Origin of the sequence: Vreelandella halophila (assembly GCF_009856365.1) — a bacterium.
Classification (GTDB): Bacteria; Pseudomonadota; Gammaproteobacteria; order Pseudomonadales; family Oleiphilaceae; genus Halospina; species Halospina utahensis_B.
This window is the reverse complement of sequence record NZ_WMEX01000008.1, coordinates 1-57165: the sequence shown is the minus strand read 5'-3', so window position 1 is coordinate 57165 and position 57165 is coordinate 1. Positions and strand designations below refer to the sequence as shown.

Here is a 57165-nt window from a genome sequence, read left to right as displayed (position 1 = left end):
TCCTCGATGTCATGCGTGATCATGAAGACCGTAAGCTTCTGCTCACGCCACAGGCGACTGACCAGTTCGTGCATGTCCCGCCGGATACCCGGGTCCAGCGCCCCGAAGGGTTCGTCCAGCAGCAGGATCCGGGGCTTCTTGATCAGGGCCTGGGCGAGCGCCAGGCGCTGCTGCATGCCGCCGGAGAGTTCGTGGGGGTACTTGTCGAGGGCGTGTTCCAGGCCCACCTCTTTCAGCATGGCCACGGCGTCATCGCGGAGCCGGCGCCGGTTGGCACCGAAGACACGGCCGAGCCAGCGGCTGGCCTCCAGCTCGCCGGCGAGCATGACGTTGCCGGTGGCGTCCAGATGGGGCATGACGGAGTAGCGCTGGAAGACGATGCCGCGTGTGGCGTCGGGTTCCTCCGGTATCGGCTTACCATCCAGCAACAGCTCACCACGCGTGGGTGTTTCAGTGCCCAGCAGCATTTTCAGGAAGGTGGTCTTGCCGCAGCCGGAGGCGCCCACCACGGTGACGAACTCGCGCGCCTCGATGCTGGCGTTGAGCCGTTCCAGCACCACGTCGTCGCCGAATTCCTTCCACAGGTTGCGGATCTCGATCATGGCCATGGTTGCGCCCCTTATTGACCGGTTGCGTGGAACCAGGGATAGCGCCACCTGGACCAGCGGTTGAGCAGGAAGTCGATCACCAGAGCCAGCAGCGTGATCCAGAGGACATAGGGCAGGATCACGTCCATGGAGAGGTAGCGCCGCACCAGGAAGATGCGATAGCCCAGCCCCTCGGTAGCGGCGATGGCCTCGGCGGCGATCAGGAACAGCCAGGCGGTGCCAAGCGCGAGGCGCGTGGTGGCCAGCAGCCGGGGCATGATCTGGGGCAGCATCAGCCGCGTGATGGTCTGCCAGGTGTTGGCCCCCAGGGTCTGCATCTTGATGATCTGCTCCTCGGGGATCTCCAGGGTCCGCTGCTGCATGTCGCGGATCATGAAGGGCGTCACGCCGATGATGATCAGCATGACCTTGGCCAGTTCCTGCAGCCCGAACACGATGAACAGGATCGGCAGGATGGCCATTGGCGGCACCAGGGAGATGCCCACGACCAAAGGCGAGAGCGTGGCTCGCACATAGGGAATGGCGCCGTTGGCGATACCGAATATCAGGGCCAGAGCGGCGGAAACACCGATGCCGATACCAAGCCTCTGAAGGCTTGCCAGGGTGTCCTGGAGCAGCAGGTAGTCGCCGGAGCGCTTGCTGGGTTCAAACGCCATGCGTTCGACCGCCTCAGCCATCTGGGTCAGTGAGGGCAGCAGGGGGTCATCCGGGTTTTCCGCCAGGCGCGCCGAGGAGGCTCCGATGTAGATGGCCAGAAGTAGCGCAAACGGCAGGAACCCCAGGAACCATCGGGCGTAGCGATTGGGTTTCCGGTTGATCAGTTTCTTCATGGGATCAGCCCGTCAGCGTGAATACGGGCCGGCTCCGTGGAGCCGGCTTGCGTGTGGGCGGAATGGGCTCAGAGTTCCCCGTCCGCGGCCTGCTGCATGTACTTGTCCGTAAAGCGCAGGTTCACGTTGCCCTCGTTGCCGTAGGTCCCGGACGGTGTCTCGATGCCCACGGCTTCCGCGCTGGGCGCACCCTGGCCGAGCAGGCCGTGGCGGAAGGAGAACTCGGCCACGTTCTGCATGGTTTCCAGCAGCTGGTCACTGCGTGTGAAATCCACCGCTTCGGCGGGGTCATGGAACATGTTGGTCGCCTCCAGCTGGGCCTCGTAGCCCTCAAGATCGGTGCCCGCGGCATTCGCCATATGGGTACGGGCCTCAATGGCCGTTTCGTCATCGCCCTGCATGCGAGCCATGATCTCGTACCAGGCGCCGGTCAGGGCCTTGCCGAATTTGGGGTTCGCTTCCAGGGTTTCCGTGTTGACCACCATCAGGTCCATGATCTCGCCCGGGATCTGGGAAGAGTCGAAGACGAGGTTGGCATTGGGCTGTTCCAGCACTGAGCTGAGCTGCGGGTTCCAGGTAACCACGGAACTGACGTCGGGCGTGGCGAAGGCGGAGACAATGTCCGCGTCGGCGGTGTTGACGACCTCGATATCACGCTCGGACAGTCCTACGGACTCCAGGCCCCGTGCCAGCAGATAGTGGGAGACAGAGAGTTCCACCAGGTTGACGCGCTTGCCCTCGATCTCGGCCAGGTCATCCTCGTTTTTCATGACGATGCCGTCATTGCCGTCGGAGAAGTCACCCACTACAAGCGCAGTGGAATCAACGCCGCCGGAGGCGGGGATGGTGAGCGCGTCCATGTTGGTCATGGTGCAGCCGTCAAAGCGGCCGGAGGTGTACTGGTTGATGGACTCGATGTAGTCGTTGATCTGGACCACGTCGATTTCAATGTCGTACTTGTCCGCCCACTTGTCGACAATGCCTTCGGCATCGCCGTAGTCCCAGGGCATCCAGCCCACATAGATGGACCAGCAGACACTGAATTCGTCTTTCGCGAGGGCAGTGCCGGGCAGCATGCCGGCGGCGGCAATAAAGGGGAGTGCGGTAAGCAGCTTGGATCGCATGTCGAGCCTCCTGACGGTTAACTGGGAGGAATCAGATGGCTGTTCAGCCTGTATCCTCCCGGGCTTTTGTCCCGCCGTGTAACCTTCAGAAGGTCGACCGCTCTCGGACCAGACGCCACGTCGGTGTGGCCGGAACCCTAGCTGTCCATTTCAGATTGTCTTGGAACGGACCGGGCAGCACAGCGCCACTCAGTCATCTGATTCCTGTCTGTTAGAGTGCAACCACAGTGCCACCTATGGAAAAGCCTTTCATGACAGTAGCCTGGGGGATCTGATGCTGCCGTGGTCTGGACTCGGGTGCGCCAGGTTGGTGCAGGTGAGAGTGCTGTGCCCCGGTTGGGGGCAGGTAGGGAGCGGTGCGCCTAACGGTGGGCTGGGTCCTGTCGCCGAGGCTGTCGCGAGACCTCCCGGATGCGTTCCAGTGAGATGCCCTTGACGGCCTCCTGGCTGGTACGGATATGGGCGGTCATTTTCTCCGCGGCCTCACCGGGATTGTTGGCGATCAGTGCCTGCAGGATCTCGGCGTGTTCCCGGTAAGTGGCATCGATCCGGTCGGGCCGGGTGAAATCAAGCCGGCGCACGATGCGCAGCCGGTCCGTTATCCGTTGGTGCACCTGGGTCATTTCGTCGTTGCCGGGCGCCGCCACCAGCTCACAGTGGAAGCTCTCATCGAGGGCACGCACGGTGCTGCCGAAAGCTCTCTCGGAGGGGGCATCCGGGTTCCAGATGTCATTGAGCAGCCGCAGGGCGGGTGGCGGCTTATCCAGGCGGCAGATCTTGTGCATCGCGGCCCGCTCAAGGGTGATGCGCAGGTCGTAGAGCTCCTCGATCTGCTTGAAATCCAGCTGCCGTATCTGCCAGCCACTGCGGAAGAGAACGTCCACATAGCCTTCGCGTTCCAGCCGGTACAGCGCCTCGCGCACCGGCGTGCGGCTGGCCGAAAGCCGCTGCGCGATGTCGGATTCACTGAACTTGTCGCCCGGGATCAGGCGGAACTCAAAGATATCCTCCTTGAGCGCCTGATAGATCCGGTCGGCCATGCTTTTGCGCTGTGTGGGGGCGCTGGGTTCCGCCATTGGGGTTAACACCAGCGGTACGGGTGGGAGCCTATGATCCGCACCGAAGTCTCGCCCCGGTTGGCTACAAGAACCTTCGAAAACATGGCGTTACCCCTTTCTCTATCCCTGTTGTTTCCGGAGAGACTGGATATAGGCGCGCCAGCCCCCAAGATGCGTGATGTCCGTGGCCCCTTCGAGCCCTGCTTCCTCACAGATGAAGCCCTTGGTCCAGGTGCCGTCCGCCAGTTCAACGGTGCCGATGCCCAGGGGGTGGGGAATCAGTTCCACAAAGGAACCGAAGTGCTCTGTGGGCATCGTCCATACCTCGACTTCCAGGGCCTTACCGGTGGTATCCCGTCGCAGTCCGGGTTTGGGCGGGGTGGTGCCGGCCAGGGCATACAGCCGGTAACAGGGGGCGGTTGTTGTGCTTTGCAGCAGCCGTGCACCGCGCCCGGTCAGTTGGTCATTGAGTGGCATACCGCTGAGATGGGCGCCCACCACGGTTACCTGGACCGTGCCAACATCGGGTTCTGCTGGCGTCTCCGGTGGCCGTTCCCGTCCGGTGGCGCCGAGTGGTGTCGGGGCGTGGTTGAGCCATTGCGCGCCCAGTTCCTGAAGATCCCGGTCACGCCAGGCGCCACTGATCAGGGTGATGCCGAAAGGCAGGCCGTCTCCGCGGAACCCGGCCGGTAACGCCAGCGCGCAAAGGTCAGCCAGGTTGACGAAGTTGGTGTAGCGGCCAAGGCGGGCGTTCAGGTGCACAGGGTCGGCCTCCACCGCACTGATGGAAGGGGTGATGGGCGCGGTCGGCACCAGCAGGGCGTCGATTTCCGCCAGCTCTTGGTCCAGGGCATGGCGCAGCTCGTGCTGCCGGTAGAGGCCGTTGAACGCATCGGTAGCCGTGAACCCCTCCGCCCGGCGGATGATGTCCCGGACCACCGGGTTCATGGCCGCGGCGTTCGCCTCCATGAAGGTGCTGATTGCGGCGTGACGCTCCGCGATCCAGGGGCCTTCATAAAGGAGTTCGGCCATGGCGTAGAGCGTTGTGAAGTCCCGCTCCACCACCTCAACGCCCAGGGAGCGCCACTGGCTCAGCGCCTGTTCCCATGCTTCGCGCTGCTGGTCGTCGCCATACCATTCCGGATCCCGGGGAATGGCCAGGCGTCGGACCGGCCCCGGCGCCCTCAGCGCACGGTCGGGGTTGGATCCGTATTCCAGGCGGGAGCAGCCAAAGGAGTCAGTGTTCTCGCCCGCTTCCATGCAGCTCTGGATTACGCCGGCATCAGCCGTGGTCAGGGCGAAAACCGAGACACAGTCCAGACTCCGGCACGCCGGTACCACGCCGCGGGTGCTGATGGCCCCCCGGGTTGGCTTGAGGCCCACGATGTTATTCAGTCCTGCCGGTACACGTCCGGAGCCGGCAGTGTCCGTACCCAGGGAGAAGGGGACGGTGCCGCGGGCCACGATTGCGGCGGACCCGGAACTCGACCCTCCCGCCATGACGGCATCATCGAAGGTATTGGGGACGGCGCCCCAGGGAGAGCGTGTGCCGACAAGCCCAGTGGCGAACTGGTCGAGGTTGGTCTTGCCGATGAGTACGGCGCCCGCTTCTTTCAATGCCTTGACCGCTTCCGCATCGCACTCGGGCCGATAGCCGTATTCCGTGCAGGCTGCGGTGGTCTCGAAACCGAACGCGTCAATGTTGTCCTTGATCGCAAACGGCACCCCGTAGAGTGGTTGCTCCGGGGAAAGGGTCGCGATTTGGGCGGCCAGCTGTTCCCGGCTCGCCAGGCTGATCCAGGCGGGGTCGCGTGGGTCCTCGGCCTCCAGAAGCGCTTCCAGAAGCGCCTGGGGCGACTGGCCGTTACGGTATGCCTCCTGCCAGTCCCTGATGGTCCATCCGGTTGTTGAAGCCATGACGAGTCTCTTGGTTGCCAACTTGTATACAAGTTGGCTTGAGCAAACGCTATGCCACTCCTGTTGAGTTTACGAAAAATCTGTATAACAAGGGGGTAGATTCAACGAGCAGGTCGAAACGCATTGTTTAAGAATCAGGTGGTGCCCCGATGTGGTGAGGTGTGAGACAAGACGGTGCAGTCACCAGATGGCGGAATAGGCATCCCATTGGTGAGCTCGGGTTGAACTTGTGTCAGAACACCTGATCGTATAGACGTGATCGCTGAGCCCCTATGGGGTCAGCACCGCCGCACCGGCGAACCGTCCTTCCCTCAGATCCTCAAGGGCTTGGTTGGCCTCGCCGAGCGGGTAGGCGTGCACTTCGGTGCGCACGGGGACTCTGGGTGCGACCTCGAGGAAGGCGCGACCATCCTCACGGGTGAGGTTGGCGGTTGATTTCAGGCTGCGTTCTTCCCACAGCAGGCCATAGGGAAATGAGGGAATATCACTCATGTGAATGCCGCCGCTGACCACGCTGGCCCCACGATCCACGTGCTTCAGGGCACTGACCATCAGTTCACCCACCGGGGCAAAGACGAGCGCGGCATCCAGAACGTCCGGTGGATCCTCGGTGCTTGAGCCCGCCCAGACGGCACCCAGATCCCGGGCCAGCTTCTGCGCCTGTTCATCGCCGGGGCGGGTGAACGCGTACACGGACTGGCCGTACCAGCAGGCGATCTGGCACAGAATATGGGCGGCGGCGCCGAAGCCATAGATACCGAGCCGCTGGATGCTCTCGCCGCCGGCCAGGCGCCATGTACGGAAGCCGATCAACCCGGCACAGAGCAGGGGAGCGATATCCAGGGCTTCGGCTTCCGGCGGCAGGGGATAGCAGTAGGGCGCGTAGGCAAGAGCGTATTCCGCGTAGCCGCCATCCAGGGTATAGCCTGTGAATCGGGCCTGCTCGCAGAGGTTTTCCTGGCCCCGGCAGCAGTAACGGCAGGTGCCGTCGGTGTGGCCGAGCCAGGGAACACCCACGCGGTCTCCGACCTGGAGATCGGTAACGTCATTACCGGCAGCAACCACCTTCCCCACAATCTGGTGCCCGGGGATCAGTGGCAGTGAAGGCTCCGTGAGTTCGCCATCAAGGATGTGCAGATCCGTCCGGCAGACACCACAGGCCTCAACTCTGAGAAGGACCTGATCCGGTTGGCTGATCTCTGGAACGGGCAGTTGACGGTGCTGCAGTGCCTGGCCCTGATGCTCCAGCACCATGGCGTTCATTGTCTGCGGGAGCTGATTGTGCTGACCCATGATGTTGCCTCATTCAGGATGGGTTGTACCCAGATCTAAAGAATACGCGGTGCCCGGTCAATCACCGCTCAGTCGTCCAGCAGCTGCATCAGAGAGGGTTTCACCGGGCGCCGGGAGTCCGGAGGGGGTGTGGTCGGCGTCAGGCGGCCATCCACCTCCAGGATCATGCAGGCCTGTTGCTCACCGTAACGCGCAGTCAGCCGCATCCGGCCAGCGTCCTCTCCTTCACCTTTCTCCACAAGCGTTCGCACAGCGCCGGACTCAATAGCGCGAGTCAGTGTCTCCAGGTCAATGTTCAACCACTCCGCAAGCGTGGCTGCATCAATGACCGCATCGCCGTTATCGATGCTGATGGAAGCGGTTTCGTGCATATCGGGGTCCTGTTCACTTGTCATAACGGTGCCGTCACGTCATTGGAACACAGCTCTGTCCGCCCATGAAGATGCGGGCCCGTGTTTGAGTAGAGATCCTGATTGTCGCGTGAAATGTAAAAACATGTTCGCCCCCGTCAATCTGCAACAGAACCGTCACACAGCATCCCTAATCTCTTCGCCCGATCAGCAGTCGTTAAGGAGTCCCCATGCTGGGAACCGTGCGAGGTCGGATCCTCCTGTTTGCGTTTCTGTCACTCTTTGCCCTTTCGGCCCTGGCGACGCTTTCCTGGGTCATCATAAACCGGGCGGAGACCGCCTCTGAGCAGCTGGTACGGAACAATCTGAAGGAAGCCTGGCTCCTGGAGGATTTCCAGAGAGACATGCGGGATCTGCAGGATCTCTCCTTCCGGATTAAGGGGCAGATGCTGCTCTGGGATGAGATCGGGCAGACGTTCCAGCGCCTTAAGGAGAGGATCCCGGAGCACTGGCAGGCCATTAAGCAGCACCCTGAACTGTCCGGCTGGGCAGGGGATAACGCCGAGCATTACGCGCGTGTCCTCGAACTGATCGAGGCCATGCGTCCGGCCATTGAAGACAGGAGCTACTACGAGACCGGCAAGGTCATCGACTTCAGGCTGTTTTCGGCCATGGATCCAATCCTGAAGGCGATTTCAGCACGCCAGGAAGCAAGCCGGAATTCCATTGATGAGGGGAGCATCGAGCTTCTCGGCTTCCTCGAAGTCCAGAAGAGGCGGGTCATCATTGGGTCAGTGGCATTTCTCGCCGTGATCGTTGGCATGACGTTCTGGCTCAGGCACAGCGTGATCCGTCGACTCCGGCAGCTGGCGGCGGATCTGGAGATGATGGAGCAGGAATCGGATCTGACACGACGCCCCGCGGTCCGGGGAAGGGATGAGGTCGCTGGCGTCACCCGGGCGTTGACGTCACTGATCACCAGGTTCGAGGACTTCATTGGCGGGATCCGGGATGTGTCCGCGCGTGTGGATCAGCGCTCAGCCACGCTGGAAGCCCAGGCCGGTGATGTCCAGGCGGCTGCAGGCCAGACCAGCGAGCAGATCCGGGACGTGAATCACTCCATGGAGGCGATGACCACACAGGCCTCCGAGATTGAGGATGCCACATCCAGGTCCGAGGCTACGGTGCGTGAAGCAGTGGTCGCCAACAGCGAGGTTCAGAGCGCTCTGAAGAGCAGTGAAAAGGGGGCTGAGCACACCGTGGAGGTGATCACACGGGTGGCGGATTCGGTCCAGGTTTTCCGGGACTCCATTGCCCGCATTGAGAAGGTCAGTGGTGTCATAGCGGACATCGCGGAGCAGACCAATCTCCTGGCCCTGAATGCGGCCATTGAGGCGGCCAGGGCCGGAGAGCACGGGCGCGGGTTCGCCGTTGTTGCCGATGAAGTCCGGACCCTGTCCCAGCGCACTTCGGAATCAACCACCGAGATCCAGCAGTGGATTGGGGAGCTGGTGGGCGCGTTCTCGGATGTTGATGGGCTTCTCGAGGAAATGCGCAGTGCCGGCACCCACAATCAAGACAATCTGCAGTCGCTGAAGGCCCACCTGGAGCAGCTGGGGGACCGCTTCACGGAGCTTGAGCGCTGGAGTGCCGGTATCAGTGAGTCCGTGGCGCTCCAGCGCCATGAGATTGAACAGGTTGAGAACCGCATTGGCATGCTTGATGACAGTTCGGATGCCCTCGGGCGGAGTGTTTCCAGAGCGCTTGAGATCAGCGAGGCGCTGAGACAGGAATCCGGGCGTATGCGCAGCCTGATTGCAACCTTCCGTGTTTCCGGGAACCCGCATGAATCCACCCAGGCCGTTATGGAGTAGGTTATGGGCTTTGAGCAGCTTGAACAGGAACTGGAGAATCTGCTGGGACAGGGTGGCATCCAGACACTGTTCCAGCCGATCGTGGATGCCAGGGAGGCTCTGGTGGAAGGCTATGAGGCCCTGAGTCGAGGGCCCTCGGACAGCCCCCTGCATCCCGCGTCGGTTCTGTTTGAAACGGCGGAGCGCTGTGGCCGGACACTGGAGCTGGAAAACCTCTGCCTGCGCACCACCCGCGCCAGCTGGACCTCCACACGCAGAACCCAGAAGCTGTTCGTCAATGTCAGCCCCGACAACCTTCTGCCCGGTGCCTACGAGCATCGCTTACTGGAGGCGTTGCTGGAAGACGGTGCCATTGCGCCTGGACAGGTGGTGGTTGAGCTGTCGGAGCGTTATCCCGCGCTCGACATGGAAGAACTCAAACGCTCCCTGACCTGGCTGAAGCAGTCCGGTTTCCAGGTGGCGATTGATGATCTGGGCGCCGGCTATTCCGGGCTCAAACTCTGGTCCGAGGTTGAGCCTGATTACGTGAAGATCGATAGGCATTTCGTGCGTGATATCCATGAGGATCTGGTCAAGCGAGAATTCGTTCGCTCGGTGATGCAGCTCTCCTCAAGGCTCAATTGCCGTGTTGTCGCAGAGGGCGTTGAGCGCAATGGCGAACTGGAACTGCTGCGAGACCTGGGAGTGCGCTATATCCAGGGGTTTCTTTTCGGTCGCCCGCGCAGCGTTGCCAATGCGAATCTGGAGCCACTCAAGGCAGTCAGCAGGATGCCGGAAAACGGCACTGTGAGCGCAGCGAGTCTGGTCCACCATCCGCCCACGCTGCATGGTGACAATACGCTGGAGGAGGCCTGGACGATGCTGCAGGCCCAGGCGGGTGTCTTCGCCCTGCCGGTGTTGGACGATGATGGCCGGGCGCTTGGATTGATCCACAAATGGCAGATTCTTGAGGCGTTCGGGTCAACGTTTGGTCGGTCGCTGAACGAGAAGAAACCCGTTAAGCAGATGATGAAATCCGATGCGCTGCTCTTTGAGCACGACCAGCCACTGGAGGAGCTGAGCCGGCGTCTGACCGAGGATGAGGATGACTACCTGCGCCAGCATTTCCTGGTAACGCGTGACGGGTTCTACGAGGGCATGGGAGCAACCCGGGCATTGCTCAGGCGCATGACGGAACAGCGTATCGAGAAAGCCCGTTACGCCAATCCGCTGACCCTGCTGCCTGGCAATGTCCCGATCCACGAGGAGATCGAGTCCCGCCTCGCAGAGGGTGCCCCGTTTCTGATGATCTACTTTGATATCAACGCCTTCAAACCCCTCAATGACCATCTGGGCTTCAGAACAGGCGACCGCCTGATCGTCCTGCTCGGGAGGCTTCTACAGCAGTATTTCGGGAAGGAAGGCGATATGGTTGGCCATCTCGGCGGGGACGATTTCATCGTCTTCTGTGACGATATCGATCATACGGTCTGCAGCAGTACGGCCGTGATGGACACCTTCAATGCTGAGAGCCGTTCTGTGTACCGGGATGAAGACAGGTTCAGAGGCTTCGTCAGGGCAGAGGACAGAGGAGGACGTGTCTGTAATTGGCCCCTGGCGACGCTGGCGGCGGGTGTTATCCGTGTGTCTCCAGAGTCAGTGATGGATACAGAAGAGGTTGTCCATAGGGCCGCGGAAGCCAAAAAGGCCTCGAAGCCCGCTGAATGGTGCGACACCACTCCTGAACTCTGCCAGGTGAGCTGACAGATCGGAGCCTGGGGAGTCGCTACTGCTTGTCGGAACCCACGTGTTCGCGTATCAGCTCCGCCAGCTGCCTTGCGGGCTCCGATGGCCGGCCCGGGGCGCGATGCAGGGTGATCTCCACGGAGGGAAGCGCGGGGAGGCCGCTTTTCTCGTCCAGGGCCCTGAGTTGTGGATTGAGCATGTCACGGGTAATGAGTACCACGGCAAGCCCTGCCACGACGACGGGCATCAACCCCGTCATGGATTGGCTTGAGTAGGCAAGGCGCCAGTGCCGACCTGCAGAGCCCAGAGCGTATTCGGCCACCTCCCGGAAAACGTCTGCGCCGGGGCTGTACAGGGCCAGGGGCAGGGGGTCCACCAGCGACGGTTGCTGGTTGGCACCCACAGCCCAGACCAGGGGATCCCGGCGGATTACTTCGCCGCCCGGTGAGTGGGTTTGGCGGGTGACCACCGCGAGGTCCAGCTCCGAGGCCTGTACCTGTCTGGCCAGATCGGTACTGGCGCCACAGATCACCTTCAGCTGCATGGCGGGGTACATCTGATGGAAATAGGCCAGTGCGGGCGTGAGCAGAAATGCGTAGTCCTCGGGAATACCCAGGGTGAGACTCCCGGTGACCGTGCGCGCCTTCATATCGTTCAGCGCCTCGTTGTTGAGGGTCAGAAGCCGCCTTGCATGGCCAAGAAGCCTTTCTCCCTCGGGCGTGAAACGGATCCCCCGCCCCTCTTTCTCATGCAGTGTTACGTCGAGCATGGACTCAAGCCGGTGGAGCTGCATACTCACCGTTGACTGGGTATAGCTGAGCCGTTCGGCAGCGGCCGTCACCGTTCCGGTGTCGGCCACGGCCAGGAATGTCTGCAGGAGGTTGAGGTCCAGTACGGGTGCTCTCATATATCACAAACCTTGATGGATCAATTCAAATAAAATTGTTTTTGTGATCATTATGCTGGCCATAGACTGCTCCTGTCACTGAAAGGTTGTGAGAGGTCAAGGAGGTAGTTCATGCAGGTATTGAGCACTCAGAGAATGCCGTTGCCCGTCGGCCCGCTTGCGGGTCTGTTCGCTGTTGTGCTCTGGGCGTCAGCGCCGCTGTTGATTGATCTGGCGACGACCATTCCACCCCTGCGGCTGACCACGATTGCGCTGCTCGCGGGGTCGCTGGCTGCACTTCCTCTCAGCCTGGGGAAAAATTCCAAAGCGGAAATCCCGCCCGGCTTTGAAGCGATCATCTATGGGGTCATCCCGCTTCTGGTGCTGGGTGCTGTTGGTTCCTATCTGGTCGGGCTGGGAATGGCGCCGACGGCGGAAGGGGCATTGATCACCTACACCTGGCCGGTGATGTTCGTTCTGATCAGCCAGTGGTTCACCCATGGCCGGCTGTCAGGGCCGGTGCTGGGAGGAGCAGCCATTGCCTTTGGCGGCGCCGCACTGCTTCTGGCGCCGGATGCCCTGAGTGGCGGGCTTTCCGGCAATATGGCCGGGTATGCGTTCGCATTGATCGCCGGTTGCTGTTGGGCGCTTTACTCCTGGCTGTGCCAGAAAACACCCGTGACGCTAACTCCGTTCATGCCTACGATCTTTCTGATCGCGGCCATCGTGGCTGCCGCGATGGGGGTTGTGCTTGAGCCTGAAGTTGTTTCCCTTCCCTACAGCGGCATTGCCGCGGGCGCGGCCCTGGGGTTGGGACCCTACGGCGTTGCCATGGTTGCCTGGGATGTCGCCATCCGCAACGGACCCACAGGACTGGTGGGCAGTCTGGCCTACGGCGTCCCGGTTCTGGCGGCATTCTTTTTGGTGGTGGCGGGGGTTGCAGCCCCCAGCTGGGAACTGCCGGCGGCCGCTTTGCTGGTAATAATCGGCTCCATTGTCGCCCGAAAGGACACCTGAGCGGACTGGCGGCCAAGGGAGTCAACGGGCTCTGTAGTGCAGGGTGTAGGCGGTTACGAGCGCCGGTACACCCAATCCGACCCAGGAGAGAAGGTTCCAGATGCCTTCACCCATCAGCGCTGATGCCAGCCCGATGAGGCTCGCCAGCGCGATCCAGATGGGAGCTGCAAAGATCCTCCAGAGTGATCGGTGATTGCGGGTCGTGTTCTTATGGCTCATGAGGTTGCCGTAAGAGAGGGAGAATTCGCTTCCCGGGAGTCGCGGATCTCGCTGGTAACGGGGCGCCGGCGGGAGGCCCAGAGATAGAGCCCGCTGCCGAGCACCACGATGGTGAGTACATCGAGTACCGCCCACAGGATCTTCAGCGGCAGCCCACCGTAATCACCGAAATGCAGGGGGCCGGACAGGGCCAGGGTCTTCACGTACCAGGGCATTTCCCGCATGGCGGTGAACTCACCTGTGCGGGCATTGATCAGCGCCGGCGTGATCAGGTGCTGGGTCAGGGAGGTGTTGCCGTGCAGAAAGACCGCGTAATGGAAGTCCGTGGACCACATGCCGCCCGGGAAGGCCACGAACTGCAGCGTTTTATCCGGCGCGGCCTTAACGGCCTCGTTTACTGCTGAGTCCAGAGAGGCCATCTCCCCCGGGTCCGGCACGCTCTGGTCGTCGTAGCCCTGCGCCAGGTCCGCAAGCGACTGCTCCCGCCAGGTATCCAGTATCGGCGTTGACAGGGTATTGACCACCCCGGTCAGGGTCACGACGGCCAGCCAGGCGATAGTGATCACCCCCAGCAGATTATGGTAGTCCAGCCATTTGATGCGGCGCGTTTTGCTCTTTCGGACGGTGCCGAAATCCAGTTTCCGCATGAACGGCGCATAGAGCACTACCCCTGAAACGATGGCCAGGAACAGCAGGACGCCCATCGCACCCAGGAAGAGCATGCCGGGCAGTCCCAGGAACATGTCGGTATGCAGTTGCAGGATGAAATCCATGACGCCGTTTTCGTGAGCCGGGACGGTCTCGCCGCTGGTCCGGTCATAGGAGGCGAAGTGCATATCCCCGGCGGCTGCATCGGGGCTGGGGCCAGTAGTGACGTTGACCACTGGCCGCTCCTTGTCGAAGCTCATGAACAGCGGGGTGCCGCCCGGTTGGCTCTCCAGCGCGATCGACAGGATCCGGTCAAGTGGCAGCAACTCGCCATTGGGGTTCGCCGGTTGCCACTGCTGGGTATCCAGCGCCTCGTCGATCTCGTCGTGAAAGATCAACGGCAGCCCGGTGATGCAGAGCATCAGGATGAAGGCGGTGCAGATCAGGCTGGTCCATTTATGGATGCCTGACCAGACACGGATGGTTCGTTGCTGCATTGGGAACCGGGTCTCCTAGAAGTCGACGGTGGCTGACAGCATGAAGGTACGCGGAGCACCTACAGTCAGGTAACCCTGGCCCGGATACCCGCCTGCGGAGGCCCAGTAATCATGATCCGCCACGTTCTCGACCCGGGCCCGCACTGTCAGCAAACGGTCATCCCCCATGGGGACAAGGTAGCGGGCACCAATATCGAGCCGGGTCCAGGAGGGCACCTTCTGCTGGTTGTTGGAATCCGCATACTGTGAGCTGGTGTAGATAAGGCGGCTATCGAGCGCCAGGTCGGGCAGGGCGGGGACGTCGTACTTCAGGTTGAGGTTGGCCTGGGTGTCCGGTGCGCCAATCGCATCGTTGCCATCCACGTCGGTATCCAGATAGCTGACGCCGCCGAGCACGGTCAGATGGTTGGTGGCCTTGCCGTAGGCGTTCAGCTCAACGCCCCGATTACGCCGGTAGTCCGAGACACGGAAAACGTTGTTACTGTCCACCTTGGCGCTGGGCTTGCGGCTGTAGTAGAACGAGGCGTTGCCGCCCAGGGTCCCCTGTTCGAACTTGAGCCCGACTTCGCTCTGTTCCGTTGTGAACGGTTCAAGGGTTTCGCCCGCATTGACGACCGGCTGGTTGTTCGCGGTTGCCGGCGCTGTATCGCCCTCCTGAAGGCCTTCGATGTAGTTGGCGTAGGTGGCGATTGACGGCGTCAGCTGATAGACGACCCCGAGGGAAGGCGTTATCGCGCTTTCTTCGTAATTGGTTGTCCGGTCTCCGGTGTTGTAGTCGTAGGTTTTGGACTCAATCCGCTGGTGGCGTGCGCCCAGAGTGATGTTCAGCCGGTCGTCCATCAATGACAGCTGATCCGCCAGCGCCACGCTGGAAAGCCGGGTTTTCTGGGTCAGTCCTGGGTTATCAAGGTCACCCCCGCTGAAGCCGGCTGAGGGTGGCTCCGGTGCGTCCATCGGGTTGTAGATGTTGCCGAGGATCGTGGGTCCGAACACAAAGGCGTTCTTTGATTCAAGCTCATAGGTCGAACCTGAAAGCGTCATTTCATGGGCAATCGAGCCGGTGGTGAACTCGGTGCGCACACCGACCTCCCCGGTTTCGACGGTGTCCTCACGGCTGTTGTCGAAGCGGTTGGCCGTGTAGTCACCATTGCTGTCGACCACCGTCGGGTTGGCGAAGGTGGATTCCTCTTCCCCCTGCCGCATACCGAAAGCGAGCCAGCCAGTGATTGCCTCACTGAAGTCGTACTCGCCACGAACCGTCCCGAACACATCCTCGGATTCCGAGTAGGTCCAGGGCTGGCCAACGCTCTCGGAAGCGTCCGGCGCATCCGGGATAGCCAGTCCACTTTTGATCGTGATGTTCGGCTGGCTCGCGTCCATCAGGTGATCCTGGTACCCCAGGTCTGCAGACAGCCGGAGGTCTTCGCCCTGGTAATCGAGCCCAATGTGGGTCATGGAGAGTTCGCGGGATTCGCCGTCCACGGCCGTATCCCCATCACGGCGGGCCGCATTGACCCGTACCCCGTAGCGCCCGTCCTCGGAGCGTCGCGCCACATCCGCCGCCGCGTAGGCCTGCCCGCCGCTCTGGACACCCGTTGTCACCTGGGTGAGGGGATGATTCGGGGCACGTTTGGGCACCACATTCACGGCGCCACCGAGGCCACTGCCGCCCGGCGCTGCCCCCTTGAGGAAGGTGTTGGCACCACGGAAAACCTGCACCCGCTGGATGAACTCGGACGCCAGGTACTGCCGGGGCAGGAGGCCGTAAAGGCCGTTGTAGGTCATGTCGTCCGAGAAAACGGGCAGACCGCGCACCAGGTAGACCTGCTGGAAGTTCCCGAAACCCCGGGCGACACGTACGGCCGGATCATTAAGCAGCACGTCTCCGACACTGGCCGCCTGTTGGTCCTCGATCAGGAGTTCGGTGTAGTTGGTGAAGTTGTAGGGCGTTTCCATTACGTCCTGATTGCCGAGCAGCCCAACGCGGCCTCCCTCGGCCACCTGTCCTCCCGCAAAGGCGGGGCTCAGCCCCTCTTCCGAGGCATCGGCGCTGGCCTGGACTTCCAGTGTTGGCGCGGAAAAGGTTCTCTGGCTGGCCGTTCCCTCCTGGGCAATAACGGTGCCCGGAACGGTGCTTAGTAGGGCAATGCTGATCGAAAGCAGGCTTGGTCCCTGGCGGACATTCATGTGGTCACCCCATAACGAATTGGTAATGGGGCGGAACGGTAAACGAAATAATAGATATTCGCAACGGATAAATGTGTGCGGCAGAGTGGCAGTAGCACTATGTCGGGAGGGTCAGCGCCGCCGGGTCAGCTGGTCGATGATCCGCCTTGGCAGTGTCTCAAAGGCCGGCGTGATCGGCTCTTCGTAATTGCTGTGAATGACGCGACCCTGTTTGGGGCGTCGCTCGTGGGCGGCGTACTGTTCCAGGCGCTGGATCAGCTGTTCCTGGTGATGGAGTTCGCGCACGGCCAGACCTGACAGGGTCAGCGCGGTGGCGCCAAGCAGCAGGTTGAGAAGCATCATCATGGCGATCACCTGTATTCAACGCTGATTTCGGACTCGATGCCACGTTCCGAGAGGGCTTCATCAAGCTCCGAAGTGAGCTGGCGGAACACGATGCGGCGGACGGTCTCGGGCATGTAGTCACCCACCAGGCGAGCGCCGGCCGACTCCCTGCGGGCCACCTCAATCGGGTTGAGCACGCGTACGGTCATCAGCATCTCCGGCGGTGGCAGCTCCGGGTCCGCCACCCGTGCCAGTGCATGTTCCACGCGGCGGCGCTGCTGTCGGAGACAGTACAGCGTCCAGCCACTCAGGCCCACCATGATCAGTAGCACCAGGGTCGTCAGAAGGGTCATCATCCGTTCTCCGTTGCTGCTCCCTGATCCGGCCCGAAGGGTTTCACCATCAGCAGCAGCCTTGGCAGCAGCGTCAGTGCGCCGAGCAGGGCGATCGCCATGGCAAGGCCTGTGAAGACCCCGAAGTAGATGGTCGGGATGAAGTTCGACAGGGCCAGGATCGAGAAGCCGACAATGATGGTCAGCGAGGTGTAGAGCATGGCGCGGCCGATGGTCTGGTGACTGCGGTGCATGGCGGCCTGGTAGTCGCCATCACGACGGATCTCCTCGCGGAAGCGGTAGATGTAGTGAATGGTGTCGTCCACGGCAATGCCCACCGTTATTGCGGCGACCGTAATGGTCATCATGTCCAGCGGAATGCCCATCAGCCCCATGATGCCCAGGACCGTGCCCGCGGCCAGAAGGTTGGGCACAATCGCCACCACCGCCACGCGCAGTGACCGGAACAGGACCAGGAACATGGCCATGATGGCCAGGAACACGGCGCCCAGTGTCTTGATCTGGGAGCTGAACAGGCTCTGCAGCATATTATTGTAAAGGACCGCCATGCCGGTGAGATTGACCTGTTCGTCCTCGAGGCCGATCTCGCCGGTCAGGTGTGAACGGATGCGCTCGAACAGGGCATCCCGGTTCAGCTCCGGCGAGGATTCGATCAGGCGGATGCTGAAGCGGGCCTCGCCGGTTTCCTCGTTGACGTAGGGATCCAGCAGCAGTCCCTGCAGGTCCTCGGGGAAGGCGCGGCCCATCAGCCCCAGCTGCAGCGGGTTCAGCTTGCCCTGATTGACGCGCTCCGCCAGCCGGATGGTGGTGGCCAGGGAGATCACCTTGCCCGTCTGGGGCTGCTCGTCCAGGAAATCATGAATGGTCTTGACCAGCTCAGCGCCATCGGTGCTGAAGAAACTGTCAATCTGCTCCCGGGGCTCACACTCAGGGTCCACGAAGGGATCGCAGTCCTCGGTGGGCGTGCCGTCATTCTGCTCAAGACTGATGATCACATCCAGTGGCGTGGTGCCGCCGAGTTTCTGGTCGATCACGACCATTCCCTGGTGGATCTCGGTATCCGACTTGAAGTAGTCGATGAAACGGTTCTCCACCGACAGCCAGGACACACCCACGGCACAGACCACTGCCAATGCGGCACTGAAGGCCAGAATTGTGCCTCGGTAGTTATCGGTAACCCGGGCCAGGTACTCCGTGACCGGTGTGCGGTGCAGCGCACCTCCGGGCTGGGCAGCGCGCGGCAGCAGCATGAGCACCGCCGGCAGGACCAGAAAGACCACGGCATAGCCGATCAGGATGCCCACGGTCATCATAAGCCCGAAGTCGATCACCGGCCGGATTGAACTGAAAATCAGGGAACCGAACGCAACGACGGTGGTGATCACCATGTAGAAGCAGGGCCGGCCCATGGCGCTGACGGTTTCGGCTACCAGCTGGTAGCGGTTGGCGTCAGGCTGCACCTGCTGGTACTCACGATGGCGCACGATCAGGTGGATCGTCAGCGACATGGTGATGATCAGCAGCAGCGACACAAAATTCGAAGAGATAACGGTCACCGGCCAGTGCGTCCAGCCCAGGTAGCCCAGGGTGAGCCATACGGTAAGAGCGCAGCACAGCAGCGGCAGCAGCACCCAGCGCGGCTGGCGGAAGATGATGCCCAGCATCAGGATGATGAAAGCCAGGACGCCGAGACCGAAGGTCACCAGATCGCTCTCAACGAAAGCCATCATGTCGGCCACGATCATGGGCACGCCGCCCAAGTGGATGCGGGCCTGATCCCCGTAATTGGCAAGGACGTCGCGCACGTCCCGGATGATCCGGTCCTGCTGGGCGTTCAGGGCTTCCTTGCGCTGGCGATAGTCGGCCAGCACCTGTGAAAGCTCGCTTTCCTCGGCTTCAGAGAGCCCCTGGTCGCCTTCCTTCTGCTGGAGGGCGTCGCGCCGGTCGCGCAGCTCGTAATAGCGTTCGTCCGTGGGCAGCAGCAACTGGATGGCGGTGGTGGTACCGTCCTCGCTGACCAGCATGTTCTGGTAGAGCGGGTTCTCCATCAATGCCTTGCGGGCGGTATCCAGCGGCACATCATCCCCGTCCAGGGTCTTCATGTGCTTGTTCACGGTCATGAGCGTCATGTCCGGGCTGTGCAGCAGCGGCACGTTGAGGATGCTGTTGCTCTCATCAATGCCCTCAACGGCCATAAGATCGTCGCGCAGTTGCTCCAGCCGGTTGAGCGCGTCGTCGCTGAACAGCTCGCCTTCCGGCTGGTAGCTGACTACCAGGAAGTCATCCGTGGTCTCAAACCGCTGATAGGTCTGCTGGTAATACTCGAAGGACTCATCGCCCTCCATGACCAGGGTGTCCGGTGACGCATCGAGCCGGAACTGGTCCAGGCGCAATCCGGCTATCACGGCGGCGATGAGCACCAGGAGCAGGGTAAGCACTGGATGGGACAGAACGGTTCGATCGTAAAGATGGAAAAGTCGGTTACCCAAGGTACTACCTCTTTGATGGGTTGAACGTGAGGGCCTTAAAGCGTTGCTGCTCATCCAGGGCCAGATGGATATCGGACGCGGGTGGCGATTCAAGCAGCCGTCGGGTGGTACGCTCGTAATGCGCCATGAAGGTAGCGAAGGCATCGCCTTCGTCCAGGTGGGCGCGGTAGCTGTCGCTGCGATTGCGGATCAGCTTTGCCTCCTGGAGCAGCCGCCAGCGCTGCACGGCGTCCCAGGATGGGGCCTGCAGGAAGAGTGAGCGGTCGAAGCGCTGGAACAGATCCTGATAGCGACCGGCCAGCTGTTCATTCACATAATGCCGCCAGAGCCCGCTCGGATCCTGTTCAGCCTCCAGGCTGTTGACCGGTGTGTCGAGCTCACGCTCGTCGACGGCCTGGGCGCCCAGGCACCAGCCCTCCAGCAGGATAATGCCGGGGCGCCCCTGGAAGCTGTGCCACTGGGACTCGGGCAGCCGGTCATCCGCGCTTTTGTCGAAGAGTGGCAGGGGCGTGCGGGTATCATGGCTGGCACCGTGCAGCCTCTCCACACATTCCAGCAGCCCCTCGATGTCGTGGGTGCCGGGAACCCCACGGGTCGCCAGCAGTGGGTGCACGGTGTCCGCAAGTTCGCGGCGGGAATGCCGGCTCAGGTAGAAGTCGTCCAGGCTGAGCACGCAGGAGGAGACGGCAAAGCAGTGGTGTAGAACCAGCCTCAGTGCCCGTGCCAGGGTGGTCTTGCCGCTGCCCTGGCTGCCACCAATGGCCATGACCAGTGGGCGGCCAAGCCGGCGCCGGTCGGTGAGCAGCCACGCGGCCATGGGGATGACCAGGCGCGGGAAAACACTCATCCACCCCTGGGGGAGCTGTTCAGCGGCGAGGAACCGCTGCAGCGCCAGCACCGCATGCTGGCGAGCCTCGGTGATGCTCCGGGTCGGGAGAGGGGTATCGTCGGGCCAGCTGGCCTCCGGAAAGATGACCGTCCCTGGTCTGTGTTCTCTGCCTGCCGTGTGTTCCGCCATGCGCCAGCCTGTGTTTCCGCTCAGAGGTTGCGTTCGCCGCGGCGATAGACGTTTTCGTACACGTGGTTGGTCGCCTCGACAAAACCGTCAATGCTGCCACAGTCAAAACGCCGGCCCCGGAATTGGTAGGCAAGAACACAGCCGTTCTTTGCCTGTTCCAGCAGGGCGTCTGTGATCTGGATTTCGCCGCCCTTGCCAGGCTTGGTCCGCTCCAGGATGTCGAAAATATCCGGCGTCAGGATGTAGCGCCCGATGATGGCCAGGTTTGAGGGGGCCTGATCTTTTGGTGGCTTTTCCACCATGTCGGTGATCCGGTACAGACCGTCCTTCATGGTTTCGCCCTCGATGACCCCGTACTTGTGGGTTTCGTCCTCGGGCACTTCCTCGATGGCCACGATGCTGCACCGGAACTGGTTGTAGAGCTTGACCATCTGGGCCATGACACCGTCGTCATTGTCCCCGGCAACACAGAAGTCATCCGCCAGGATGACCCCGAATGGATTGTCACCGATCAGGTTGCGGCCGGTGAGGATGGCGTGGCCCAGGCCCTTCATCTCGTTCTGCCGAGTAAAGGCGAAGCGGTGGTTCTCGATCAGGTTGCGGATGCCCTTGAGGTTATCTTCCTTGCCGGTACCCGCGATCTGATGTTCCAGCTCATAGCTGATGTCGAAATGGTCTTCGATGGCACGCTTGCCACGGCCTGTGACGAAGCCGATATCCTGAATGCCCGCCTCCGAGGCCTCTTCCACCGCGTACTGCACCAGCGGTTTGTTGACGATGGGCAGGATCTCCTTGGGCATGGCCTTGGTGGCCGGGAGAAAGCGGGTGCCGTAACCGGCGACCGGGAAAAGGCATTTGCTGATCATGGCTTGCGTTCCCTGTTGTGTTTTCGCTGATGCACGGATGATTCCAGAAGCCACCAGTGTAAACAATCCGTTGCACAAAAAAGAGGGTGCTCATTGCGGTTCTTTGATTTGCGCTGCCCGCAGGGATTGCTCATGCTGTAATCATGAACCCAAACGATGCCACGCCCTTCACCCTGGTCCTTTTCGGCGCCGCAGGCGACCTGGCCCGGCGGCGGCTGGTGCCGTCCCTGTATGCGCTCTGGTGTGACGGGGCCCTGCCGGAGCACTGGCAGCTTGTGGGCGTGAGCCGCAGTGCCCGTACCCGCGATGAATGGCGCGCGGAACTCGTCGATGCGCTGGAAGGCCATGTCGCCGATGAGTTCCTGGCCCATGTGGACTATGTGTCCGCGGATGCCACGGATCCGGGCGCGCTGGGGCGTCTGCGTGGGAGTCTGGACGGGCAGCACTGCATCTTCTACCTCGCCACCCGCGCTGACCTGTACGCTGGTATCACCCAGGCGCTGGATGAGGCGGGCCTGGTCTCCGGGCGGTCCAGGATTGTGCTGGAGAAGCCCATAGGGCTGGATTACGCCTCGGCGGAAGCAATCGAGAGCAGTGTGCGGGAATGCTTCAGCGAGCGCCAGATCTTCCGCATCGACCATTACCTGGGCAAGGAAACCGTCCAGAACCTGCTGGTTCTGCGTTTTGCCAATTCCATCTTCGAGAGTCAGTGGAATCACCGTTACATCGATCACATCCAGATTACCATTGCCGAATCCGGCAGCGTGGCCGGCCGCGGTGCCTTCTATGATGAGGTTGGGGCCCTGCGGGACATGGTCCAGAACCATCTGCTGCAGCTGCTGTGCATGACGGCCATGGAACCCCCGAACACCCTTGATGCGGATGCGGTGCGCGATGAGAAAGTGAAGGTGCTGCGAGCCCTCAGGCCCATGGAAGCCGCCTCCATCGCCGAAGAGGTGGTGCGAGGGCAGTATGTCTCCGGAGCTGGCGGTGAGGCCGGCTACACGGAGGATGCCGATGTCCGTGAGAGCGCCACGGAGACCTTTGTGGCCATGCGTGTTGCCATTGATAACTGGCGCTGGGCCGGGGTGCCGTTCTACCTGCGCACAGGCAAGCGCCTGCCGGAACGCACCTGCGAGATTGTGGTCCACTTCCGGCCCGTGCCGCATTCGATTTTTCCGCAGCAGCGCGCGAGCATGGCCAACCGCCTGGTCTTCCGCCTGCAGCCGGACGAGGGCATCCAGCTTTCATTCAGCGAGAAACGCCCCGGGGCGGCCATGGACATCCGCATGTCCGAGCTCAGCCTCAACCCGCAGACCCTGAGACGGGAGCGGGCACCGGACGCCTACGAGCGGCTGCTCAGTGACGTGATCCAGGATAACCAGACGCTGTTCGTTCGCCATGATGAACTCATGGCGGCCTGGGAATGGGTGGACCCGATCCTTCAGAACTGGCGTGATTCAGGCGCCCGTCCGGAGCCTTACAGGGCGGGAACCTGGGGGCCCTCAGCAGCGACCATGCTGCTGGCCAGTGACGGACGACTCTGGGATGAAAGGGAGACAGACGATGCACCCGACGGTTGAGGCAGTTACACGGCGCATACGCGAACGCAGCGCCACCGACCGGGACCGCTACCTGGCGCTGATGGCCGGTGCCCGCCGGGACGGGCCGCAGCGCGAGACCATGAGCTGTACCAACCTGGCGCATGTGATGGCGTCCAAGCCCGATTCCGACAAGTTGATCCTGCGCCAGACGCAACGCAGTGCCAACGTCGGCATCATCTCCGCCTACAACGAGATGCTCTCCGCGCATCAGCCCTATGGAGACTTTCCGGACCAGATCCGGCGTACGGTGGCGCGGGCCGGGCATGTGGCCCAGTTCGCCGCTGGCGTGCCCGCCATGTGCGACGGTATTACCCAGGGGCAGCCGGGGATGGAGCTGTCGCTGTTCTCCCGGGACCTGATCGCCCAGGCCACCGCCATCGGGCTCAGCCATAACGTGTTCGACGGCGTGCTCTGCCTCGGCATCTGCGACAAGATCGTGCCCGGGCTGCTGACCGGCGCCCTGCGGTTTGGCCACCTGCCCACGCTCTTTGTACCGGCGGGGCCGATGCCCTCGGGCATGTCCAACGCTGAGAAATCCCGCATCCGGGAACAGCACGCGCGCGGTGAAATCAGCCGCGATGAACTGCTGGAAGCGGAGTCGCGCTCCTATCATTCGCCGGGCACCTGCACCTTTTACGGTACCGCCAACTCCAACCAGGTGCTGATGGAGGTCATGGGCCTGCAGTTGCCAGGGTCCTCTTTTATAAACCCGGGTACGGACCTGCGCGAGGCCTTCACCCAGGCCGCGAGCCGTCGGATCACCGAGGTCACCGACCTGGGGAACGACTATCGTCCCCTGTCGCAGGTGGTCTCGGAGAAGACGCTGGTCAACGCCATGGTGGCGCTGCTGGCCACCGGCGGTTCCACCAACCACAGCATCCACCTGGTGGCCATCGGGCGCGCGGCCGGCATCCGTATCGACTGGGAGGACTTCCACGAGCTCTCGCGGGTGGTGCCTCTGCTGTGCCGCCTTTATCCCAACGGTGAGTCGGACATCAACGACTTTGACCGTGCCGGTGGTGTGCCCTTCCTGGTGCGGGAGCTGCTGGGCGCAGGGCTGATGCACGAGGATGTGAGCGTGATGTTTGGCGACTCCATCCACGACTACACCCGCCCGCTCGGCCTCGATGGGGCGGGGCGCCTGGTCCAGGGCGCGCCCCGCGAGGCCACCGGCGATCCCCAATGTCTGCGTTCGGCGGATGACCCCTTCCTGGCGGACAGTGGCTTTCACCGGCTGGAGGGCAACATGGGCCGGGCCATCATCAAGACATCCTCGGTGCCGGACAATCGTTGGTGCATCGAGGCGCCCGCCCGCGTCTTCGCGGATCAGCAGGCACTGATGGATGCCTACGAGGCCGGGGAGCTCACCCATGACGTCGTGGCCGTGCTTCCGGGGCAGGGGCCCGCCGCCAACGGCATGCCGGAGCTGCACAAGCTGATGCCGGTGCTCGCCAATCTGCAGAATGATGGCCTGAGGGTGGCACTGCTCACGGACGGACGTCTGTCCGGCGCCTCGGGCAAAGTGCCCAGCGCGATCCACGTGTATCCGGAAGCTGCCCGTGGCGGTGCCATCGGCCGCATCCGTGATGGCGACCGTGTCCGTATTGATGCCGCTGCCGGTAAGCTACACTGGGAGGCAGGGCGCGACCATGGCCAGCCGGTGCACTGGGGCCGGGGTAATGAAGGGCTTGGCCGTGAACTCTTTGCCGGCTTCCGGGACCAGGTCACCCACGCCGAGGCCGGCGCCACCATCTTCCGCTGGGACGATTGAGGAGCCTCCATGCCTGAGATCCGCCACTTCCTGCCGGACGACTGGCCCGGAATCTGGCCCATGCTGGAGCCGGTCTTCCGTGCCGGAGAGACTTACGCCGTCCCCACCGACATCAACGAGGACGACGCCTTCACCTTCTGGGTGGAAAAACCGGATTGCACCTACGTCGTGCTGGATGACGACGAGACCTATGTGGGCACCTATTTCCTCAAGACCAACGCGCCGGGGCCGGGCAGTCATGTCTGCAACTGTGGCTACCTGGTGGCTGAAAATGCTCGCGGGCGCGGTCTGGCGGACCTGATGTGCCAGCACTCCATGGAAGAGGCGAAGCGGATGGGCTACCGGGCGATGCAGTATAATCTGGTGGTGTCCACCAACCTGGGGGCCATCAAGGTCTGGGAGCGCAACGGCTTCGAGGTCACAGGCACCCTGCCGGGCGCATTCGAACATCCCGAGTATGGGTTTGTGGATGCACACGTCATGTACCGCTGGCTGAGCTGAACAGCCCGAGAAAGGGAGTTCCGATGACCACAACCTACGCCTTTACCCACTATGGAACGGGGTTTTCCCTCTACAGCGGCAAGACCCGGTCTTACCTGCGATACAAGGGGATCCCGTTCGAAGAGCGTCTTGCCACTCTCTCCGTGTACCGCCGGGTGCTGATCCCGAAGACAGGCGTGTCGATGATCCCGGTTCTGGAAACCCCCGAACACGACTTCATCCAGGACACCGTTGAGATCATCGACACCCTGGAGGCGCGGTTTCCCGAACGCGGCATCTACCCGAGCACACCGAAGCAGCGGCTGGTGTCGCTGCTGGTGGAACTGTACGCGGACGAATGGCTGTTGATCCCGGCCATGCACTTCCGCTGGAGTTTCCCGGAGGAGAACCGGCGGTTCATACACGGGGAATTCGGCAAGATCGTCTCGCCCTGGCTGCCCGGGCCGCTGCGGCGGCTGGCCGGCAGCCGACTGGCGAAACGCTTCTCGGGTATGCTGCCCATGCTGGGCATTACGGAAAAGACCAGCTCCGCCATCGAAAACTGGTACTACTCGGTTCTGGACCAGCTTGACGCCCACTTCGCCCAGCACCCCTACCTGTTGGGCGAACGTGCCAGCATCGGGGACTTTGGCCTGATGGCCCCACTCTACGCGCACCTTTACCGGGATCCGGCGCCCGGGCGCATCATGAAGCGCCGTGCCCCGCACCTGGTTGAATGGATCGAGCGCATGAACACCCGCAAACCCCGCGTGGGCGACTGGCTGACGGATGACCAGATACCCGAGACCCTGTATCCGCTGCTGAAGCATCAGTTCGGGAGCCAGTTTCCGGTGCTGCGCGAGACCGTGGACGCCGTGGCGAAGTGGATTGATGAGCACCCCGGGAAGAAAGTGCCCCGCAAGCTCGGCGTACACCAGTACCACCTCAGTGGGGTGGATGAGACCCGGGCCCTGATGAGCTTCCCCCAATGGAAGCTGCAGCGGCCCCTGGATTTCTATCAGGGGCTGGCGGAGGACCAGCGCGGGCCCGTGGATGAATTGCTGGATGAAGTTGGCGGCCGGGAGGCCATGAACATGACGATCCCGCGCCGGGTGCGGCGCGAGAACAACCGTCTGGTGCCGGACGACTGACGTCTCAGTGCAGCTTCATCTTGGGCTTGAAGGCCCGGTGCAGGCGGTCCGTCAGGGCCATCAGCAGCCCCCGGAACCAGCCGAAGACCGCGATCTGGTGCATCCGGTACAGCGAGATGTAGACCAGCCGTGCCAGCCGGCCTTCCACCCGCAGGCTGCCCTTGGAGGTGCCGCCCATCAGGGTGCCGACCGCGGAGTACTGGCTCAGGTTCACCAGTGACCCGTAGTCCTGGTACTGGAACGCCTTGAGTTCACGCCCCTGCATGGCCCGGCGCAGATTGCCGGCCAGGTGGTCCGCCATCTGGTGCGCGCTTTGGGCGCGTGGCGGTACGAAGCCCTGCTCCTGGGGGCAGGCCGCGCAGTCGCCCAACGCAAAAATGTTCGGGTCATCCACGGACTGCAGTGTGGCGGCGACCTTGAGCATGCGGTTGGGCTGCAGGCTCAGGCCGTCAAGGTGTTCCATCAGCGTTGGGCCCTGTACGCCGGCGGCCCAGACCATGATGTCACCGGGGATCTCGCGGCCATCCTGATCCACCAGGGCATCGTCCCGGGCTTCAGTGATCCGGGCCTCCAGCCGTACGTCCACCCCGAGCTCGCGGAGCTCCCGCAGCGTGTCCCTAGAGATCCGCTCGGGCAGGGCGGGCAGAAGACGTGGCCCGGCTTCCAGCAGGGTGATGTGAAGCATGCTGCGGTCGGCCTGGGAGAAACCGTATTCGTGTACCGTTTCCGAGGCATGCACCAGCTCGGCCGCAAGCTCTACCCCAGTGGCGCCGCCGCCCACAATGGGAATGCGGGCGCAGGCATCGGGGTCCGTGCGGCGCTGGCTGTTCACCCGCATCAGAGTGTTCAGGAAGTTCTGGTGGAAATGCTGTGCCTGCTCTGGAGAGTCCAGGAACTGGCAGTGGCGGCGCACTCCGGGAATGCCGAAGTCATTGGTGATGCTGCCGATGGCCAGTACCAGGTAGTCATAGGGAATCTGACGTTCGGGCAGTATCGTCTGGCCCTTTTCATCGAGAATGGCATTGAGCGTGATGGTCTGCGCGTCGCGGTCCAGCCCCGCGAATTCACCCAGCACAAAATGGAAACCCCGGTGGCGCGCCACGCCCCGGTAGCTGATCTGATCCACCGAGGAATCCATGGCCCCGGAGGCTACCTCGTGCAGAAGTGGCTTCCAGATGTGGGTAGGGCTACGGTCGACCAGAGTGATGCGCGCCTCACCCCGGCGCCCCATGCGGCGGCCCAGTTTGGTGGCCAGTTCCAGCCCCCCGGCACCGCCGCCAACAATGACGATCTCCGCTGTCATGACGGCTCCGCTGTGTTAATTAGTGTGCGAATCGTAACACAGCGGAGGCGGGCATCCGCAGGCCCCATTACTGGAAGTCGCTGAACGCGTGCGGTTCCGCCGCCAGCGCCAGGCACAGGCTGCCCGGCCCAATGTAGATGGTGCTGGTAATGCCCATCTGGGAAAGCAGCAATTCCACGCCATGGGCTCTGCAGGTATCACGCAACCGTTGCAGCCCGGGCAGGGCCTCAATCTCTTCCCAGCTCATGCCGCAGGAGAGTGATACATAGGGGGTGAGCAGCCCTGCCTCCACACGGGCCACGGCGTAATTCATCACCTGCTCGACCGCCGGCTCAAAACCGCGCGTCTTGGTGGCCGGTTTGCCCTCGGCGCCCTTGCCAAAGATCACAGGCGTGATGTTCAGGGCCTTGCCCAGGAAGGCCACCAGCCCGGAGACGCTGTTATCACCCCTGCGGCGGGCACGTTCGCGGATGTAGTGGAGATCCCTGGGGATCACCACGCTGTAGATCTTGTCCGTGAAGGTGTCGATCTCGTGGCGCAGCGCGTTCTTGTCCAGGTTCTGCTGCATGAGACGGATGGTGTGGGCGGCCAGCAGGCCCTGGCCAGCAAAGATCTGCTTGCTGTCGACCACCCGCATCGAGAAGTTGCCCGTTTCACCGGCAGCGTCACGCTTGCGGCGGTATTCGGCCAGCACGGTATTCATGGCGACACTGGCGTTCTCGTAGATTTTGCTTCGGGAGCGGGTGACCGTCTCGCAGATCGCCAGGTCGTAGTGGTCCACGATCTGTTCCATGAACAGTTGATGGATCTGCTCCGCCGAGAACGCTTCGGTTTCGGCATGGTGGCCCTTCTGTAGGAGCCCCTGCTCGTAGAACTCCTGGGTCAGTTTGGGGTCGTGGGTGTCGGTGTAGGTCTGGTCATCAATGTGTGCCGTTACCGGTAGAACGAAGAGCCCGTGCTCCCTGCTGAACTCATGGGGTATGTCGCACGCGGAGTCGACGATAAGCCCTGTCTTCATGGTCAGCCTCCTCAAGCCGCACTGCATTACGCGGACTTTTGTCATCCAATGTCCGATGTAACATAACCGACTGGCAAGTTTCCGTGGTGCAGTTCCGCTTTTCAAGGAACTTTGAAAAGCTAACCGAAATCGGGAACGCAATGGCCTGTGCGGCCAATCATGGTGTGGAATTTCCGGCGTGTCTTGACGCCAATGCAGTGACGCCCAATGATGAACCTCGTCATCCCAAAACCCGCAACGGAACAGGAGTGCACCTCATGAAACAGGTCACCGTCACCAGCCCTGGTGGGCTCGATAACCTCAAGGTCGCCGACCAGGCCGAACCCGGTCAGCCCGGCCCCGGCGAAATCCGCGTGCGGGTGCACGCCAACTCCCTCAACTTCCACGACTACCTGGTTGCCAATGGCGGCATCCCGACCGAAGATGGCCGCATCCCCATGTCCGACGGCGCCGGCGTGGTGGAAGCCGTGGGCGAGGGCGTTGAGGAATTCGCTGTGGGCGACAACGTCGTCTCCACCTTCTTCCCGCCCTGGCTCGATGGCGAACCCCAGGAAGGCAACTTCACCAATGTGCCCGGCGACGGCTTCGACGGCTACGCCCGCGAACAGGTGGTGCGGGCCGCGACCGCCTTCACCCGCGCTCCGGAAGGCTACAGCCACGCCGAAGCCGCCACGCTGACCACCGCCGGCCTCACCGCCTGGCGCGCGCTGACCGTGGACAACCACATCAAGGCTGGCGACACCATCCTCGTGCTCGGCACCGGTGGCGTCTCGATCTTCGCGCTGCAGTTTGCCCGTGCGATGGGTGCCAACGTCATCGCCACCTCGTCCTCCAACGAGAAGCTGGAACGCCTCAGCAAGATGGGTGCCCAGCACACCATCAACTACAAGGAAGACCCCAAGTGGGGCAAAACGGTCAAGAAGCTCACCAACGGCCACGGCGTGGACCAGGTGATTGAAGTGGGCGGCCCCGGCACCGTGGCGCAGTCCATCGAGGCCATCCGCGTGGGCGGGCTCATCTCACTGATCGGCGTACTCACCGGCAGCGGGGGCGAAGTCCCCACCGCCAAGCTCATGGCCAAGCAGGCACGCCTCCAGGGCCTGCTCGTGGGCAGCCGCCGCCACCAGATGGACATGGTCCGCGCCCTCGAAACCACCGGTATCAAGCCCGTGATCGACAGCAGCTTCAAGCTGGAGGAGATCGCGGACGCGTTCCGGCATGAGGAAGCGGGTAAGCACTTCGGGAAGATCTGTCTGGAATACTGATCCAGAAATCCGCCTTCCGCGCCGCAGCCTGGCTGCGGCGCTGCTTCCTTTCGAATTTCCCTCCTTCAGAATATGTCAGTGGGATTTCTTACGGCGAAGGACTCCCATTCCAAGTAGACCAAGACTTAGCAGCGCCATTGTGCCTGGTTCAGGAACGGAAGCACTGGGAGGAACGTCGTCTGGCTCGTCCTGATTGCCGAATATTTGTGTCCTTAATTCAACACTTCCGCTTGACCCAAAATCAGGCGATGCAAACCCGGATAAATTCTGATTTAAGACCAATGATTGGATGCCATTCTCTTCTTTTCCATTGGGACCAAAAATGTAAGGAAAAGTAAATCTTTCTCCTGAAGTAAAGCCCAACCCATATGTGGTATCTGTCTCAAGGAATAGAGACAGTGTTTCTGATTGTTTAAAGCTCATTCCGTCGTCTGAGAAGGATTTCGCCCCTTGGTACAGTAGGGTTCCACTGTTTGAATTCGGGCCTTGGTTAATATCATAGACAAAGAAATTGACCGAGGCATCGTTGTCAAGATCAAACTCAAAAGCGAAACTCTTCATTTCGGTTCTTGTATTCAATTCAAAAAACGAGATTATTCCACTCTCTGCACCATAAGTAAGTGTGTCTCCAGGTTCACTGCTGTCACTCTCAAAAAGAAGGGTAGACATCGCTATGCCAGGTAATGCTGACAGAGTCGCTATTGTCAGAAAGGCCTTTACTGTTGGTTTTATAGAAAAAAACATGGTTCTTCTCCGTCCGTGTTGTTTTCGATGACTTCATTGGAAAAATTGCAATTAATGATCCGATATAGGGTTTTTTTCAGGAAAACAGTCGGGTATCTAGGCTCCCTATGTTGCTGTCAGTCCTACATGTAAAAAATACTGACGAAAACGCGCCCTAGCGCACCTGCTACGCTGGGAGTGCCATAATGGCGAGGATGCACAAGGAGAACACTGATGGGGCCTGAACATTTCTGGTGGGGTGGATGGGGCATGTTTCCCATGATCATGCCGATCGCCATGCTCATCATCGCTTTGATCATGATCTACCTGCTCTTCGGCAGAGGGGGGCCTCGATCCCCGGGATGGGAGAATGATGAGAGACGGTCCCCGCGTTCCCGGGAGTCCGAATCGGCGATCGAGATTCTCAAGAAACGATACGCTCGAGGAGAGATCAGCCGGGAAGACTTCGAGCAGATGAGGAAAGACCTTGAGGACTAGCATGGGCTGGTTTGTCGGGGAGTGAACGCAGGGAGTGAGGAATGAAGGTCGATCAGGAGGTACTGGCGAGTGCCGAGCGGGAAGGGATTCTGGGGCCGGGGCAGGCCGAGAGACTCTGGGGTTTCCTGGCCGAGGGGCAGGCGGCGGCTGGTGAGAGGCCCCAGTTCCGGGCTGCACACCTGCTGTACTATTTCGGTGGCCTGTTGGCGATTGGCGCCGCCTCTCTGTTTCTCAATGCTGCCTGGAATCAACTCGGGCCCTGGATGGGCGCGGCGCTGGCGATTGGGTACGCGATCGGGTGCTGGCATGTGGCCGCCTGGCTGCTTGAACAACGCCGGCTGGCGATCCCGGCGGGTGTCCTCGGGGCGTTGGTTACTGTGTGCACCCCGGTTGCGATCTTCAGCCTCCAGAAGGCGTTGGGCTGGTGGCCGTCCGGCCACGATGTCTACACCGATTACCACCGCTGGGTCGACTGGCACTGGTGGTTCATGGAGCTGGGAACCCTGGTGGTGGGGACCATTGTGTTCTACCGGTTCCGTTTGCCGTTCCTGACGCTGCCGATCGCGGTAACGCTCTGGTATATCGGGATGGACCTGGCCGCGGTTGTGACCGGAGGCGAAGCGGACTGGGAACTTCGCCGCCAGTTCACTCTGTTGTTCGGGCTGGCAACGATCATGTTGGCGCTGTGGATTGATCTGCGCCAGTGTGGCCCACGTGATCAGGCCTTCTGGATCTATCTGTTCGGGCTGATCGGATTCTGGGGCGCGCTTTCGGCGACCTCCAGCGACAGTGAACTGGCCAAGCTCGGGTATTGTGCGATCAACCTTGGCTTGATCCTGGCCGGCGCCATACTGGCGCGCCGTGCATTCGTCGTGTTTGGCGGTCTGGGTGTCGCGAGTTACCTGGGGCATCTCGCCCACAACGTATTCGAGGACTCGCTGCTGTTTCCGTTTACGCTCACACTCATAGGATTGGCGGCTATTGGAGCCGGCGTCGTGTGGCAACGCAACGAAGACGCTATCGAGGGGCGACTGCAGCGGGTACGCCCGGGTCTTCTGACGCGGGCGCTGCAAGCAAGGGGTGCGGGTAACCCGCCGGGGGCGTTGTCCTAACGCAAACCAGGAAAGGAAAGAATCGCCAGAACAATGACGACGGCACCGACGAGATAGGCAATATTGTTCATGGTTGCGTCTCCTTTCCACCGATCCGAAATCGGGATGCGCCGTCTTCCATGCGGCGCTCGATGCAACGTCCTGTTCAGGCGTATCCTTTGCCTCATCTGGAGCCAGAATGGGCGTTGCCATTTGCTCCGTCTGTTCGCTGGCGCACTGAGTTGTAAAAAGAACGGCGATTGGCTCTGCCCATGTCATGGGATCTTGTCGTTTGATGGGATACCTGGGATCAGCGGAAGGGAGCAGGGAGGGCACTCTTCCAGGCGGGCGTTAGTGCATTGCGGGAAGACGGCTATGGGTCAATGTGCCTCTGGGTATTGCCTCAGAATGCGGCCTGCAGGTTCTATGAGATGATGGGTGGGGTTCAGGTAAGAACACACACGATCGCGATTGGGGGGCAGAGTTATGAGGAGATCGGGCACGAATGGACGGATCTCCTGGAAAAACAATAGACTCAAGGACTTGGAATCCATCCCTGATGTGCGTGACGGCCTGACGTACACGGAACGGATCATCCTGTATGTGCTGCAGGAGACCCAGCATGAGGTGAACGGGCGCAACGTGCCGACCGCAATGCTCTATGGCCGGGTGGTGGAATACGTCAATCTCACCGAGGCGGAGCTTCACGATTACCTGAACCGTCTGGGTGTTCAGTCAGATTGAGTGGGTCGAACCGGAAGTACCCGCCCAGTGTCTTATAGACCTCCGGTTGCTGCTCTTTGAGATGGCTGGGCCTCTGAAAGAAGGTTTCCGTCAGCACGGCAAAGAATTCCGCCGGTTCGGTTGCCCCATAAGGGTCGAGCCAGGGTTTCCGGTGATGGTGGAGGGAGTCGCGCAGGTGTTCGTAGGCGCGGGTCATGGTCTCCTGCCAGTGCCGCGCCTGTTCGCCGCTCAGGGGTGGCGCGCCGTCGGCGGTGCCGTCCAGATAATCCAGCTGGTGGGCGAACTCGTGCAGGATCACGTTGTGCGCGCCGTGTGGGTGGATTGCGCCTTCCTCGCAATCGGTCCACGCCAGGACCACCTGGCCCAGGCTGGAGGCTTCCCCGGCACGAATCTCGTTGCTTTCGCTGACCACCATGCCGTCGCTTTCCATGTCCCTGACGCGGTAACGGTCGGGGTAGACCAGGATGCTGTTGATCCCGTCAAAATCCGAGAAGTTCCGGGCAATGATCAGCAGGCAGGCGTGCCCGGCAATGGTGAGGCGTACAGTGTCGTCCACCTCAAATCCGTCGCAGCCATAGAAGGGTTTTTCCGCCAGGAACAGCTGTACGTGCTGTTCGAGCTGGCGTTTGAGCTGGGCGGGCAGCCGGCGGTATAGCGGTACCCGGGTTTTCAGTGTTTTCCGCCAGTGTTCCGGGAAGGGGTGCTGGAGCTGCCTGTTGCGCCACCAGCTGCGATAGAAGAACAGGTAGAAGATGAGTGCGCCAATCAGCGCCAGGGCGCAGAGCAGGTAGATCAGCATGGGTGGGAGTCCGCTACCTCCTGGTTCAGGGAGTGGATGCTGATGCGGGTGCCCGCCTGGCGATCCAGCATCGCCTCTGCGTCTTCCAGCCGGCCGATACCACTGAGGCCGCCGCTTCCAGCAAAATCGCAGGCTGCAGCGAGCTTGGGGCCCATGGAGCCGGCGGGCAGGTCCAGCTGGCGGGCTTCGTCCAGGGTCAGTTCGTGGATGGGGGCGGCGGTATCCTTGCCGAAATCCCGGTAGATGGCGTCCACATCGGTGAGCAGAAGCAGGGCATCGGCCCCCAGCTGGCGGGCCAGCAGGGCGCTGGCGGCATCCTTGTCGATCACGGCTTCAACGCCAATCATGCTGCCGTCATCCCGGCGCAGGATGGGAATGCCGCCACCCCCAGCGCAGATGACCACCACGCCTTGTTTCAGCAACAGCTCGAGCACCCGGGTGTCCGGGATTTCGAGGGGGCTGGGGGAGGGGACGACCCGCCGCCACTTGTCGCCGTCCTGGGCGATCTGCCAGCCAGCCGCCTCGGCGCGGGTCTCTGCTTCTTTCCTGTCGTACACGGGTCCCACGAATTTCGTGGGGTTCTGGAAGGCCGGGTCGTTCCTGTCCACCAGTACCTGGGTCAGCAGCGTGGCCACGGCCCGGTCGTGGCCCAGGGCATTCTCCAGCTCCTGTTCGATGATGTAGCCGATCATGCCTTCCGTTTCGGCGCCGAGTACATCCAGGGGGTAAGCCTCATCCGGTCTGTAGGCGGCGCCCTGAAGTGCCAGAAGTCCTACCTGCGGACCGTTGCCGTGGGTGATGACCAGCTGGTGGCCGGCGCGGACGATGCCGGCGAGTGATTCAGCGGCAACCTTAACGTTGGCCCGCTGGGCCTGGGCTGTCAGGGGTTCGCCGCGCCGCAGCAGGGCGTTGCCTCCGAGGGCTGCTACCACAAGCATGTCAGGCTCCCCTTATTCAGGTTCCAAGAGTGGCGACGAGCACCGCCTTGATGGTGTGCATCCGGTTTTCCGCCTGGTCGAACACGATGGAGGCGGAGCTCTCAAAAACCGCTTCAGTCACCTCCATGGCATCAATGCCGAACTCGCTCTGTATGTCCTTCCCAACAGTGGTTTCGGTATTGTGGAAAGCGGGCAGGCAGTGCATGAACCTTGCCCGGGGGTTGCCGGTTTTCTCCATCAGGGCGGCGTTCACCTGGTAGGGCATCAGAAGCTTGATCCGCTCCGCCCATTTCTCCTTCGGCTCCCCCATGGAGACCCACACGTCCGTGTAGACGAAGTCCACGCCCGCCACGGCGGCGTCAACATCCTCGGTGATCATGATCCTGGCACCGGTATCACCGGCAATACTCCGGGCCTCGGACTGGACGGCCTCCCCGGGCCAGCAGGCCTGGGGGGCACAGAGCCGGACATCCATGCCCATTTTGGCAGCGCCGATCAGCAGGCTGTCGCCCATGTTGTTGGCGGCATCCCCGATGAATACGAACGCCACCTCCCGCAACGGCTTCTCCACATTCTCCTGCATGGTCAGGAAATCCGCCAGGATCTGGGTTGGGTGGAATTCATTGGTCAGGCCATTGTAGACGGGCACTCCGGCATACTGGGCCAGTTGCTCAACAACCTCCTGCCCGAAGCCCCGGTATTCGATGGCGTCATAAACCCGGCCCAGAACCCGGGCGGTGTCCTTTACGGACTCCTTGTGGCCGATGTGGGTACCCGTCGGCCCCAGGTAGGTGACGCGGGCGCCTTGATCAAAGGCCGCGACCTCAAAGCCGACACGGGTCCGGGTGGAGTTTTTCTCAAAGATCAGGGCAATGTCCTTGCCCTGTAACCGGGGCACCTCGGTGCCGGCGTATTTGGCGGTTTTGAGATCGGCGGACAGTTTGAGCAGAAAACTGATCTCCCGGGGGCTGAAGTCCCGCAGGGTCAGGAAATGCTGGTTCTTGAGATTGAAAGCCATGATTCTGTTCCTTCTCGGTCAGACGGGGTCGCGTAGGGTCGGGCAGCTCATGCAGCGCCCGCCGCCCCTGCCTCGCCCCAGCTCCGCCCCGGGGATGGCGAGGACCTCGATGCCGGCGACCTGGAGCGCGGCATTGGTGTCGTCGTTGCGGTCGTAGCCAATGACCACGCCCGGGCTCAGCGCCAGCACGTTATTGCCGTCGTTCCACTGTTCCCGCTCGCGTTCGGCCGGGCTGTCACCGCCGGTGGGGATCACCTCCAGGGAGCGGTAACCCATTGCGTCCGCGACCACATCAAACAGGGGCCTGGAGTCCTGGTGAAACGACAGGTGTTTGCCGTTACTGCCGGGGCGCAGCTCATAACAGACCATTTCATCAGCGACTTCCTTGAAGCTGGTCACCACGTTGCCGCCACAGAAGGTGAACACCGTATCCAGGTGCATGGCGGAGCGGCTCCTGGGAATCTGGCAGGCAATCACGCGTTCCGCTGCTCCGCTGTCGAACAGGGCTTTGGAGAGTTGGCCGATGGCCTGCGGTGAGGACCGTTCCCCCATGCCCACCAGGACAACGCCATTGCCGACCGGCATGACGTCACCGCCTTCCAGGCTCGCCAGGGCATGGTCCTTGAGCGGATCCCCCCAGTGCACATTGACCTTGCCCGCGAATGCCGGGTGATACTGGTAGATCGCGCTCATCAACAGGGTTTCCGGTTTGCGCGCTGCCCAGTACATGGGGTTCAGGGTGACCCCGTTATAGATCCAGGCGCTGTTATCCCGGGTGAACAGGAAGTTGGGCAGCGGTGGCAGCACGAATCCGTGGCGCCCAAGGTGGTTACCAAAGAGCCCGGAAGGGTCGAAAGGAAGGTCGCCGACTTCCAGTCCGCCAATCAGGAATTCCGCCAGGGGCCGGCCGGGGAGTTCGTCCATCCACGCGCGCAGGTCGGACACCATGCCCACCCCGATATGGTTCCAGGTGATCCGGTGGTCCAGGATCCAGGCCCGTGCCTCGGGGATTTCGAGGGTTTCGGCCAGCAGTTCATTGACGTCCAGCACCTCCACGCCGCGGTCGCGCATGACCCCGGTAAAGACATCGTGGTCTTTCTGGGCCTGCTTGACCCAGAAGACGTCGTCAAACAGCAATGCATCGCAGTTGGAAGGGGTCAGCCGCCGGTGCGCCAGCCCGGGGCGGCAGACAATCACCTGCCTCAGCGTGCCGGTTTCAGAGTGAACCCCGAGAGTGTTTTCCGCCATCTCGCATGCTCCCTTGCCTTGGATTACACAAGCGCGCCGATACTGATCACGGCGGTGATGAACACCGTCAGTATCAGCAGCAGCGGCCATATGAATGCCAACCAGCGGTCGTAGGAGACGCGGCCTATGGCCAGGCCGCCAACCACCACCGCAAACGTTGGGTTGATCAGGTTTACCAGGCCGTTGGCGGACTGGTAAGCCGTCACCACCAGATCCCGTCCCACGCCGGCAAAGTCCGCCAGCGGTGCGAGGATGGGCATGGAAAGCACAGCCAGGCCGGACGAGGACGGTACAAAGAAGCTCATGCCCACCTCGATCCAGAACATCAGGTTGATGAAGGCCAGTTGCGGCAGCCCACCCAGCGTTGTCTCCGCACTGTGCAGGATGGTGTCCGCGATCATGCCCTGCTCCATGATCACCACGATACCGCGGGCCAGCCCAACCACCAGGGCGACACCCAGCAGGTCCCGTGCGCCGTCAACAAAACTGCTGGTGAGCTTTTTCTCGCCCAGCCGGGCGACGATGCCGATGACGATGGCGGAGCCAAAGAAAAGCGAGCCCATCCTGGCCATCCACCAGTCCTGGGTGGAAACCCCCCAGATCATCACAATGAACGTAAGCGCGAAAATGGCCAGGGCAATCTGCTGGGTGCGTGTGAGTTCAAAATCCTCCAGCTCATCATGGCCCTGGAGGAAAAGCTTGCGGTGGGCGTCTTTCTGCCTGGCAACCACAGAGCGGGATGGGTCGGCCTTAACCCGCCGGGCATACCGCATGACGTACGCGGCACAGATGATGAGGCCACCGACCAGCAGCACGAACCGCAGTACGATGCCGTCAGTAAAGGGAATATTGGCGGCGTTGGAGGCGATGACCGTGGCAAAGGGATTGATGGTCGATCCCAGCACGCCGATGCCGGCGCCGATGAGAATCACCGCGACTCCGGTGACGGCGTCATAGCCTGCCGAGATCATTACCGGGATCAGGATGGCGTAGAACGCCAGGGTTTCCTCGGCCATGCCGTAGGTGGTTCCCCCCAGCGCGAACAGCGTCATGAGTATGGGTATCATCCAGATCTCATGGCCTTCCAGATGGTGCATGGCGCTTCGGATGCCCGTGTCGATTGCACCGGTGGCGTTCATTACACCCAGGAAACCGCCGAGAAAGAGCACGAACAGGGCTACGTCGATGGCGTTGGCTGCATAGCTGTCGGGGTCGTAGAAGCCCGCCGTGGGCGCGAGCATCACATCGACAAAACCCTGGGGATTGGGTTCAACGGTTTCGTAAGTGCCTGGTACTGCTACTTCACGCCCGATCTCTTCATTCATGGCGCGCTCATACTGGCCCGCGGGAATGATCCAGGTGAGTGCGGCAATCAGGATGATGAGGAGAAACAGAATGGTATAGGCGGTCGGGAATCGCGTTGAGAGGTCATCTTCAGGGTTCGATGAGGGGGGCAGTTCATCAGTCATCTGGCGCCTCCTGTCCTTTGCGGCTTGCTGATGTAGATCCTCATCCCGAGTATGAACTTCCTGGGGCCACGGTAAAGTGATGATTGTCAACTCGACACAAGATCGACATCACCCCATAATCCGCTTCTTTTACGTCCACTTCCCTGTAGTCAGGAGTTCCAATGGCAGGCGCAACGGCTCTCGTGATGCTCGCTTCCCTGTGCTGGGGGCTGTCCGGCGGTATCGGCGGTATCCTTATGGCGGACGGCTGGGATGCGTTCGTGGTCTCGTTCTACCGGGGGGCGATTGGTCTTGTATTCGTCCTGGGCTGGCTGGCGATCCGCCCTGGCAACAGCGGACTGGCCAATCGCAAGCTGTGGTTCTGGTCAGCCATTGCCGGGCTGGGCGTGGCCGGCAACTTTTCGTTCTACTTCCTGAGCATCTCAGAGGGCAGTGTCGCGGTGGCCGCGACGCTGATGTACTGCGCGCCGGTGTTTGTCTACCTTCTGTCTTTCGCGCTTAAGCTGGAAAGCCCAACGCCGCTCAAATGGGCGGCCATCGTGATGGTGATGGTGGGGATTGTGCTGCTCACCCGCATCTATGACGTCAACGCGGGCGGTGTTACGGCGCTTGGCGTTGGCGCGGGGCTGCTGGCAGGGCTCTCCTATGCCATCTTCATATTCGGCTTCAAATACGCCGCGCCCCATGGCACCCCGCAGGCCATTCTCACCATCGCCTTCACGGCCCTGGTGATCATCCTTGGCGCCTTCGGGGATTCCAGCGAAATCGCCATTGCCCTGAGCACGCCGGACTGGCCCCTGTTCGTCACGCTGGGAATTCTGGGCGCGGGGCTGTCGTTCATCTTCTACATCATCGGCCTGAATCACACGGCCCCCGCCGTCGCCTCCATTGTAGCCATGGTTGAGCCGGTCACGGCCTCACTGTTCGGCGTGGTTGTCCTGGAGGAAACGCTGGTTGCGCTGCAGATTGTGGGGATGGCTCTGATCCTGGCTACGGTGACGGCGTTGAGTGTCTTTTCCGGACCCCCGGCGGCGGCGCTGCCAGAGCCCGAGGGCGGAGAAGATGGAGAGCAGGCCGATTAATCAGGCTTCCGGGTCAAGCTTCTTGGCCCGCTTCATCCCTTCGTCAGTATCACCCATCTTCCAGTAGCAGCTGCAGTACATGGCGTGCTTGTCGATGCCGCTTTCGTCCCGGAAGTAGCGGCGCATGCTGCGCATGGTGCTGAATTCGCCCGCGAACCAGGGATAGGGGGTGCCGGGCAGCCAGGGCAGGGCACGTACCCGTTCGTTCAGCAGGGCGTTAGGGCGCTCAGTGTCCGGATTCACGAGCCACCTCAGCTCGACACCCTCGGGGTGGTCGATGGCCTGTCTGTCGGCCTCGGAAAGCACCTCGATGAGAGCGTAGCCCTGCGCATTCTTCGGGAGGCGTTCAAGGTTGACGGCCAGCCCCGGTAGGGCGCTCATGTCGCCGGCCAATAGGAACCAGTCGGCGTCAGGGGCGGCCAGTTTCGGCTCACCCGGGCCACGGATGGTGATGGGGTCGCCGGGGCGCGCTCGGCTCGCCCAGGCGGAGGCGGGGCCGCCGTCGCCGTGGTCCACGAACTCCAGCATCAGTTCCTGCTGTGCCGCATCGAAGGCGCGGATGGTGTAGGAGCGCAGGGTTGGTTTGCCGCCTTCCTCTGCCGGGTCAAAAAGCAGCTTAACGTAGCCGCCCTCCTGGTCTGCCGGGAACCCCGCCAGTTCCGGCCCCTGCAGCACGATGCGGCGCATGTTCGGGGTGAGGCGGTTGTTGCTGAGTACTTCAAGATCGTATTCGGCTGGCATTGGCCTCTCTGACAGTCGGGCATTTGGGTCTGAGCTGAGATATTCCCATCTTCCCGGCTTTTCGAAAAGGCCTGGTGTTGCAACGCTGGCTGGGTGCGTTATGATCCCGGTTATGAAGACATTAACCGCAGCATCCACGTCCATGACCCTGAAGTCTGCCGGTGTTCCGGCTGGCTCGATGGCTGCTGTGTATTTCCAGTGGTTTGGTTTTGGCTATTTCTATAGCCATACGCCGGGCCACGTCTGACACCTCACACCCCAGGAGGCGGCCCGGCAGAAAGCCAGGCTGCCACCGGAAGAAAACCCCGACTGGCAGCCGCCGTCGGGGTTTTTTTATGGGAGATCAATTATGGCTACAGCAATGACGGACTCACAGACGACCAGTGAACAACCACAGCCCGTGCATGATTCCGCAGCGCTCCAGAGCCTGCCAACACCAGCGGAACTCAAGCAGCAATTACCTTGTCCGGACGAACTGCAGAAGCAGGTGGAACAGCACCGGGAGGCGGTCCGCGCCATTCTCAGGGGCGAAGACGAGCGCCTGCTGGTGGTCGTGGGGCCCTGCTCCGTGCATGACGAAGTAGCGGCACTTGAGTATGGCGAACGACTCGCGGAACTCGCCGCGACCCTTCAGGATCGCTGTCTCATCGTCATGCGGGCATACCTCGAGAAGCCCCGCACCACCGTGGGCTGGAAAGGGCTGCTGTACGACCCTGAGCGCACGGGAGAAGGGGATCTGGCCCAGGGACTGGTCCGAAGCCGGCGCCTGCTTCTGAATCTGGCGCAGCTGGGGCTGCCGCTGGCGACCGAAGCCCTCCATCCAATGGCCGCGGATTATCTGTCGGATCTGGTGAGCTGGACGGCTGTCGGGGCGCGGACCACGGAGTCACAGCTCCATCGCGAGATGGCAAGCCAGCTGCCCATGCCGGTGGGCTTCAAGAACGGTACCGATGGCAGTCATGGGATGGCGCTCAATGCCATGCGGTCTGCGGCTTCTTCCCATTACCGGTTGGGCACGGACCTTCACGGCCGGCCGGCCATGATGCAGACACCGGGCAACCCGGATACGCATCTGGTACTGCGCGGTGGTCGTGGCGTTACCAATTACGACCAGACCAGTATCGCGACCGCCCAGGAAGAGTTGCGGGAGAGTGGGCTCAACCCCTCTTTGATGGTGGATTGCAGCCATGACAATGCCTGCAAGGAGCACCAGCGCCAGACCGGGATTGCCCGCGAACTGCTGCACCAGCGCCAGGCGGGCAATCACCGGATTGTCGGTATCATGCTCGAGAGCTTCCTGGTGGATGGCAAGCAGAAGGATGAAGGCGAGCTGACCTACGGCCAGTCCATTACGGACCCCTGTCTGGGATGGGATGAGACGGCGCATCTGTTGATGCAGATGGCCTGAAGGGCTCTGAATCTCTATCATACGCGCGACATGATGATCGCGCAGGGTAACGAGGGCATTCGTTACCCTTATCGGGATACCGGATGGGGTTCAGAGTATGGGCGCACTCAGGACAGGCCTGACGCAGGCGTGGGATCGTTTTACCCAGAAGATGTCACCGCCGGTCTTCATTGGCTCGGCGCTCTGCGTCATTGGTTTCTGTATTTTCGGTGGCCTTTTTACCGCTACGGCGAGTGACGCGTTCTCAAGCGCGCAACAGACGATTTCCCGGACTTTTGGGTGGTATTACGCGCTGATTGTCACCGTGTTTGTGGGGTTCGCGTTCTGGCTGATGGTCAGTCCCTACGGCCGACTGCGGTTGGGACCGCCGGATTCACGGCCTGAGTTCCGCTATCACGCCTGGTTTGCCATGCTGTTCAGTGCCGGCATGGGAACAGGTCTGGTGTTCTGGGGGGTGGCCGAGCCCCTCTATCACCATGCCGATCCGCTGTTTGCCGAGGGCGGCTCACCTGAGGCAGCGAAGGAGGCCATGCGATACACCTTCTTTCACTGGGGGCTGCATCCCTGGGCCATCTACATCCTGTTCGGCGCCTCCATTGCCTATTTCCATTTCCGCCATGATCTTCCGCTCGCACCCAGATCCATTCTGCATCCGCTGATCGGTCGTCATATCTGGGGGCCGATCGGCCACGGTGTGGACATTCTCTGCACGGTGGGGACCCTGCTGGGGGTTTCCACATCCCTGGGGCTGGGCGCGATGCAGATCAACAGTGGCCTTGCCCAGTACATGGACATTCCGCTCCAGACCGACGTGCAGGTAGGGATCATCGCCCTGATCACACTGGTGGCCACTATCTCTGTCGTGTCCGGTATCAAGGCTGGGATACGGCGACTGAGCCTCATCAACCTGGCACTGGCGTTCGGCCTTATGGTGTTCGTTTTCCTTGCCGGGCAGACGATCTATATCCTGGAGACATTGGTGGGAACGCTGGGCATCTACATCCAGCAGTTGCCTGAAATGAGTCTCTGGGTGGAGTACACCAGCAACACCGACTGGCAGGCAACCTGGACCATGTTCTACTGGGGCTGGTGGATTTCCTGGTCACCGTTTGTAGGGGTTTTTGTGGCCCGTATTTCCCGGGGGCGCACCCTGCGTGAGTTTGTTCTTTCGGTGATGCTGGTCCCGACGCTGGTCACGTTCGTCTGGTTGTCAGTTTTTGGTGGTTCAGCACTGCACATCGAGCTTTTCGGCAACGGGGGGCTGAGCGCGATCGTTCAGAATGATGTGTCGCTGTCGCTGCACGCACTGCTGGAAGCGCTGCCACTGGCGGGTGTGACCATGATGTGGGCCACCCTGGTGATCGTGATTTTCTTCATCACCTCTTCGGATTCAGGGTCGCTGGTCGATGACATGGTCACTTCCGGAGGCCACCCGAATCCGCCGCGTGCGCAGCGTGTTTTCTGGGCCGTGTCCGAGGGCACGGTTGCGGCCATACTTCTGATCGTTGGGGGATTGACGGCGATCCAGGACGCTTCCATATCCCTTGGTTTCTTCATGTCCTTCCTCCTGTTGGCGATTTGCCTGAGCCTTTACAAGGCGCTGCGGTCCGAGCGTCACATGACCCAGGGCGCCAGCCAGGAGGCGTTCAGAATACTGCCCTGGGCCAAAAAGCAGCCCGTACCGGAATAGGGCTGATCCTCAATCGGGGAGCGCACAGTGATTATACTGGGTGGGTTATGCACTTCGTCAGGTATATGGCTCCGACACGGCCATATTTCCATCCACCCCCTGTGTGACTTGCTCGACCGAGGTGATGCGCTGGTGATGCCGGTCCCAGAGATTGTTTCGCAGTGCCTTCGGCACGTCGCGCAGTGAAATCCGGGTGACGTCCTCAAACAGGTGCGCGTAGGCCTGGTGACATTCAGCCAGCTGGTAGTTGGGAATCGAGGCGGACAGGTGATGGACGTGGTGATAGGCAATATCCGCCGTAAACCAGTTCAGCCACGCGGGCAGTACCAGAAAGCTGGTGCCCTCTATCGCCGCCCGGTTGTAATCCCAGTGTTCCTCGTCAGCTGCCCATGAATCCTCGAAGTTATGCTGCACGGTGAACAGAATGATGCCTCCCGCACCGGCCAGGGAGAGGCTGATCAGGTAGATCGTGAAGAACAGGATCGGGCCGATGGCCAGACTCATGAGCACCCAGATCGTCAGCAACACCAGGTTGTTGGCCGTCATGTGCTGGTAGTCTTTCCACGTTTTCCAGTAACGCGGCTGAAAGTCATCCGCAATCGAGCGCAGCGACCGGGAAGGCGCACGCAACTTATGCCTGGCGACAAACACCAGTAGCGCCAGGCTGCCCTTGATCCAGGTGAAGCGGGGATTAAAGATCAGGTAGAGGAAACCGCCGACCGGCGCCATGGTGATGTGACGCAGCACCCGGTAGCGGATCTGCTGTGCCGGGGTCAGTTCGTTGAACTCCTCAATGGAAAGCGTCGCCAGCGGTCCCCGGTAGCGGTCCCAGTTGCCGTTGGTGGCATGGTGGAACGCGTGGTTCTTCGACCAGACGTACTGCGGCATACCGCAAAGCACACCCAGGAAAAAGCCGGCTGCGCGATTATAGGAGTTCTTGGCGAACAGGGCGTTGTGCCCGCAGTCGTGCATCAGCACGAACACCCTCAGGAGGAAGAGGCACAGTACCGCGATGCAGACGGCTGTCAGGCCCCATGCGGCCAGAGCATTGTCCAGCGAGGCGCTTTCAATCGCCAGGTACCAGACCAGTGCGAAGGGGATCAGTGTCGTGGCAATCTGGCGGCATGCAATGGCGTTATTCTTTTTGGCAAAGCGGGCGGTGATCTCTTTTTTCTGGTCAGCGGATAGCCCGGAATCGGTCATAACGTCCACTTCTATTTATTATTCTAATTGTCCCTGTGACTGGACGGGTAGCCTTGCTATGTTCCGTGGAGGCCCGTTTTTTTCAGCAATGCACTGGTCGGGGAAACCCGATCAGACGGTGTGACGCTACCATGGGCTGCTTTAAAAATGTCAATTGCCGTATTTTTCAAAGTGTGTCCAGTCATGATCTGTATCGTCTCTATGGTGGAAGGGCTTCGATATGGAAGTGAGTCCTGCCTACATGGGGATGAGGACGCTGATGGGTTCAATGTGACTATCACCATCGGTGTCAGTGAATTTTCGGAGTTATGACAGTCACTATGGATAGGTCCTTCGGCGCGCCGATTAGGCCCCGTATCAAGGCAAAGAATCCGCTCGAAATCGGATTGTCTGCTACCCGTCGTTTAACACCGATTCCGGGTAAAAATGCCCCCCCTGGAGTCGAGGGATCCACAGTCTGGAATGGTGTAAACCGAACAGCTTTGGTCCACCAGATTCCCGCAGTCCCCATCTTCGCTTTAACGCGTTTCCCTGCAAACGCATTCTTTGTTTTCAAAGGTTTTCATTTGTTTACGGAATTGGCTGGAATCGTTTTCGATTGCGAACTAACCTGATCATCAATTACTCAACGACCACTTTGCAGAGAAGGTCAGGCCTATGTCTGTCAGGGAAGCGCGCCCGCAATTCTGGCAGGTTCTCAAACGAAGCTGTCAGATTGCGGGATCGGTTGACGTTGGGTTCTTTTTTATTTTCCACCTCCTGGGCTCTCCTATCCTGGCCTGGGTCAATGTGGTCAGTGTTGCCATGTACGCAGTGGCTTACCGGGCGATAGGCAGGAAGCAGAATGGTCTGGCCATCTGGCTGATCTGGCTGGAAGTCATAATCCACGCAGGCCTCGGCACCGTTCTCATCGGGTGGGACAGCGGCTTTCACTATTACGTGCTGATGTTTATTCCGGCCGTGTTCGTCAGTATGAGGTTGCGCGAAGCCGTCGTGGCGTTGGTTGGGCTGTGGAGCTATCACGTTGCGCTGTACATTTGGATGTGGTCTACAGAGCCACTCCAACCCATCGCGCCTGACGCCCTTCTTGGGGTTTATCTATTCAACCTGAGCGTCGTGTTCGCCATGTTCAGTTACCTATCTTTCTTCTATCTCAACATAGTAACCGAGGCGAGCAGGAAGCTGCGTCGAATCGCGACCACGGATTCGTTAACAGGCCTCCTTAACCGTCGACATATGACCCATCTTTTGGAGAGGGAGTTGGCCCGCTTTCGACGACAAGGTCACCCGGTGTCTTTTCTCCTGTTCGATATTGATTATTTTAAGGAGATTAATGACGAGCACGGTCACGAAACCGGTGATAGGGTTCTGGAAGATGTCGCCGCAATTATCAAGGATCAATTGCGTACCCAGGACCTGATTGCCCGGTGGGGTGGGGAAGAATTCCTGGTTGTACTTCCGGACAGCGAGTTACAGAGTGCCCGGGCGATTGCGGAGAGGGTCCGGGAGGCGCTGATGGCGCGTGAATGGCAGGGATCCAATGGGCAACCAATCGCTGTTACCACCAGTGCTGGCGTCAGCGCATTCTCCCGGGACGACGACCGGAATTCGGCCATCAGCAGGGCGGATCGCGCGCTCTATCGTGGCAAGGAACTTGGACGCAACCGGGTAGAGCTGGAAACCTAGCCAGTGCTCCCCGTCTTTCAGATCAGTCTCGATTTGTGTTTTCGCTCGAAATCTTCCAGTTCCACGTTGATAGCATTGTTGGAAATCACGATTTCCCAGAACGAAAAAAGAAGCGACAGTGACAGCAGAATCAGGCTGCTGCCGAAGCTGACCGTCCCGACCGTTTCCCAGCCCAGAAACAGTGCGAACATGGATAGTGTGCAGATCAGGAAGCTCAGGACCCCTGTAGCCTGCATGCGCTTGGTGAGAAGGATGCGCTGGCGCAGCATGCCCAGCTGACGGGCAATCAGCGGGTAGTCGTCCTGCGTTTTCATGTGCTTGAGCTGGCGGATCAGTTGTGCCAGTACCAGGAACCGATTGGTGTACGCCAGCAGGAGTAGCGAGATGGCGGGGAAAAGCAGGGCGGGAGTGGAGACTGTCAAACCACTAGACTCCCAGGCGTTGGCGCGGCCATTGGCAGAAGGCAGTTAGCAGGGCCGGAGAATTCCCGGGAAATCTCCGGCCCCCGCAATGAGCGCTTCAGGACTGGCTGCTAGAAAATGTAATCCGTCGTCAGCACGCCAGAACGACGTTCCCTCACGATGCTGTTGACCAGATTGCGGTTGCCTTCGGTTGACTTGGTTGCGACCGTCGTCCGGATGGAAAAAACGCGGAGCGCGTCCGACACAGACAGGGTGCCTTCGGCTGAATCCTTGCGTCCGTTGAACGGCAGAGTGTCCGGCCCTCTCTGACATTGGCCGTTGATGTTGATCCTGCCAACCTGGTTTGCCAGCACATCGATCAACGGACCCATGGTGTCCGCATTCTGGCCAAACAGGCTCAACTGCTGACCAAAGTTGGACTCGCGAACCTGTTCGATCACCTCGTTTTCATTGCGAAAGACACTGATCGGAATGACGGGGCCGAACTGTTCCTCTGAACAGGCTCTCATATCTGACGTTGCAGGATACAGAACGGCAGGGTGGAAATAGGTACCGTAAACCTGTGCGCCGCCATCGTTCACCACGCGCGCGCCTTTTGCCTGGGCGTCCTCAACGAGTGCAGTAAGGTAGTCGGTTTTACCAGGCTCGGGGAGTGGTGTCAGCTTGGTTGTTGGCTCCCAGGGCATGCCCGGCATGAGCTTATTGACCTCGTCCACCACTTTTCCGGCAAACGCCTCGGCCACGGACTCATGAACGTGCAGGAGCTTGAGGGCGGTGCAGCGCTGGCCGTTGAACGATAACGCGCCGGCCACGCATTCCTGTGCCGCGAGATCCAGGTCCGCGTCCGCCAGGACAATGCCGGGGTTCTTGGCGTCAAGCCCCAGGGCGGCCTTCAGGCGGTTGGGCTTCGGGTGCATCTGTTTCAGTGCCGCCGCGCCCTGGTGCGTACCGATGAAGGCGAACATATCAATATCGCCACTTTCCATCAGCGGCGGAATGGTGTCCCGTCCATTCCCGAAAATAATGTTGATCACGCCGGGCGGGAAACAGTTCTGGAAAGCCTCAAGCAATGGGCCAACCAGAAGTACGCCGTACTTGGCCGGCTTGAATATCACCGTGTTACCCATAATGAGGGCAGGGATCAAGGTGGTGAAAGTTTCGTTCAGCGGGTAATTGTAGGGGCCCATGCACAGGGCAACACCGACCGGCAGCCGGCGCGTCTGTGCTATGACGCCACCAACCAGTTCGAACCTGGAGGAGCGGCGGTCTAGGGCCTTAAGCTCATCAATGGTATTGCTGATGTAATCACAGGTTCGGTCAAACTCCTTGCAGGAATCCGTTTCCGTTTTTCCAATCTCCCACATGAGAAGTTCAACCACTTCGTCCCGATGCACCTGCATCTCGTGAAGGAAGCGTTCCACATGCTCGATCCGTTCACTGACTGATAGAGTCGGCCAGACGCCGCTGCCCTGGGCGTAAGCCTGCTTCGCGGCGGACAACGCCTTGAGTGACGCCTCGTGATCCATCAGGGGGGTCCTGCCCATGCACAGAGGCTGCGGATGAGACGGCTGCCCTTTCTCAACGCATATCGGGCTTAGTACATCGGCGTAAGCGCCCTCCCATTTTTCCAGCTTACCGTTGATCAGGGTGTGCGTGATGGAAGCGCTCTGTTCGTTCTTGAACTTAGCGGGAATACTCGCTTCATCCGGGAAGAAGTGGTTATCGAGTTTATAGCTGGCGGACATACATTACTCCTTCGATTGTTTTATTCGCTGACGAGGGTATCTACCGTCTCTGCCAGTGATTCAGAAATTTGAATGAATTCGTCAGCCTTTAATGAGGCGCCCCCAATCAGGCCCCCGTTAACTTCGGCGAGGTTGAAGATCTCTGCCGCGTTGCTTGAGTTGACGCTGCCCCCGTAAACAATACGCAGTCGCTGACTGGGATCCTCTTTTCTGGAGGGTGCGCAGGAGGACAGGAAAGTCCGGATCGCCTGGTGGACGCTTTCGATCTGCAAGGCCTGTGCGACCTCACCCGTGCCAATGGCCCAGACTGGCTCGTAAGCAACAACCCCCTGTTCGAACCCGGCAAGACCGACCCGGTCAATAACGGCCTGCAGCTGTTGCTCAATGACCTGTCTGGTCTGCCCAGCCTCGCGCTCCTCGAAGGTTTCGCCAACGCAGAGAACCGGCATCATCCCGGCGTTCTGCACGGCTTCAAACTTTGCGGCGACCGCCGTACTGGACTCTGCGTACTTAAGGCGACGTTCAGAATGGCCGACCAGCGCATACCGGCATTTCAGTTCACTGAGCATAGAGGCACTGACCTCGCCGGTGTGAGCGCCTGATGCATGCTCCGACACAGTCTGGGCCCCCGTAACAATGCCTGTGCAGGCGAGCGCATCGCAGACCTGAAACAGGTAGGGGGATGGTGGACAGACGGCGATATCGATATGTTTCTGAAGCTGTTGCAGCTTTGGAATGAGCCGGTGAAGCAACTCCTGATTGAGTTGCAGACTGCCGTTCATTTTCCAATTGCCGATAAGGAGTGGTTTTGTCATTGTCGTTCTCCTGGCTCTGCTCGTTCAGGTGCACAACGCGCAAGGCACTGCTCGCACGCTGGGGTAATTCGAGCGGGTGGCAAGGTGACATCAATCGCTATATCACCTAAATTTTCGTTTTAGTAGTCTATAACGAAAATAAAAGAAAAAAAAGGAGCGTCTTAGAACATTTTATGATTTGAAAACGAAATCTCACCCCCTGCACGTATCGCGTGCTGGCGCAAAAGTGGCGAGAGAGGATCGAAGCGGCGGAGCGACAGAACGCCGCTCCCCGGGAAGCGGTTGCCGGAACGTGTCAGAGCTTTTGGACGGCGCGGAGCCAACCGCCATAAAGGCGGTCTCTTTTGTCTTTGGTCATCACCGGTTCGAAGGTGCGATCGCAACGCCACAGTTTCGAGAGTTCGTCCAGCGAGCTGTACACGCCCGCTTGCAGTCCGGCGAGATAGGCGGCGCCAAGAGCCGTGGTTTCGATCATGTCGGGGCGATCGACCCGTGCACCAAGAATATCTGCCAGGAACTGTAGCACCCAGTTGTTGACCACCATGCCGCCATCAACGCGCAGAGTGACGGGCCGGATGCCGTCCTTTTCCATCGTCTTCTGGAGGTCTTTGGTTTGATAGCACACCGACTGCAGGCCGGCCGTCACAATTTCCTTGATGCCGGTATCCCGAGTCAGGCCCAGAATCGCGCCGCGTGCGTTCGGATCCCAGTGAGGTGCACCAAGACCGGTAAACGCTGGCACCAGGTAGACGCCATGATCCACCGGTGTGCCTTCGGCCAGTGGTTCCGTTTCGCAGGCGTCCCGGATCAGTCTTAAACCATCTCTCAGCCACTGAATGGTTGCGCCCGCAATGAAGATGCTGCCTTCAAGCGCGTAGGTTGGCTCACCATTGATGCGATACGCCACTGTGGTGAGCAGGCGGTTCTGGGACTGCAGGGCCTCATCCCCGGTGTTGAGCATCAGGAAGCATCCGGTGCCATAGGTACTTTTGGCCATCCCTGACTCGAAGCATGTCTGCCCGACCATTGCTGCCTGTTGATCACCTGCAACGCCCATGATGTGAGTGCCGTTTAACGATTCAAGGCCGGTGATGACCCCGAAATGATCCGCGGAATCCATGACTTCGGGCAACAGGGATTCGGGGATCTCGAACAGCTTGAGTAGTTCCGGGTCCCATTGCTGGGTATGGATATTGAACAGCATGGTCCTGCTGGCATTGGAGGCATCCGTGCGATGCTCCCGGCCGCCAGTCAGGCGCCATAGCAGGAAGGTATCAATCGTGCCAAAAGCGAGTTCGCCACGCTCCGCCCGCTCGCGGGCGTCGCTCACGTTATCGAGGATCCAGGAGATCTTGGATGCTGAGAAATAGGGGTCGAGGAGAAGCCCGGTCCTGTTGGCCACCCAGGGTTCCAGGTTGTCGGCTTTCAATGATTCGCAGTAGGAGGCCGTCCTACGATCCTGCCAGACAATTGCGTTATAGAGGCACTCGCCGGTCTCGCGATCCCAGACTACGGTGGTTTCACGCTGGTTGGTAATGCCGGCCGCAACGACGTCATTGGGGTGGACCTTCTCGCCGGTCATCAGGTCGTCAAGGGTGCTTATCACCGTTTTCCAGATGGCCTCGGGATCGTGCTCGACCCAACCGCTTGCCGGATAATGCTGGGGAAATTCCTGCTGACGTGTTGCGACGATTTCGCCCTTGAGGTTGAACAGGATGGCCCGGGAGCTGGTGGTGCCCTGGTCTATGGAGAGTAGATACTGGCTCATGATGTAGGCGCTCCATTTGCTTTGTTGTTTGTTCGCATTTTTGCGTTTTTCAGTAAAAATGCCAATCATTTTTTCGAAAACGTACACTCTAATTACCCTGGAGCGCCGCAGGTGGCTGAAAAAGATCGCCACCACCGGTAGACTGGCGTGATCTGAATGCCGAGCATAGACTCCGTTACGACAGAATCGAACATCAATGACAGAGGTGGTCTGAATGGCTCAACGTCGCCGTCAGGAATTGATCATGGAGCTGATCCGTAAGAATGGGTTTGTAACCACGGAGCAGCTTGTGGAGCAGTTCAATGTGACACCGCAAACCATCCGCAGGGATCTTAATGAGCTCGCGAAAAAGAATACCCTGAGACGGCATCATGGTGGTGCGGGTATCGACTCAAGCACCGTCAATACGTCCTATCAGACGCGTAAAATTCTGGACCTGGAAGCCAAGGAGCGCATTGCGGAGGCGCTTGTTGAGCTCATTCCTGATAATTCGTCGATCTTCATCAACATCGGAACCACCACTGAGACCATCGCCAAGGCGCTTCTCAGAAAAAATAACCTTCAGATCGTCACCAACAACCTGCATGTCGCCTCGATTCTCTCAGCGAGAGAGGATTGCCATGTCATCATCGCAGGTGGCGAGGTTCGTAATCGCGACGGCGGGATCGTCGGTGAGGCCACGCGGGACTTTATAAACCAGTTCAAGATGGATTTCGGGATCATTGGCATCAGCGGCATCGACGGTGACGGTTCGCTGCTTGATTTCGATTACCGTGAGGTCCGCGTGGCACAGGCAATCATCGCGAACTCGGCGCAGGTGCTGCTGGCAGCGGACCATTCAAAGTTCGGTCGGAACGCGATGGTCCGACTCGGGAACGTAACGCAGGCCGACTACCTCTTTACGGATCAGGAGCCACCTGCCGAGCTTCGACAGCTTCTTAGCGAGAACGACGTTGACTTGCGCGTGGTGTGACATCCTGTTCTGTCGAATTCTGAAAGTTGGGTTGTAGCTCACGGTTTCGTTTTTTCGAAATTTTTCCTTTACGAATAAAAAAAGCTTTCGCATACTGCCGTATACCGTACCCGAGAATCGGAAAGGGATCATGACCCTCAGTATCCCTTTGAACTGCGTCAGGAGAAAGCGATAATGATCACAGACCATGAGAAGTTTGACGTTGTTGTCGTCGGCGGTGGCGTCAATGGTGCTGGCATTGCCATGGACGCAGCCGGCAGGGGCCTGCGTGTGTTGTTATGTGAAATGAATGATCTGGCATCTGCGACGTCATCGAACAGCAGCAAGCTGATCCATGGTGGGCTTCGGTATCTTGAGCACTATGAATTCCGGCTTGTCAGGGAGGCGCTGGGAGAGCGGGAGTCACTGCTTCGCAATGCGCCGCACATCATGTGGCCATTGCGCTTTCACCTTCCGCACCGCTCCCATCTGCGTCCGGCATGGCTGATCCGGTCTGGGTTGTTCCTTTACGATCATCTGGCCAAACGCGAAATGCTGCCGGGGTCGCGTTCGATCAGGTTCGGGAGCTCAGATCCCCTTAAGCCAGACATTGTGAAGGGCTTCGAATATTCTGATGGTTGGGCCGACGACGCACGCCTCGTGGTACTGGCCGCCAAGAAAGCCGAGCAGCATGGCGCCAAGATCATGACCCGCACCAAATGCGTCCAGGCGGACCGTGGCGAGCGCGAGTGGCAGGTCACGCTGTGTGACAGGTGCAGTGACGACGAATGGGTGATCTCAAGCAAGGTGATCATCAACGCCGCGGGGCCCTGGGTGAGCAGTCTTTTCGGGGATTCACTGGGTATGAGGGCGCCGAAAACGATCCGGATGGTTAAAGGCAGCCATATCGTGGTGCCCCGACTTAACAAGGATCAGGAAGCCTATATTCTCCAGAATGAAGATGAACGCATTGTATTCGTCATCCCCTACGAAGATGAATTTTCGCTGGTCGGCACAACCGACGTTGAGTACGAGGGTGATCCGAATAAGGCCAGGATCTCGAACGAAGAAATTGAGTACCTGCTCGCGATCGTTAACGACCATTTCAAGCGCCAACTGAAGCCTGAAGAAGTCATCTGGTCCTACTCAGGCGTTCGGCCGTTGATGGACGACGAGGGAGGCGATGCTAAATCGGCGTCCCGGGACTACAGTTTCGAAGTCAGCCAGGAAGAAGGCCTGGCGCCGCTGATTTCGGTCTTCGGTGGCAAGCTGACGACCTACAGAAAGCTAGCGGAGGCCGCAACCAACAAGCTTTGCGAATTCTTCCCTCATGCAGGGACGGCCTGGACCAAGATTGCCAGCCTTCCTGGAGGGGAATTCAGTGGGCATGAAGCGCTTGAGCGAGAGCTCAAGGCGGATTTCCCGTGGCTGGATGAAGGGCTGGTCCGTCGTTTCGTGCGAACGTACGGCACCCTTTCCTACTCGATACTGAAAGGCTGCGAACAGATGGGCGATCTGGGACGCTGTTTCGGGGGGAATCTGTATGCCGCTGAAGTGGATTACCTGGTCGAGCACGAGTGGGCGATGACCGCAGAGGATATCCTCTGGCGCCGCACCAAGCAGGGGCTCTTTGCCTCAGAGCAGGATGTTGTCGGCCTTGAATGGTACCTGAGTGATCGCCAAAATGGCGCTATGAAGGGCGTTGCAGCCCCTCATCGCAGCGCCTGAACCCATTGCGGGTAATACGTGCGCCCAGTCTTCCAACCATCATCCCCTTTACCGGAATAGCGGTGGCTAAAATCTGGCATGACATGCTTGGCGCGCGCACAAAAAACCCGCGACCTTGGCCGCGGGCTTTACAGGATGCCCCTTGGATGAAGGGGCGGATCAGTCAGATCGTTTAAAAGTTAAACTGCGAGCCAACGATCAGCGCCTGGTACTCACGCTGCGGCATGAGTGCACCACCACCCTCGCCAACGTAATCCTGCACCTCGACCATCAGGGTCAGCTGGTCAGTAACGCGATGACGGGAGAACAGCATTGTCAGCTCGTTGGTGCCGGCGGCGTTGTCTTCTTCACCCTCACCATAACTGACACCAAAGGTGTGGATGCCGGCATCAAAAGTACCCTCGGCGTACCACTGCTCATACTCTTCACCCGGCGCGGTAGTGAAGATCACCGGGCTCGTATTCTCGCTGACGGAGTAGTTGGCGCGGGCATTGAAGTTACCCGCGCTGAGCGAGCCCCCGACGTCGATGGTCGACATGGTCTCGCTGTCATTGCCGCTCAAACCGGTGTCATCGACATCCTGGAAGCCGCCGCTGGTCCAGATACCGAAGTTATCGCCGGCATAGTCCAGTCGATACTCGATGCGGGGCGTCTCCTTGGTGCCCTCTTCGAGGTTATTTGCACCGTTGTCCTGTTCGTTTGTCGTGCCCGCGAAGGCGCCAGTCCCACTATCCGGGTCAACTACTGCGACAGCGAACTGAACCCCGCCAGAACGTGGCGAGAAATAGGCAACCCGAGGCCGGAAGTCCGCATACTTGTAGCCGACGCCGATACGACCGTTCGTGGCGAGAGAGTCGACACCCTGGTCCGGCATGATACCCACACCCATGGCGCTGCCCGCGTCACCGATAGCCGGGGTGCCGACCAGGCCGAAGCCCTGACCTATGCTGGCCGTACCGAAATCACCTGCGACGTCAATTTTGGCAACACGGCTGCCAAACCCACTGGTGTTGTTGCCGCCTATACCCACATGATTGTTGATCTGAAGGTGACCGGAAACGTCGAGGCCGTTCTGCGTTGGTGCGGAGAACGAAAGGTTCAGGCTCGCTGGGTTAAAGCCTGACCCAACGCCAATATTCTTGTCTCCGCCGTCTTCGTCCTCAGCAACGAGGAATACCGGGATGTAACCGCCAGCGCCGAATGTCCAGCCGCTGTCGGTTTCGTAAGACAGGTCGGCCATCGCCGGGGACGCCATGCCGCCGGCGATCAGCGACAGTGCGGCGGCCAGAGACGTTTTGCGAAACGTGCCGTTACTGGAAGTGTTGTTGTTTTCGAACATGATTGTTTCCTGTTTTTGTTAGTACTTGATGCCGGCCACGCCCTCTGCCCTTTTGGTTTGATCCTGCGGGGTGGAGTGGAGCAGCGTTTCAGACGAAATGCTGGGCCAATCATTCGAATTATAGGCTTTTAAGCAGTTCGTGTAAGAAAATCGTAGCTCTGAAACGAACAAATTAAAAGCCTTAAAATGGAAAATATTTTCTTAATTTTCGGTATGGATTGCGAATAAAAACATTTTTGCCCATAAATAATTGATTTTAAATTGTTTTGAAGTTGTTGTTTGGTTTTCGTTGACGAACATTTTGCTTAAGGATACCGTTGTCTGAAGAAACTCAGGGCGTAACTGCAGGTCGGGCAATCAAGTAAGCCAACGCAGTCTTGCATTTCATCGAATAACAAAGGGAGCAGCCCTATGCTAAGACGAACCAAGATAGTCGCCACGCTCGGCCCGTCCACGGACACGCCGGAGTCGCTTGCTGCGATTGTAGAAGCCGGCGTTGATGCGACGCGGCTCAATTTCTCCCACGGCAGCTCGCAGGAGCACATTGACCGGGCAAACAGCGTTCGTGAGATTGCGCGTCAGCAGGGTCGGTTTGTTGCGCTGCTTGCGGACCTTCAGGGCCCCAAGCTGCGGGTTTCGAGATTCATGGAACATAAGGTGACCCTTGTGGCTGGCCAGGAATTCGTCCTGGATGCCGCAATGGATAAGGATGCCGGCACTGCCGAATGCGTGGGTATCGACTATGAGCAGTTGATTGATGATGTTTCAGTCGGGGACGTGCTGGTTCTGGATGATGGGCGCATTGAGATGGAGGTGACATCCGTTGGTGAGCGGAGCATCACTTCCAAGGTACTCATCGGTGGCATCCTTTCGGATAACAAGGGGCTGAACAAACGCGGTGGCGGCCTGTCTGCAGAGGCGCTCACCGACAAGGACAGGGAAGACATCATCACCGCGGCCCGGCTCGGTGCAGACTACGTTGCGGTGTCGTTTGTCCGCACCGCCCAAGACCTGCACAAGGCCCGCCGGCTGCTCAGGGATGCGGGTTCCGGGGCGGGCCTGGTTGCCAAGATCGAGCGCGCCGAGCTGGTTCACGACAATGCCGCCCTGGATGCCGTCATTGAAGCGGCTGATGTGGTCATGGTGGCGCGTGGTGACCTGGCGGTGGAGATCGGCGACGCTGAACTCGTTGGCGTTCAGAAGCACATCATCGAGCGTGCCCGGGTGCTGGACCGCAGCGTCATTACTGCCACCCAGATGATGGAATCCATGATCACCGAGCCAATGCCGACCCGTGCGGAGGTATCCGATGTGGCCAATGCGGTAATGGACTACACCGATGCCGTTATGCTCTCGGCCGAGACGGCTGTAGGAGACTACCCTGTGGAGGCCGTGCGGGCGATGGTGCGAATCTGTCTGGGCGCCGAAAAGCACCCGTCAATGCATCAGTCCCAACACCGTATCCATGAGAGTATGGAACACATCGATGACGCTATTGCGTTGTCCGCGATGTACGCGGCCAATCACCTCAGTGGTGTGACGGCAATCATCTGTATGACCGAATCCGGAGCGACGCCACTACTGATGTCCCGGATCAAGTCAAGCCTCCCGATTTTCGCTTTCTCGCGTCACCACTCCACCCAACACCGTGTTGTCCTGTTTCGGGGCGTCCATACAGTCCCCTTTGACAGCCTGAAAATTCCCAATGATCAGACCAATGCGCTTGCTGTCTCTGAGCTGGTGAGTCGCGGAATGGTTCAGGAAGGGGATCTGGTTGTGATGACCAAGGGAGACTACGTTAATGCTCAGGGTGGCACCAATACCATGAAGGTTGTCCGTGTGGGGGCTGAGATCCAGTGAGCTCAGCGTCCACGTCGACCCGCATCCCTGAATACCCAATCCCTGCCAACAACACAGGAGTGCACGCCTCATGAGTCAGGACGATGATCCGGTCGAAACCCGGGAATGGCTGGAGGCACTGGAATCGGTTATCGAGTACGAGGGGGTTGAGAGGGCGGAGTACCTGCTTTCGAAACTCTCGGACAGGGCGACCCGCGCGGGCACGCCCATGCCCTACGCCATCACCACGCCCTTCCGCAACAGCATCCAGCCCACGGATGAGGCCCGCATGCCGGGTGATATGTTCATGGAGCGCCGCATCCGCTCGCTGATCCGCTGGAACG

The 57165-nt window shown here is 60.3% G+C and carries 51 protein-coding genes, 1 pseudogene and 1 riboswitch (1 of these 53 only partly in view); of the genes and pseudogenes, 21 read left to right on the top strand and 31 right to left on the bottom strand.

What is annotated here, in order from left to right:
* The 7 genes from GLW01_RS13570 to GLW01_RS13540 form a co-directional block, all read right to left on the bottom strand.
* Window positions 1-608, bottom strand: the 5' portion of a protein-coding gene (locus tag GLW01_RS13570) for an ABC transporter ATP-binding protein (RefSeq protein WP_202405738.1). It extends 208 nt beyond the left edge of the window; 608 of the gene's 816 nt are visible here — the first part of the coding sequence; it begins with the start codon at window positions 606-608; the stop codon falls past the left edge of the window.
* A gap of 11 nt (window positions 609-619) precedes the next feature.
* A complete protein-coding gene (locus GLW01_RS13565; protein WP_160899379.1) occupies window positions 620-1438 on the bottom strand; it encodes an ABC transporter permease in 819 nt (272 codons plus the stop codon).
* A gap of 68 nt (window positions 1439-1506) precedes the next feature.
* On the bottom strand, window positions 1507-2562 hold the full coding sequence (locus GLW01_RS13560; protein WP_160899378.1) for a putative urea ABC transporter substrate-binding protein: 1056 nt from the start codon (window positions 2560-2562) through the stop codon (window positions 1507-1509).
* Between the two features lie 53 nt (window positions 2563-2615).
* Window positions 2616-2714, bottom strand: a riboswitch (guanidine-I (ykkC/yxkD leader).
* Between the two features lie 210 nt (window positions 2715-2924).
* A complete protein-coding gene (locus tag GLW01_RS13555) occupies window positions 2925-3638 on the bottom strand; it encodes a GntR family transcriptional regulator (RefSeq protein WP_160899377.1) in 714 nt (237 codons plus the stop codon).
* A gap of 102 nt (window positions 3639-3740) precedes the next feature.
* Entirely contained in the window at window positions 3741-5537 is a 1797-nt protein-coding gene (atzF, locus tag GLW01_RS13550; RefSeq protein ID WP_160899376.1) for an allophanate hydrolase, read from the bottom strand.
* A 270-nt stretch (window positions 5538-5807) separates the two neighbouring features.
* Window positions 5808-6830, bottom strand: coding sequence for a zinc-dependent alcohol dehydrogenase family protein (locus GLW01_RS13545; protein WP_237416595.1), 1023 nt, complete (start codon window positions 6828-6830; stop codon window positions 5808-5810).
* 68 nt (window positions 6831-6898) lie between these two features.
* A complete protein-coding gene (locus GLW01_RS13540) occupies window positions 6899-7225 on the bottom strand; it encodes a DUF6522 family protein (RefSeq protein ID WP_160899375.1) in 327 nt (108 codons plus the stop codon).
* Window positions 7226-7410: 185 nt separating this feature from the next.
* Between GLW01_RS13540 and GLW01_RS13535 the strand changes: the two genes are divergently transcribed.
* Window positions 7411-9054 carry a methyl-accepting chemotaxis protein gene (locus GLW01_RS13535; RefSeq protein WP_160899374.1) on the top strand — a complete coding sequence of 548 codons (1644 nt, stop codon included), beginning with the start codon at window positions 7411-7413 and terminating at the stop codon, window positions 9052-9054.
* A 3-nt stretch (window positions 9055-9057) separates the two neighbouring features.
* On the top strand, window positions 9058-10797 hold the full coding sequence (locus GLW01_RS13530; protein WP_160899373.1) for a bifunctional diguanylate cyclase/phosphodiesterase: 1740 nt from the start codon (window positions 9058-9060) through the stop codon (window positions 10795-10797).
* A gap of 22 nt (window positions 10798-10819) precedes the next feature.
* Here GLW01_RS13530 and GLW01_RS13525 read toward each other — a convergent pair whose 3' ends face one another.
* The gene (locus GLW01_RS13525; RefSeq protein WP_151439146.1) at window positions 10820-11686 is read right to left on the bottom strand and encodes a LysR substrate-binding domain-containing protein; all 867 of its coding nucleotides are present in this window, start codon (window positions 11684-11686) and stop codon (window positions 10820-10822) included.
* Between the two features lie 111 nt (window positions 11687-11797).
* On the opposite strand from GLW01_RS13525, the gene GLW01_RS13520 reads away from it, so the two are divergent.
* Window positions 11798-12682: a DMT family transporter gene (locus tag GLW01_RS13520; protein ID WP_160899372.1), complete on the top strand. Its 885-nt coding sequence runs from the start codon at window positions 11798-11800 to the stop codon at window positions 12680-12682.
* 21 nt (window positions 12683-12703) lie between these two features.
* Here GLW01_RS13520 and GLW01_RS13515 read toward each other — a convergent pair whose 3' ends face one another.
* From GLW01_RS13515 to galU, 8 genes are all read right to left on the bottom strand, one after another.
* Window positions 12704-12901 carry a hypothetical protein gene (locus GLW01_RS13515; RefSeq protein WP_151439148.1) on the bottom strand — a complete coding sequence of 66 codons (198 nt, stop codon included), beginning with the start codon at window positions 12899-12901 and terminating at the stop codon, window positions 12704-12706.
* On the bottom strand, window positions 12898-14046 hold the full coding sequence (locus GLW01_RS13510) for a PepSY-associated TM helix domain-containing protein (protein WP_151439149.1): 1149 nt from the start codon (window positions 14044-14046) through the stop codon (window positions 12898-12900). Before GLW01_RS13510 ends, GLW01_RS13515 begins: the two co-directional genes overlap by 4 nt.
* 15 nt (window positions 14047-14061) lie before the next feature.
* Entirely contained in the window at window positions 14062-16233 is a 2172-nt protein-coding gene (locus GLW01_RS13505; protein ID WP_160899371.1) for a TonB-dependent receptor, read from the bottom strand.
* Between the two features lie 111 nt (window positions 16234-16344).
* Complete coding sequence (locus GLW01_RS13500; protein WP_151439152.1) at window positions 16345-16578, bottom strand: hypothetical protein; 234 nt, start codon at window positions 16576-16578, stop codon at window positions 16345-16347.
* 5 nt (window positions 16579-16583) lie between these two features.
* A complete protein-coding gene (locus tag GLW01_RS13495; RefSeq protein WP_151439153.1) occupies window positions 16584-16913 on the bottom strand; it encodes a hypothetical protein in 330 nt (109 codons plus the stop codon).
* The gene (locus GLW01_RS13490) at window positions 16910-19399 is read right to left on the bottom strand and encodes an efflux RND transporter permease subunit (protein WP_202405737.1); all 2490 of its coding nucleotides are present in this window, start codon (window positions 19397-19399) and stop codon (window positions 16910-16912) included. Before GLW01_RS13490 ends, GLW01_RS13495 begins: the two co-directional genes overlap by 4 nt.
* A 4-nt stretch (window positions 19400-19403) precedes the next feature.
* Window positions 19404-20417, bottom strand: a complete 1014-nt coding sequence (locus tag GLW01_RS13485) for a hypothetical protein (protein ID WP_160899369.1) — start codon at window positions 20415-20417, stop codon at window positions 19404-19406.
* Window positions 20418-20437: 20 nt separating this feature from the next.
* Window positions 20438-21283: a UTP--glucose-1-phosphate uridylyltransferase GalU gene (gene galU, locus GLW01_RS13480; protein WP_151439157.1), complete on the bottom strand. Its 846-nt coding sequence runs from the start codon at window positions 21281-21283 to the stop codon at window positions 20438-20440.
* 143 nt (window positions 21284-21426) lie between these two features.
* On the opposite strand from galU, the gene zwf reads away from it, so the two are divergent.
* The 4 genes from zwf to GLW01_RS13460 are packed head-to-tail and all read left to right on the top strand — an operon-like array spanning window position 21427 to window position 26289.
* The gene (gene zwf / locus GLW01_RS13475) at window positions 21427-22866 is read left to right on the top strand and encodes a glucose-6-phosphate dehydrogenase (RefSeq protein WP_160899368.1); all 1440 of its coding nucleotides are present in this window, start codon (window positions 21427-21429) and stop codon (window positions 22864-22866) included.
* The gene (edd, locus tag GLW01_RS13470; protein WP_160899367.1) at window positions 22850-24658 is read left to right on the top strand and encodes a phosphogluconate dehydratase; all 1809 of its coding nucleotides are present in this window, start codon (window positions 22850-22852) and stop codon (window positions 24656-24658) included. Before zwf ends, edd begins: the two co-directional genes overlap by 17 nt.
* A 9-nt stretch (window positions 24659-24667) precedes the next feature.
* The gene (locus tag GLW01_RS13465) at window positions 24668-25159 is read left to right on the top strand and encodes a GNAT family N-acetyltransferase (protein ID WP_160899366.1); all 492 of its coding nucleotides are present in this window, start codon (window positions 24668-24670) and stop codon (window positions 25157-25159) included.
* 23 nt (window positions 25160-25182) lie between these two features.
* Entirely contained in the window at window positions 25183-26289 is a 1107-nt protein-coding gene (locus tag GLW01_RS13460; protein ID WP_160899365.1) for a glutathione S-transferase family protein, read from the top strand.
* Window positions 26290-26293: 4 nt separating this feature from the next.
* Here the strand turns inward: GLW01_RS13460 and GLW01_RS13455 are convergent, their stop codons facing one another.
* Together GLW01_RS13455 and GLW01_RS13450 are read right to left on the bottom strand one after the other, a co-directional pair.
* Entirely contained in the window at window positions 26294-27592 is a 1299-nt protein-coding gene (locus GLW01_RS13455) for an NAD(P)/FAD-dependent oxidoreductase (RefSeq protein ID WP_151439164.1), read from the bottom strand.
* A gap of 67 nt (window positions 27593-27659) precedes the next feature.
* Window positions 27660-28610, bottom strand: a complete 951-nt coding sequence (locus tag GLW01_RS13450; protein WP_160899364.1) for a DegV family protein — start codon at window positions 28608-28610, stop codon at window positions 27660-27662.
* A 257-nt stretch (window positions 28611-28867) separates the two neighbouring features.
* On the opposite strand from GLW01_RS13450, the gene GLW01_RS13445 reads away from it, so the two are divergent.
* Window positions 28868-29875 (top strand): zinc-dependent alcohol dehydrogenase family protein, encoded by a 1008-nt coding sequence (locus GLW01_RS13445; protein WP_160899363.1) that lies wholly within the window; start codon window positions 28868-28870, stop codon window positions 29873-29875.
* Window positions 29876-29950: 75 nt separating this feature from the next.
* On the opposite strand, the gene GLW01_RS13440 is transcribed toward GLW01_RS13445, so the two are convergent.
* Window positions 29951-30619 (bottom strand): PEP-CTERM sorting domain-containing protein, encoded by a 669-nt coding sequence (locus tag GLW01_RS13440; RefSeq protein WP_202405736.1) that lies wholly within the window; start codon window positions 30617-30619, stop codon window positions 29951-29953.
* Between the two features lie 213 nt (window positions 30620-30832).
* On the opposite strand from GLW01_RS13440, the gene GLW01_RS13435 reads away from it, so the two are divergent.
* The 4 genes and pseudogenes from GLW01_RS13435 to GLW01_RS13420 all read left to right on the top strand — a co-directional run bounded on the left by GLW01_RS13435 (window position 30833) and on the right by GLW01_RS13420 (window position 32931).
* Entirely contained in the window at window positions 30833-31096 is a 264-nt protein-coding gene (locus GLW01_RS13435; RefSeq protein WP_160899362.1) for an SHOCT domain-containing protein, read from the top strand.
* A gap of 41 nt (window positions 31097-31137) precedes the next feature.
* Window positions 31138-32208, top strand: coding sequence for a DUF2157 domain-containing protein (locus GLW01_RS13430; RefSeq protein ID WP_202405735.1), 1071 nt, complete (start codon window positions 31138-31140; stop codon window positions 32206-32208).
* 302 nt (window positions 32209-32510) lie between these two features.
* A pseudogene (locus GLW01_RS15860) lies at window positions 32511-32720 on the top strand (hypothetical protein); the annotation flags it as partial.
* Window positions 32721-32730: 10 nt separating this feature from the next.
* Window positions 32731-32931 (top strand): hypothetical protein, encoded by a 201-nt coding sequence (locus GLW01_RS13420; RefSeq protein ID WP_237416594.1) that lies wholly within the window; start codon window positions 32731-32733, stop codon window positions 32929-32931.
* Here the strand turns inward: GLW01_RS13420 and GLW01_RS13415 are convergent.
* From GLW01_RS13415 to GLW01_RS13395, 5 genes are read right to left on the bottom strand one after another with little or no spacing between them, the layout of a single operon-like run.
* Window positions 32876-33730 carry a zinc-dependent peptidase gene (locus tag GLW01_RS13415; protein ID WP_160899360.1) on the bottom strand — a complete coding sequence of 285 codons (855 nt, stop codon included), beginning with the start codon at window positions 33728-33730 and terminating at the stop codon, window positions 32876-32878. The genes GLW01_RS13420 and GLW01_RS13415 overlap by 56 nt on opposite strands.
* Window positions 33724-34668, bottom strand: coding sequence for a carbamate kinase (arcC, locus tag GLW01_RS13410; protein ID WP_160899359.1), 945 nt, complete (start codon window positions 34666-34668; stop codon window positions 33724-33726). The genes GLW01_RS13415 and arcC overlap by 7 nt, the downstream gene beginning before the upstream one ends.
* A 16-nt stretch (window positions 34669-34684) precedes the next feature.
* The gene (argF, locus tag GLW01_RS13405; protein WP_160899358.1) at window positions 34685-35686 is read right to left on the bottom strand and encodes an ornithine carbamoyltransferase; all 1002 of its coding nucleotides are present in this window, start codon (window positions 35684-35686) and stop codon (window positions 34685-34687) included.
* A gap of 18 nt (window positions 35687-35704) precedes the next feature.
* Window positions 35705-36934: an arginine deiminase gene (locus GLW01_RS13400; RefSeq protein ID WP_160899357.1), complete on the bottom strand. Its 1230-nt coding sequence runs from the start codon at window positions 36932-36934 to the stop codon at window positions 35705-35707.
* Window positions 36935-36957: 23 nt separating this feature from the next.
* Complete coding sequence (locus tag GLW01_RS13395; RefSeq protein WP_151439173.1) at window positions 36958-38403, bottom strand: YfcC family protein; 1446 nt, start codon at window positions 38401-38403, stop codon at window positions 36958-36960.
* A 161-nt stretch (window positions 38404-38564) separates the two neighbouring features.
* Here GLW01_RS13395 and GLW01_RS13390 point away from each other — a divergent pair, with 161 nt between their 5' ends.
* The gene (locus GLW01_RS13390; RefSeq protein WP_151439174.1) at window positions 38565-39485 is read left to right on the top strand and encodes a DMT family transporter; all 921 of its coding nucleotides are present in this window, start codon (window positions 38565-38567) and stop codon (window positions 39483-39485) included.
* Here the strand turns inward: GLW01_RS13390 and GLW01_RS13385 are convergent, their stop codons facing one another.
* On the bottom strand, window positions 39486-40226 hold the full coding sequence (locus GLW01_RS13385; protein ID WP_160899356.1) for a siderophore-interacting protein: 741 nt from the start codon (window positions 40224-40226) through the stop codon (window positions 39486-39488).
* A 112-nt stretch (window positions 40227-40338) separates the two neighbouring features.
* Here GLW01_RS13385 and GLW01_RS15765 point away from each other — a divergent pair, with 112 nt between their 5' ends.
* The 3 genes from GLW01_RS15765 (at window position 40339) to GLW01_RS13375 (ending at window position 43324) form a co-directional block, all read left to right on the top strand.
* Window positions 40339-40473 (top strand): hypothetical protein, encoded by a 135-nt coding sequence (locus tag GLW01_RS15765; RefSeq protein ID WP_286173313.1) that lies wholly within the window; start codon window positions 40339-40341, stop codon window positions 40471-40473.
* Between the two features lie 102 nt (window positions 40474-40575).
* Complete coding sequence (locus GLW01_RS13380; protein WP_286173312.1) at window positions 40576-41634, top strand: 3-deoxy-7-phosphoheptulonate synthase; 1059 nt, start codon at window positions 40576-40578, stop codon at window positions 41632-41634.
* A 97-nt stretch (window positions 41635-41731) separates the two neighbouring features.
* Window positions 41732-43324 (top strand): BCCT family transporter, encoded by a 1593-nt coding sequence (locus GLW01_RS13375; RefSeq protein ID WP_202405734.1) that lies wholly within the window; start codon window positions 41732-41734, stop codon window positions 43322-43324.
* A gap of 57 nt (window positions 43325-43381) precedes the next feature.
* Here the strand turns inward: GLW01_RS13375 and GLW01_RS13370 are convergent, their stop codons facing one another.
* Window positions 43382-44527 (bottom strand): fatty acid desaturase, encoded by a 1146-nt coding sequence (locus GLW01_RS13370; RefSeq protein ID WP_160899355.1) that lies wholly within the window; start codon window positions 44525-44527, stop codon window positions 43382-43384.
* A 657-nt stretch (window positions 44528-45184) separates the two neighbouring features.
* Between GLW01_RS13370 and GLW01_RS13365 the strand changes: the two genes are divergently transcribed.
* On the top strand, window positions 45185-46213 hold the full coding sequence (locus tag GLW01_RS13365) for a GGDEF domain-containing protein (protein WP_160899354.1): 1029 nt from the start codon (window positions 45185-45187) through the stop codon (window positions 46211-46213).
* Between the two features lie 17 nt (window positions 46214-46230).
* On the opposite strand, the gene GLW01_RS13360 is transcribed toward GLW01_RS13365, so the two are convergent.
* The 4 genes from GLW01_RS13360 to glpK form a co-directional block, all read right to left on the bottom strand.
* The gene (locus GLW01_RS13360; RefSeq protein ID WP_160899353.1) at window positions 46231-46635 is read right to left on the bottom strand and encodes a DUF2721 domain-containing protein; all 405 of its coding nucleotides are present in this window, start codon (window positions 46633-46635) and stop codon (window positions 46231-46233) included.
* A gap of 110 nt (window positions 46636-46745) precedes the next feature.
* Window positions 46746-48380 carry an NADP-dependent glyceraldehyde-3-phosphate dehydrogenase gene (locus GLW01_RS13355; protein ID WP_160899352.1) on the bottom strand — a complete coding sequence of 545 codons (1635 nt, stop codon included), beginning with the start codon at window positions 48378-48380 and terminating at the stop codon, window positions 46746-46748.
* Between the two features lie 20 nt (window positions 48381-48400).
* Window positions 48401-49195 (bottom strand): triose-phosphate isomerase, encoded by a 795-nt coding sequence (tpiA, locus tag GLW01_RS13350; RefSeq protein ID WP_160899351.1) that lies wholly within the window; start codon window positions 49193-49195, stop codon window positions 48401-48403.
* 295 nt (window positions 49196-49490) lie between these two features.
* Window positions 49491-50963 (bottom strand): glycerol kinase GlpK, encoded by a 1473-nt coding sequence (gene glpK / locus GLW01_RS13345; RefSeq protein ID WP_160899474.1) that lies wholly within the window; start codon window positions 50961-50963, stop codon window positions 49491-49493.
* 214 nt (window positions 50964-51177) lie between these two features.
* On the opposite strand from glpK, the gene GLW01_RS13340 reads away from it, so the two are divergent.
* Together GLW01_RS13340 and glpD are read left to right on the top strand one after the other, a co-directional pair.
* On the top strand, window positions 51178-51936 hold the full coding sequence (locus GLW01_RS13340) for a DeoR/GlpR family transcriptional regulator (RefSeq protein WP_160899350.1): 759 nt from the start codon (window positions 51178-51180) through the stop codon (window positions 51934-51936).
* Window positions 51937-52110: 174 nt separating this feature from the next.
* The gene (gene glpD / locus GLW01_RS13335) at window positions 52111-53643 is read left to right on the top strand and encodes a glycerol-3-phosphate dehydrogenase (protein ID WP_160899349.1); all 1533 of its coding nucleotides are present in this window, start codon (window positions 52111-52113) and stop codon (window positions 53641-53643) included.
* A gap of 172 nt (window positions 53644-53815) precedes the next feature.
* Here the strand turns inward: glpD and GLW01_RS13330 are convergent, their stop codons facing one another.
* The gene (locus tag GLW01_RS13330) at window positions 53816-54982 is read right to left on the bottom strand and encodes a porin (RefSeq protein WP_160899348.1); all 1167 of its coding nucleotides are present in this window, start codon (window positions 54980-54982) and stop codon (window positions 53816-53818) included.
* A 411-nt stretch (window positions 54983-55393) separates the two neighbouring features.
* Here GLW01_RS13330 and pyk point away from each other — a divergent pair, with 411 nt between their 5' ends.
* Window positions 55394-56842, top strand: a complete 1449-nt coding sequence (gene pyk / locus GLW01_RS13325; protein ID WP_160899347.1) for a pyruvate kinase — start codon at window positions 55394-55396, stop codon at window positions 56840-56842.
* Window positions 56843-56912: 70 nt separating this feature from the next.
* A partial coding sequence (locus GLW01_RS13320; RefSeq protein ID WP_160899346.1) for a hypothetical protein occupies window positions 56913-57165 on the top strand: 253 nt, incomplete at its 3' end.

Coding starts and splice junctions, on each gene's coding strand:
- GLW01_RS13380 (WP_286173312.1), top strand. CDS start 40,576: ATGGCTACAGCAATGACGGACTCACAGACGACCAGTGAACAACCACAG.
- GLW01_RS13400 (WP_160899357.1), bottom strand. CDS start 36,934: ATGGCGGAAAACACTCTCGGGGTTCACTCTGAAACCGGCACGCTGAGG.
- tpiA (WP_160899351.1), bottom strand. CDS start 49,195: ATGACAAAACCACTCCTTATCGGCAATTGGAAAATGAACGGCAGTCTG.
- GLW01_RS13450 (WP_160899364.1), bottom strand. CDS start 28,610: ATGAAGACAGGGCTTATCGTCGACTCCGCGTGCGACATACCCCATGAG.
- GLW01_RS13340 (WP_160899350.1), top strand. CDS start 51,178: ATGGCTCAACGTCGCCGTCAGGAATTGATCATGGAGCTGATCCGTAAG.
- GLW01_RS13525 (WP_151439146.1), bottom strand. CDS start 11,686: ATGAGAGCACCCGTACTGGACCTCAACCTCCTGCAGACATTCCTGGCC.
- GLW01_RS13515 (WP_151439148.1), bottom strand. CDS start 12,901: ATGAGCCATAAGAACACGACCCGCAATCACCGATCACTCTGGAGGATC.
- GLW01_RS13560 (WP_160899378.1), bottom strand. CDS start 2,562: ATGCGATCCAAGCTGCTTACCGCACTCCCCTTTATTGCCGCCGCCGGC.
- GLW01_RS13440 (WP_202405736.1), bottom strand. CDS start 30,619: ATGTTTTTTTCTATAAAACCAACAGTAAAGGCCTTTCTGACAATAGCG.
- galU (WP_151439157.1), bottom strand. CDS start 21,283: ATGATCAGCAAATGCCTTTTCCCGGTCGCCGGTTACGGCACCCGCTTT.
- argF (WP_160899358.1), bottom strand. CDS start 35,686: ATGGCTTTCAATCTCAAGAACCAGCATTTCCTGACCCTGCGGGACTTC.
- GLW01_RS13530 (WP_160899373.1), top strand. CDS start 9,058: ATGGGCTTTGAGCAGCTTGAACAGGAACTGGAGAATCTGCTGGGACAG.
- GLW01_RS13500 (WP_151439152.1), bottom strand. CDS start 16,578: ATGATGATGCTTCTCAACCTGCTGCTTGGCGCCACCGCGCTGACCCTG.
- GLW01_RS13415 (WP_160899360.1), bottom strand. CDS start 33,730: ATGCTGATCTACCTGCTCTGCGCCCTGGCGCTGATTGGCGCACTCATC.
- GLW01_RS13460 (WP_160899365.1), top strand. CDS start 25,183: ATGACCACAACCTACGCCTTTACCCACTATGGAACGGGGTTTTCCCTC.
- GLW01_RS13455 (WP_151439164.1), bottom strand. CDS start 27,592: ATGACAGCGGAGATCGTCATTGTTGGCGGCGGTGCCGGGGGGCTGGAA.
- GLW01_RS13430 (WP_202405735.1), top strand. CDS start 31,138: ATGAAGGTCGATCAGGAGGTACTGGCGAGTGCCGAGCGGGAAGGGATT.
- GLW01_RS13565 (WP_160899379.1), bottom strand. CDS start 1,438: ATGAAGAAACTGATCAACCGGAAACCCAATCGCTACGCCCGATGGTTC.
- arcC (WP_160899359.1), bottom strand. CDS start 34,668: ATGCTTGTGGTAGCAGCCCTCGGAGGCAACGCCCTGCTGCGGCGCGGC.
- glpD (WP_160899349.1), top strand. CDS start 52,111: ATGATCACAGACCATGAGAAGTTTGACGTTGTTGTCGTCGGCGGTGGC.
- GLW01_RS13545 (WP_237416595.1), bottom strand. CDS start 6,830: ATGGGTCAGCACAATCAGCTCCCGCAGACAATGAACGCCATGGTGCTG.
- GLW01_RS13520 (WP_160899372.1), top strand. CDS start 11,798: ATGCAGGTATTGAGCACTCAGAGAATGCCGTTGCCCGTCGGCCCGCTT.
- zwf (WP_160899368.1), top strand. CDS start 21,427: ATGAACCCAAACGATGCCACGCCCTTCACCCTGGTCCTTTTCGGCGCC.
- GLW01_RS13330 (WP_160899348.1), bottom strand. CDS start 54,982: ATGTTCGAAAACAACAACACTTCCAGTAACGGCACGTTTCGCAAAACG.
- GLW01_RS13540 (WP_160899375.1), bottom strand. CDS start 7,225: ATGACAAGTGAACAGGACCCCGATATGCACGAAACCGCTTCCATCAGC.
- GLW01_RS13465 (WP_160899366.1), top strand. CDS start 24,668: ATGCCTGAGATCCGCCACTTCCTGCCGGACGACTGGCCCGGAATCTGG.
- GLW01_RS13510 (WP_151439149.1), bottom strand. CDS start 14,046: ATGCAGCAACGAACCATCCGTGTCTGGTCAGGCATCCATAAATGGACC.
- pyk (WP_160899347.1), top strand. CDS start 55,394: ATGCTAAGACGAACCAAGATAGTCGCCACGCTCGGCCCGTCCACGGAC.
- GLW01_RS13445 (WP_160899363.1), top strand. CDS start 28,868: ATGAAACAGGTCACCGTCACCAGCCCTGGTGGGCTCGATAACCTCAAG.
- atzF (WP_160899376.1), bottom strand. CDS start 5,537: ATGGCTTCAACAACCGGATGGACCATCAGGGACTGGCAGGAGGCATAC.
- glpK (WP_160899474.1), bottom strand. CDS start 50,963: ATGAGCCAGTATCTACTCTCCATAGACCAGGGCACCACCAGCTCCCGG.
- GLW01_RS13505 (WP_160899371.1), bottom strand. CDS start 16,233: ATGAATGTCCGCCAGGGACCAAGCCTGCTTTCGATCAGCATTGCCCTA.
- GLW01_RS13535 (WP_160899374.1), top strand. CDS start 7,411: ATGCTGGGAACCGTGCGAGGTCGGATCCTCCTGTTTGCGTTTCTGTCA.
- GLW01_RS13395 (WP_151439173.1), bottom strand. CDS start 38,403: ATGACTGATGAACTGCCCCCCTCATCGAACCCTGAAGATGACCTCTCA.
- GLW01_RS13385 (WP_160899356.1), bottom strand. CDS start 40,226: ATGCCAGCCGAATACGATCTTGAAGTACTCAGCAACAACCGCCTCACC.
- GLW01_RS13355 (WP_160899352.1), bottom strand. CDS start 48,380: ATGTCCGCCAGCTATAAACTCGATAACCACTTCTTCCCGGATGAAGCG.
- GLW01_RS13365 (WP_160899354.1), top strand. CDS start 45,185: ATGTCTGTCAGGGAAGCGCGCCCGCAATTCTGGCAGGTTCTCAAACGA.
- GLW01_RS13485 (WP_160899369.1), bottom strand. CDS start 20,417: ATGGCGGAACACACGGCAGGCAGAGAACACAGACCAGGGACGGTCATC.
- GLW01_RS13495 (WP_151439153.1), bottom strand. CDS start 16,913: ATGATGACCCTTCTGACGACCCTGGTGCTACTGATCATGGTGGGCCTG.
- GLW01_RS13375 (WP_202405734.1), top strand. CDS start 41,732: ATGGGCGCACTCAGGACAGGCCTGACGCAGGCGTGGGATCGTTTTACC.
- GLW01_RS13370 (WP_160899355.1), bottom strand. CDS start 44,527: ATGACCGATTCCGGGCTATCCGCTGACCAGAAAAAAGAGATCACCGCC.
- edd (WP_160899367.1), top strand. CDS start 22,850: ATGCACCCGACGGTTGAGGCAGTTACACGGCGCATACGCGAACGCAGC.
- GLW01_RS13435 (WP_160899362.1), top strand. CDS start 30,833: ATGGGGCCTGAACATTTCTGGTGGGGTGGATGGGGCATGTTTCCCATG.
- GLW01_RS13555 (WP_160899377.1), bottom strand. CDS start 3,638: ATGGCGGAACCCAGCGCCCCCACACAGCGCAAAAGCATGGCCGACCGG.
- GLW01_RS13390 (WP_151439174.1), top strand. CDS start 38,565: ATGGCAGGCGCAACGGCTCTCGTGATGCTCGCTTCCCTGTGCTGGGGG.
- GLW01_RS15765 (WP_286173313.1), top strand. CDS start 40,339: ATGAAGACATTAACCGCAGCATCCACGTCCATGACCCTGAAGTCTGCC.